Annotated in this window: 52 protein-coding genes, 4 tRNA genes and 1 other annotated feature (2 of these 57 running past the window's edge); of the genes, 47 read left to right on the top strand and 9 right to left on the bottom strand. The window is 47.4% G+C overall.

The features are described 5' to 3' along the window. On the bottom strand, positions 1-869 hold the 5' portion of the coding sequence (locus B5E64_RS04895) for an ABC-F family ATP-binding cassette domain-containing protein (RefSeq protein ID WP_087167407.1). 688 nt of this gene lie to the left of the window's left edge; 869 of the gene's 1,557 nt are visible here — the first part of the coding sequence; it begins with the start codon at positions 867-869; the stop codon falls past the left edge of the window. A gap of 204 nt (positions 870-1,073) precedes the next feature. On the opposite strand from B5E64_RS04895, the gene B5E64_RS04890 reads away from it, so the two are divergent. Then, a complete protein-coding gene (locus B5E64_RS04890) occupies positions 1,074-2,045 on the top strand; it encodes a Gfo/Idh/MocA family oxidoreductase (RefSeq protein ID WP_087167406.1) in 972 nt (323 codons plus the stop codon). Positions 2,046-2,055: 10 nt separating this feature from the next. Here B5E64_RS04890 and B5E64_RS04885 read toward each other — a convergent pair whose 3' ends face one another. Beyond that, on the bottom strand, positions 2,056-2,772 hold the full coding sequence (locus B5E64_RS04885; protein WP_087167405.1) for a gamma-glutamyl-gamma-aminobutyrate hydrolase family protein: 717 nt from the start codon (positions 2,770-2,772) through the stop codon (positions 2,056-2,058). 66 nt (positions 2,773-2,838) lie between these two features. Here B5E64_RS04885 and B5E64_RS04880 point away from each other — a divergent pair, with 66 nt between their 5' ends. Genes B5E64_RS04880 through B5E64_RS04870 form a run of 3 tightly spaced genes read left to right on the top strand, consistent with a single transcriptional unit; the run spans position 2,839 to position 5,118 of the window. Further along, complete coding sequence (locus B5E64_RS04880; RefSeq protein ID WP_087167404.1) at positions 2,839-3,807, top strand: dipeptidase; 969 nt, start codon at positions 2,839-2,841, stop codon at positions 3,805-3,807. Positions 3,808-3,833: 26 nt separating this feature from the next. Beyond that, a complete protein-coding gene (locus tag B5E64_RS04875) occupies positions 3,834-4,631 on the top strand; it encodes a DUF1835 domain-containing protein (RefSeq protein WP_087167403.1) in 798 nt (265 codons plus the stop codon). Next, the gene (locus B5E64_RS04870; RefSeq protein ID WP_162610133.1) at positions 4,591-5,118 is read left to right on the top strand and encodes a GNAT family N-acetyltransferase; all 528 of its coding nucleotides are present in this window, start codon (positions 4,591-4,593) and stop codon (positions 5,116-5,118) included. The genes B5E64_RS04875 and B5E64_RS04870 overlap by 41 nt, the downstream gene beginning before the upstream one ends. A gap of 99 nt (positions 5,119-5,217) precedes the next feature. Here the strand turns inward: B5E64_RS04870 and B5E64_RS04865 are convergent, their stop codons facing one another. The 5 genes from B5E64_RS04865 to B5E64_RS04845 all read right to left on the bottom strand — a co-directional run bounded on the left by B5E64_RS04865 (position 5,218) and on the right by B5E64_RS04845 (position 9,757). Then, positions 5,218-6,465: an MFS transporter gene (locus B5E64_RS04865; RefSeq protein WP_087167401.1), complete on the bottom strand. Its 1,248-nt coding sequence runs from the start codon at positions 6,463-6,465 to the stop codon at positions 5,218-5,220. Between the two features lie 127 nt (positions 6,466-6,592). Further along, complete coding sequence (locus B5E64_RS04860) at positions 6,593-7,024, bottom strand: MarR family transcriptional regulator (protein ID WP_087167400.1); 432 nt, start codon at positions 7,022-7,024, stop codon at positions 6,593-6,595. Positions 7,025-7,171: 147 nt separating this feature from the next. Beyond that, complete coding sequence (locus B5E64_RS04855) at positions 7,172-7,702, bottom strand: GNAT family N-acetyltransferase (protein WP_087167399.1); 531 nt, start codon at positions 7,700-7,702, stop codon at positions 7,172-7,174. A 121-nt stretch (positions 7,703-7,823) separates the two neighbouring features. Continuing rightward, the gene (locus tag B5E64_RS04850; protein ID WP_087167398.1) at positions 7,824-8,441 is read right to left on the bottom strand and encodes a non-canonical purine NTP pyrophosphatase; all 618 of its coding nucleotides are present in this window, start codon (positions 8,439-8,441) and stop codon (positions 7,824-7,826) included. 89 nt (positions 8,442-8,530) lie between these two features. Continuing rightward, entirely contained in the window at positions 8,531-9,757 is a 1,227-nt protein-coding gene (locus tag B5E64_RS04845) for an argininosuccinate synthase (protein ID WP_087167397.1), read from the bottom strand. 290 nt (positions 9,758-10,047) lie between these two features. On the opposite strand from B5E64_RS04845, the gene argC reads away from it, so the two are divergent. From argC to B5E64_RS04735, 22 genes are all read left to right on the top strand, one after another. Further along, on the top strand, positions 10,048-11,088 hold the full coding sequence (gene argC / locus B5E64_RS04840) for an N-acetyl-gamma-glutamyl-phosphate reductase (RefSeq protein ID WP_087167521.1): 1,041 nt from the start codon (positions 10,048-10,050) through the stop codon (positions 11,086-11,088). A 6-nt stretch (positions 11,089-11,094) separates the two neighbouring features. After that, positions 11,095-11,541 carry a GNAT family N-acetyltransferase gene (locus B5E64_RS04835; protein WP_087167396.1) on the top strand — a complete coding sequence of 149 codons (447 nt, stop codon included), beginning with the start codon at positions 11,095-11,097 and terminating at the stop codon, positions 11,539-11,541. A 42-nt stretch (positions 11,542-11,583) separates the two neighbouring features. Further along, positions 11,584-12,807 (top strand): bifunctional glutamate N-acetyltransferase/amino-acid acetyltransferase ArgJ, encoded by a 1,224-nt coding sequence (argJ, locus tag B5E64_RS04830; RefSeq protein ID WP_087167395.1) that lies wholly within the window; start codon positions 11,584-11,586, stop codon positions 12,805-12,807. 12 nt (positions 12,808-12,819) lie between these two features. Then, positions 12,820-13,716: an acetylglutamate kinase gene (gene argB, locus B5E64_RS04825; RefSeq protein ID WP_087167394.1), complete on the top strand. Its 897-nt coding sequence runs from the start codon at positions 12,820-12,822 to the stop codon at positions 13,714-13,716. Continuing rightward, positions 13,709-14,890, top strand: a complete 1,182-nt coding sequence (locus tag B5E64_RS04820) for an aspartate aminotransferase family protein (RefSeq protein ID WP_087167393.1) — start codon at positions 13,709-13,711, stop codon at positions 14,888-14,890. The genes argB and B5E64_RS04820 overlap by 8 nt, the downstream gene beginning before the upstream one ends. Before the next feature lie 64 nt (positions 14,891-14,954). Next, positions 14,955-15,386 carry a DMT family transporter gene (locus B5E64_RS04815; protein WP_087167392.1) on the top strand — a complete coding sequence of 144 codons (432 nt, stop codon included), beginning with the start codon at positions 14,955-14,957 and terminating at the stop codon, positions 15,384-15,386. Between the two features lie 81 nt (positions 15,387-15,467). Further along, positions 15,468-16,118 (top strand): helix-hairpin-helix domain-containing protein, encoded by a 651-nt coding sequence (locus tag B5E64_RS04810; protein WP_087167391.1) that lies wholly within the window; start codon positions 15,468-15,470, stop codon positions 16,116-16,118. A gap of 12 nt (positions 16,119-16,130) precedes the next feature. Beyond that, a complete protein-coding gene (locus tag B5E64_RS04805; RefSeq protein ID WP_087167390.1) occupies positions 16,131-16,820 on the top strand; it encodes a response regulator transcription factor in 690 nt (229 codons plus the stop codon). Beyond that, positions 16,777-18,252, top strand: coding sequence for an ATP-binding protein (locus B5E64_RS04800; protein ID WP_087167389.1), 1,476 nt, complete (start codon positions 16,777-16,779; stop codon positions 18,250-18,252). Before B5E64_RS04805 ends, B5E64_RS04800 begins: the two co-directional genes overlap by 44 nt. Positions 18,253-18,264: 12 nt before the next feature. After that, the gene (locus B5E64_RS04795; protein ID WP_087167388.1) at positions 18,265-19,200 is read left to right on the top strand and encodes a GerMN domain-containing protein; all 936 of its coding nucleotides are present in this window, start codon (positions 18,265-18,267) and stop codon (positions 19,198-19,200) included. A 3-nt stretch (positions 19,201-19,203) separates the two neighbouring features. Next, positions 19,204-21,402: a DNA internalization-related competence protein ComEC/Rec2 gene (locus tag B5E64_RS04790; protein WP_087167387.1), complete on the top strand. Its 2,199-nt coding sequence runs from the start codon at positions 19,204-19,206 to the stop codon at positions 21,400-21,402. 40 nt (positions 21,403-21,442) lie between these two features. Continuing rightward, positions 21,443-22,420, top strand: coding sequence for a DNA polymerase III subunit delta (holA, locus tag B5E64_RS04785; RefSeq protein ID WP_087167386.1), 978 nt, complete (start codon positions 21,443-21,445; stop codon positions 22,418-22,420). A 44-nt stretch (positions 22,421-22,464) separates the two neighbouring features. Further along, a complete protein-coding gene (gene lepA / locus B5E64_RS04780) occupies positions 22,465-24,279 on the top strand; it encodes a translation elongation factor 4 (protein WP_087167385.1) in 1,815 nt (604 codons plus the stop codon). A gap of 88 nt (positions 24,280-24,367) precedes the next feature. Continuing rightward, positions 24,368-25,564, top strand: coding sequence for a radical SAM family heme chaperone HemW (gene hemW, locus B5E64_RS04775; RefSeq protein ID WP_087167384.1), 1,197 nt, complete (start codon positions 24,368-24,370; stop codon positions 25,562-25,564). Continuing rightward, positions 25,561-26,403, top strand: a complete 843-nt coding sequence (locus B5E64_RS04770) for an EamA family transporter (protein ID WP_087167383.1) — start codon at positions 25,561-25,563, stop codon at positions 26,401-26,403. Before hemW ends, B5E64_RS04770 begins: the two co-directional genes overlap by 4 nt. 120 nt (positions 26,404-26,523) lie before the next feature. Next, complete coding sequence (hrcA, locus tag B5E64_RS04765) at positions 26,524-27,564, top strand: heat-inducible transcriptional repressor HrcA (RefSeq protein ID WP_087167382.1); 1,041 nt, start codon at positions 26,524-26,526, stop codon at positions 27,562-27,564. A 23-nt stretch (positions 27,565-27,587) separates the two neighbouring features. Then, a complete protein-coding gene (gene grpE, locus B5E64_RS04760) occupies positions 27,588-28,238 on the top strand; it encodes a nucleotide exchange factor GrpE (RefSeq protein WP_343215492.1) in 651 nt (216 codons plus the stop codon). A gap of 31 nt (positions 28,239-28,269) precedes the next feature. Beyond that, positions 28,270-30,144 (top strand): molecular chaperone DnaK, encoded by a 1,875-nt coding sequence (gene dnaK / locus B5E64_RS04755; protein WP_087167381.1) that lies wholly within the window; start codon positions 28,270-28,272, stop codon positions 30,142-30,144. A 145-nt stretch (positions 30,145-30,289) separates the two neighbouring features. Continuing rightward, positions 30,290-31,489 carry a molecular chaperone DnaJ gene (gene dnaJ / locus B5E64_RS04750; RefSeq protein WP_087167380.1) on the top strand — a complete coding sequence of 400 codons (1,200 nt, stop codon included), beginning with the start codon at positions 30,290-30,292 and terminating at the stop codon, positions 31,487-31,489. Positions 31,490-31,736: 247 nt separating this feature from the next. After that, positions 31,737-33,632: a heavy metal translocating P-type ATPase gene (locus tag B5E64_RS04745; RefSeq protein ID WP_087167379.1), complete on the top strand. Its 1,896-nt coding sequence runs from the start codon at positions 31,737-31,739 to the stop codon at positions 33,630-33,632. A gap of 95 nt (positions 33,633-33,727) precedes the next feature. Further along, positions 33,728-34,465 carry an ATP-binding cassette domain-containing protein gene (locus tag B5E64_RS04740; protein WP_087167378.1) on the top strand — a complete coding sequence of 246 codons (738 nt, stop codon included), beginning with the start codon at positions 33,728-33,730 and terminating at the stop codon, positions 34,463-34,465. A 24-nt stretch (positions 34,466-34,489) separates the two neighbouring features. Then, on the top strand, positions 34,490-35,410 hold the full coding sequence (locus B5E64_RS04735) for a SufD family Fe-S cluster assembly protein (protein ID WP_343215491.1): 921 nt from the start codon (positions 34,490-34,492) through the stop codon (positions 35,408-35,410). Positions 35,411-35,452: 42 nt separating this feature from the next. Here the strand turns inward: B5E64_RS04735 and B5E64_RS04730 are convergent, their stop codons facing one another. Beyond that, positions 35,453-35,851 carry a metal-dependent transcriptional regulator gene (locus B5E64_RS04730; RefSeq protein WP_087167376.1) on the bottom strand — a complete coding sequence of 133 codons (399 nt, stop codon included), beginning with the start codon at positions 35,849-35,851 and terminating at the stop codon, positions 35,453-35,455. A gap of 156 nt (positions 35,852-36,007) precedes the next feature. Here B5E64_RS04730 and B5E64_RS04725 point away from each other — a divergent pair, with 156 nt between their 5' ends. The 8 genes from B5E64_RS04725 (at position 36,008) to B5E64_RS04690 (ending at position 43,765) form a co-directional block, all read left to right on the top strand. After that, positions 36,008-36,820, top strand: coding sequence for an iron-containing alcohol dehydrogenase (locus tag B5E64_RS04725; protein WP_087167375.1), 813 nt, complete (start codon positions 36,008-36,010; stop codon positions 36,818-36,820). A gap of 161 nt (positions 36,821-36,981) precedes the next feature. Next, positions 36,982-37,359: a RidA family protein gene (locus B5E64_RS04720; protein WP_087167374.1), complete on the top strand. Its 378-nt coding sequence runs from the start codon at positions 36,982-36,984 to the stop codon at positions 37,357-37,359. Between the two features lie 13 nt (positions 37,360-37,372). Further along, entirely contained in the window at positions 37,373-38,215 is an 843-nt protein-coding gene (locus B5E64_RS04715) for an Mrp/NBP35 family ATP-binding protein (protein WP_087167373.1), read from the top strand. Continuing rightward, on the top strand, positions 38,212-38,667 hold the full coding sequence (locus B5E64_RS04710; RefSeq protein WP_087167372.1) for a GAF domain-containing protein: 456 nt from the start codon (positions 38,212-38,214) through the stop codon (positions 38,665-38,667). The genes B5E64_RS04715 and B5E64_RS04710 overlap by 4 nt, the downstream gene beginning before the upstream one ends. A gap of 123 nt (positions 38,668-38,790) precedes the next feature. After that, positions 38,791-40,110: a putative DNA modification/repair radical SAM protein gene (locus B5E64_RS04705; RefSeq protein ID WP_242960088.1), complete on the top strand. Its 1,320-nt coding sequence runs from the start codon at positions 38,791-38,793 to the stop codon at positions 40,108-40,110. Beyond that, a complete protein-coding gene (locus tag B5E64_RS04700) occupies positions 40,107-40,886 on the top strand; it encodes a TIGR03915 family putative DNA repair protein (RefSeq protein ID WP_087167370.1) in 780 nt (259 codons plus the stop codon). The genes B5E64_RS04705 and B5E64_RS04700 overlap by 4 nt, the downstream gene beginning before the upstream one ends. A 143-nt stretch (positions 40,887-41,029) precedes the next feature. Further along, positions 41,030-41,257: an HPr family phosphocarrier protein gene (locus B5E64_RS04695; RefSeq protein WP_087167369.1), complete on the top strand. Its 228-nt coding sequence runs from the start codon at positions 41,030-41,032 to the stop codon at positions 41,255-41,257. A gap of 132 nt (positions 41,258-41,389) precedes the next feature. Then, a complete protein-coding gene (locus B5E64_RS04690) occupies positions 41,390-43,765 on the top strand; it encodes an ATP-dependent DNA helicase (RefSeq protein WP_087167368.1) in 2,376 nt (791 codons plus the stop codon). 40 nt (positions 43,766-43,805) lie between these two features. Here B5E64_RS04690 and B5E64_RS04685 read toward each other — a convergent pair whose 3' ends face one another. Continuing rightward, a complete protein-coding gene (locus B5E64_RS04685) occupies positions 43,806-44,678 on the bottom strand; it encodes a LysR family transcriptional regulator (protein ID WP_171027881.1) in 873 nt (290 codons plus the stop codon). 140 nt (positions 44,679-44,818) lie between these two features. Between B5E64_RS04685 and B5E64_RS04680 the strand changes: the two genes are divergently transcribed. The 13 genes from B5E64_RS04680 to cysS all read left to right on the top strand — a co-directional run. Continuing rightward, positions 44,819-45,520: a TIGR01906 family membrane protein gene (locus tag B5E64_RS04680; RefSeq protein ID WP_087167366.1), complete on the top strand. Its 702-nt coding sequence runs from the start codon at positions 44,819-44,821 to the stop codon at positions 45,518-45,520. Positions 45,521-45,628: 108 nt separating this feature from the next. After that, a complete protein-coding gene (locus tag B5E64_RS04675; protein WP_087167365.1) occupies positions 45,629-49,426 on the top strand; it encodes a phosphoribosylformylglycinamidine synthase in 3,798 nt (1,265 codons plus the stop codon). 144 nt (positions 49,427-49,570) lie between these two features. Continuing rightward, positions 49,571-50,035, top strand: coding sequence for a MarR family winged helix-turn-helix transcriptional regulator (locus tag B5E64_RS04670; RefSeq protein ID WP_087167364.1), 465 nt, complete (start codon positions 49,571-49,573; stop codon positions 50,033-50,035). Between the two features lie 103 nt (positions 50,036-50,138). Next, positions 50,139-51,473 (top strand): NADP-specific glutamate dehydrogenase, encoded by a 1,335-nt coding sequence (gdhA, locus tag B5E64_RS04665; protein ID WP_087167363.1) that lies wholly within the window; start codon positions 50,139-50,141, stop codon positions 51,471-51,473. A gap of 188 nt (positions 51,474-51,661) precedes the next feature. Continuing rightward, positions 51,662-51,734: transfer RNA gene (locus B5E64_RS04660), tRNA-Val, on the top strand. Positions 51,735-51,758: 24 nt separating this feature from the next. Beyond that, positions 51,759-51,832: transfer RNA gene (locus B5E64_RS04655), tRNA-Met, on the top strand. A 7-nt stretch (positions 51,833-51,839) separates the two neighbouring features. After that, positions 51,840-51,912 (top strand) — tRNA-Val (locus B5E64_RS04650). Between the two features lie 26 nt (positions 51,913-51,938). After that, positions 51,939-52,012: transfer RNA gene (locus tag B5E64_RS04645), tRNA-Met, on the top strand. A 318-nt stretch (positions 52,013-52,330) separates the two neighbouring features. After that, positions 52,331-53,041: an ABC transporter ATP-binding protein gene (locus B5E64_RS04640; protein WP_087167362.1), complete on the top strand. Its 711-nt coding sequence runs from the start codon at positions 52,331-52,333 to the stop codon at positions 53,039-53,041. Then, positions 53,034-54,665, top strand: coding sequence for a hypothetical protein (locus B5E64_RS04635; RefSeq protein ID WP_087167361.1), 1,632 nt, complete (start codon positions 53,034-53,036; stop codon positions 54,663-54,665). Before B5E64_RS04640 ends, B5E64_RS04635 begins: the two co-directional genes overlap by 8 nt. Positions 54,666-54,768: 103 nt before the next feature. After that, on the top strand, positions 54,769-55,332 hold the full coding sequence (ispF, locus tag B5E64_RS04630; protein WP_087167360.1) for a 2-C-methyl-D-erythritol 2,4-cyclodiphosphate synthase: 564 nt from the start codon (positions 54,769-54,771) through the stop codon (positions 55,330-55,332). Continuing rightward, positions 55,329-56,498, top strand: a complete 1,170-nt coding sequence (locus B5E64_RS04625) for a GNAT family N-acetyltransferase (protein ID WP_087167359.1) — start codon at positions 55,329-55,331, stop codon at positions 56,496-56,498. The genes ispF and B5E64_RS04625 overlap by 4 nt, the downstream gene beginning before the upstream one ends. Positions 56,499-56,554: 56 nt before the next feature. Beyond that, positions 56,555-56,778: a binding site (T-box leader), on the top strand. 107 nt (positions 56,779-56,885) lie between these two features. Beyond that, positions 56,886-57,671 carry the 5' portion of a cysteine--tRNA ligase gene (cysS, locus tag B5E64_RS04620; RefSeq protein ID WP_087167358.1) on the top strand. The gene runs 621 nt beyond the window's last position, so 786 of the gene's 1,407 nt are visible here — the first part of the coding sequence; the start codon lies at positions 56,886-56,888; its stop codon lies off the right edge, out of view.

Below are 57,671 nucleotides of genomic sequence, written 5' to 3'. Positions count from 1 at the left end.
ATGGCCATGTTCCGTGTGGAGACCCGGGCTTTATTCCGTGCCACGAAATCTTTCAGCTCGCTGATTTCCTGCTGCTGTCGGCGGTAGGCCGCCTCCAGCTGTGCTTTCTTGACAGCGTAAACTTCCTCAAAATGCGTATAGTCGCCTACATAGCGGTCGAGTTTCTGATTTTCCATGTGGTAAATGATGTTGACAACGTCATTTAAGAATGGAATATCATGGGAGATCAGGATAAAAGCACTTTCATATTCCTGAAGATAGCGCTTCAGCCAGGCAATATGCTCTTCATCCAGATAGTTGGTAGGCTCGTCCAGAAGAAGGATGTCCGGCTTTTCCAGAAGCAGTTTTCCAAGAAGGATTTTAGTACGCTGTCCACCGCTTAAATCGGTGACATCCCGGTCCAGGCCGATGTCCAGAAGACCGAGGGCTCTTGCCACTTCCTCCACCTTACTGTCAATGGTATAGAAGTCGTGCATGGTCAGGGTGTCCTGAATGGTTCCGAGCTCTTCCATCATGGCAGTCATTTCATCTTCCGAAGCATCTCCCAGAGAATCACAGATCTGATTCATCTTTTCTTCCAGTTCAAAGAGCCAGGAAAAGGCGGATTTCAGTACGTCCCGGATGGTCATCCCTTTTTCCAGGACCGTGTGCTGATCCAGATAGCCGACACGGACATTTTTGGACCATTCGATTTTCCCTTCATCCGGTGTCAGATGGCCGGTAATCATATTAAAAAACGTGGACTTTCCTTCCCCGTTTGCGCCTACCAGTCCGATGTGTTCACCGCGGAGCAGGCGGAAGGAAACATCCGAAAAGATCGCACGGTCTCCAAAACCGTGTGACAGATGTTCTACATTTAAAATACTCATCACTCAAACTCCTTATGATACAGTCTTTCCCTATTGTACAGGAAAACCGAAGGATTGTCACCCGGAAAAACAGAATTCTCTTTCAGGCGTTAGTTTTGTCTTACAGCGGGAAATTTGATACAATAAGGACAGAGTGGAGGAAGTAAGGAGATTGTAATTGTATAACATCTAAATCAACATGCAGATCAGAAAAGGAGGACAAAGATGAAGGTAGGAATTATCGGAGCGGGCGGAATTGCCGTCACTATGGCGAAGACATTAAATGAGATGGAGGACGCAACAGCATATGCAGTGGCATCCCGTGACCTCGCAAAGGCACAGGCATTTGCCGAAAAGAATCAGATAGAAAAGGCGTACGGTTCTTATGAGGAACTGTTTGCAGATCCGGAGGTGGAACTTGTCTATGTGGCGACTCCGCATTCCCATCATTATCAGTATATGAAGATGGCGCTGGAAGCCGGAAAACCGGTGCTCTGTGAGAAAGCATTTACGGCAAACGCCGCACAGGCGGAGGAGATTTTCCGGATTTCCGAGGAAAAAGGGATCTTTGCGGGTGAGGCAATGTGGACACGTTTCCTTCCATCCAGAGCCATGATTGACGAGGTGATCCGTTCCGGAGAGATCGGGAAGGTCCATATGATTACGGCAAATCTCGGCTATGATATCAAAAATGTAGAACGGCTTCGTAATCCGGAGCTTGCCGGAGGGGCGCTTCTGGATGTGGGTATTTATCCGCTGACTTTTATCCGGATGATTACCGATGCCAAAATCAAGTCCATGGATACGTCCTGTGTCAAGCTGGAGACCGGAGTTGACGCGCAGAATGCAGCCACATTTATTTTTGAAGACGGATGTATGGCATCGATGCACAGCAGCATGTTAGGCGGAACAGAGCAGGCAGGAATCGTCTACGGCGACAAAGGATATCTGATTGCATGGAATATCAATGATGTGGACAGGATTCAGGTTTTTGACAACAGCAGAAAACTGATCCGGGAGATGGAAACGCCGGAGCAGATTACCGGATTTGAGTACGAAGTACGGGCAGCTATGGAAGCTGTACGTGCGGGAAAAACGGAATGCCCGCAGATGCCTCACAGTGAGTCGATCTACATGATGCAGCTGATGGACAGCATGCGAAACGCATGGGGCATCCGTTTTCCGTTTGAAAAGTAAAAAAGAGCAGTCAGTTTCGGCAGGCTTCGATGAAGGCGGAGAAGATCCGGCTCATTTTCCGGGAGGTCAGATACATACATTCCGGATGCCACTGGATGCCAAGCAGGAAAGGATGCCTGATTCCTTCCACCGCTTCAATCAGTCCGTCCGGTGCGAGGGCACAGATTCGGAGAACTTCTCCCGGATCTTTGACTGCCTGATGGTGGAAGCTGTTGACTTTGGCCTGCTTTCCGATCAGGTCGGACAGCATTGTATCTTCCAGTGTGCGGACGAGATGGACAGGATCATGCCGGAAAGCGGCAGCGGGGCTGTGGTTAAAGAAATCCGGCTGCTCGGACAGATCCTGGTAAATGGTGCCGCCGCAGGCAAGAGTCAGAAGCTGCATTCCCTTGCAGATACCGAGGACCGGCTTTTCAGAGTCCTTCAGAAGAAAGGTAAGAAAGTCAAGCTGGAACCGGTCAAAGTCATAATCGGTTGTTCCAAGTTCCGGGGACGGTACCTGACCGAACAGTAGGGGATTGATATCGGCGCCGCCGCAGAACAGAAAACCGTCGTATTTTTTCAGACACGCCCGAAAATAGGAGAGTTCCATGTCTTCGTAAAAAGGAATCAGAAAAGGAAGTCCGCCGTGATCTGCGGCTGCCTGTATGTATGGAAGACTGGTAAACATGCGCCCGTGTTCTCTGGCGCACACAACGATACCGATGGAAGGGGAATTCTGTTTCATATCTGATTTCCTTTCTGCTTATATTAGATTATAATGGTATCAGTTTATGAAAAGGAGTCGTTTCTTATGAATCTGATTGACATGCACTGTGATACGGTATGTGAATTATTGTCCGAAAATATGCCGGATCAGGATCTGAAAAAGAACCATCTGAAGGTAGATATAGAAAAAATGAAGCGGGGAGGATCCATGGCACAGTTTTTTGCCTGCTTTGTGCCGCTGGTGGAATTTCTTGGAAAATCGAAGCACGAACAGGCATATGAATATGTCAGAAGGATGGCCACGTATCTGAAAAAACAGATCTGGATCTATCCGGATGAGATTGCTTTTGCAGGAAATGGAAGCGACCTCGAACGGAACAGGAAGGCAGGAAAGATTTCCGCCTTTCTGACACTGGAAGAGGGTGGAGTGATCCATGGAGAGCTGGAACGGGTGCAGGGACTGTATGATATGGGAATCCGCCTGATCACATTGACGTGGAATTATGAAAACTGCATCGGTTATCCGAACAGCCCGGATGCACAGGTGATGGGAAAGGGATTGAAGCAGTTTGGCTTTTCCGTGGTTGAGGAAATGAACCGGATCGGGATGATTATCGACGTCTCCCATCTGTCAGAGGGCGGCTTCTGGGATGTGGTTTCTCACAGCAAAACCCCTCCGGTGGCGTCTCATTCCAATGCGCGGGCGCTTCGGAATCATCCGAGAAATCTTTCGGATGAACAGATCCGGGCGCTTGCCGAAAAAGGAGGGATTGCCGGCCTGAATTTTTATCAGGAGTTTCTTGGGGAAAGCGGTTCCTGCCTGATCGAAGAGATGGTAAGTCATGTCCGGCATATGTACCAGAAAGGCGGAGAAGATGTTATCGCTATTGGAACGGATTTTGACGGCTTTGGAGGAGCAGAGAAGATGGAGATCGAAGACATCGGTGCGATGCCCCTTCTTTACGACGCGCTCGGAAAGGCCGGATTTACCGGGCGACAACGGGAAAAGATCTGGTACGGCAACGCAAAACGTGTGATTGATACAGTACTTTAGTTGATAATTTTTTGAGGGAGAAATATATGGTAGAAGTAGTATTTGGTGCAAGTGAGGCGGCTTCATTGAAAATGTCCCGGCTGCGAAACCGGGCGGACGAGATTATCTGTCTGGATCTGGGACTGGACGTTGGAGAGATCCGGAATCTGGATAATGAAAGCAAAAGAAGCAATGCGCAGGAAACCCTGTTCCGTGACGGGACAAAAGCGGGAGAGCGTGTGTGGAAAGAATATAAAGAACGAGTCAACAGATACAGTGTGATGTCGGAGAGATTGAGAACGCTTGCGGCAGAGGGGAAAACAATCCGTATCTGGTACGGCAAAGCACCTTATGAAGTGTGCGGCTATTATTATACCTGCCACCTGTTAAACGATTTGACCGACCAGATTTCGGCAGTGAAACTGCCGGACGTCCTGTTCCGTCAGGATACCAACATGCCATATGAGGTATCTACGATGGGAGAGATTGTGCATGAGGAATTTCCATCGCTCCTTGCGTATGAAAAACCGTTGAATGAGTGGGAAATCCAGATCGGGACGATGCACTGGGAGAGACTTGTGCAGGAGAACGCAGTACTCAGAGCCTCTGTCAATGGAAAACCGATGAGCGTTCGGGAATCCTTTTATGACTTCATGATCGAAAACACGTTGACAGAAGAACCGCAACAAGAAGCAGAGGTTCTTGGAAACGTTCTGGGAGAATATGAGCCGGGAATCGGAGACGGCTGGCTGGCACACCGGATTGAAGCCGGGATCAGGAAAGGAACAGTCCGGATCGCAAAAGATGACAGAAATCCATTTGAAAGATGGATCTGCAAGAAATAAAGGAGGAGACAGCATGATCCGGAGAGGCGTGACCGAGGATCTTGCGGCGGTTGCCAGAATTCATGTAGATGCATGGAAACAGGTCTACAGGGGAATCATGCCGGAAGAAGTACTTGAGAAACGAAATTATGACGAGCAGCGACAGGCATGGGAGAGAAAGCTGGAAAAGGGAGAAGAAGATCTGTATGTGTATGAGATCAACGGAAACATCGCTGGATTTGCTTCCTGCCGTGTGATCGATGAGGGACATGCGGAGATCGATACCTTATACTTCGATGAAAAGTATCGGGGAAAAGGCTATGGAACACAGATGTTGGAATATATGTTTCAGATATTAGGACCGAAAAGAAAAGTGTCCCTATGGTGCGTGAAAGAAAATCCAAACCGGAAATTTTATGAGGCAAATGGCGGAAGTCCGGGGCGGGAAAAAGAGGTGCTGATTGGCGGGAAACAAGTTGCCGGAATTCAGTATACATTTGAAAGATAAAAGAGAAACATAGCGTATTGCCAAAGCGGACCCCGGCAGCCGGTGAGCTGTCGGGGCCACGCTTTTTATCTTTTTGGAGATTTTAGTGAATCAGGATTTCTAATTTGTCTTTTCCTCATTACACCTTTTTTCTGATGCCTCTGTTTTTACCGAATACCGGATAAACACAAGGCTGGTCAGCAGAATCATGCAAAGGCCGGAAATGAAAAACCAGACATTCACGCCTACTTGTTCTGCTATCGGACTGCTGAAAAGTAATCCAATCGGCATTGTAACGGAAGAAATCAAAGTAAGTACCGAAAATGCCCGTCCCATTTTTTCGGGAGCAACGGTTTCCTGTATATAAGCAGTCAGTGGAATTGTATGAACATTTCCGGAAGCGCCCAGGCAGATACAGCTTGCTGCAAAGAAGAACCAGCCAACATAAGTCGGAGGTATGACGCCACAGATCAGAGATGTGCTCCCCATTCCAAACAGACCGATAAAAGAAACCCTGATTTTACGTTCTACTTTTAAAACGCTGGAAAACAGGAGGGATGCTACCATCATGCCGACGGCAAAGGACAGCTCCACAGCACTGCCGTGCATGGCTGACAACTGAAAATAATCGCTTGTCATCAATGGATAAAAAGAAGAGAGCGGTGCGTAAAAGAACATGCAAAGTGCTTCTGCGGCAACAATGTAAAACAGTCGTTTATCTTCTTTAAATACCTGTAACCCCTCTTTGATTTCTGCAACAAAATGCTGTTCTTCCTTGTCTGTTTTTTCCAGCTTCGGGATTTTCACAATGGCTAATGCGCTGCTTGCTAAAATTGCTCCTGCCACATCACTCACCAAAACGATGGACATAGGGAAGAGCGAGTATAAAACTGCGCCGATGACCGGCCCGATCAGGAAAGAACCGGAACTTAAAAGCTGCATCCACCCATTGGTTTTGATCAGTTGGTCTTTTGGTACAAGCTGCGGAATAATGGACTGTATGGCCGGCTGCTGAAAGGTGCTGCCAATCCCTCTGACACAAAGCATAATACATACTGTCCATACAGGCAGGTCAAAAAAGTACAGCATCACTGCGTAAATCAGTGCAGTGATTCCCATTGCCATGTCCGAAAAAATAGAGATAAACTTTCGGTTGTAACGGTCTGCCGCAATGCCTGCAATCGGGCTGAATAACGACATCGGGAGATAGGCGACAAGTCCTGATATTCCCAGCATGAAAGGCGAAGATGTCTTCTCAGCAAGCCACCAGATCAAGGCAAACTGAACACCGTGGCTGCCCAGCATGGAAACTGCCTGTCCTAATGCAACGATGATAAATTGTGATTTCCACTTTTGTATTTTTTTCATATTCAATTGTCCTCTCATTTTCAAAATAGTTTTTCAAACAGGGGACAATATCAAGTACGATAATCCCCTTAGCGTACTGATGCCGACATCAAGCCACCTCCCTTCCAAAGATCATTCTTCCCTGTATTTATAGCAGGGCTTCCATATATTTCTTTAATCCGTCACGATATTTTTTCGTAAGAGCCAGGTATTGTTGCTGTTCTTCCGGAGTCCACTCACTCCAGATTTTGTTTTCGATTTCGTGTAAAGGATAGATTTTTTCCAATGAAAATTTCTGCCCTTTTTCAGTCAGACAGAGAATGGTATTTCTGCCTTTCCCCTGTTCCAGATATACAATTTCTTCTTTTTCTAACTTGCGGATGGCAGAATTGATGGTCTGGCGGCTGATGCCTGTGAGTCTGCTGATCTCACTTTGCAGACATTTTCCACCTTTCTCGCAGAGTACATATAAAATATTCTGAACACTGTCTGAAATTCCCGTTTTTACAGCGGCTTCATGATATAAAGCATTGATTTCGCCTGCCAAATAAGTATATTGTTCTGCTCCTAAGTAGTGCATATGCTCACCCCTTGTCCGATTTCGTACATTGTATATTATATCCGATTTCGGACATAAGTCAAGAGATTTTTTATGAAATAGCAGGGAAATGAAAAAACGGACAGTTGCGTCTGCAAATGTCCGTTTTTAGCTTATAAGGAAATTCGTTTATTCCACTGTAATCCAGTACCGCTCAAAGTTTACCTGTTCTTCCGGTTCCCAGACAGTGCCGTCATAAACGCCGCCGTTTGCAAGGATCGTCTTCCGGCTTGCAACATTGGTATCCACGCAGGAGACCATTACCTTTTCCAGTCCGAGTTCTTTGCAGTATGGAAGACAGTCGTGAAGCATCTGCTTTGCGTATCCCTTACGACGTTCGCTTGGACGGATGGAGTAGCCGATATGTCCGCCGTATGTTTCCAGAAATGGAGTAAAGGAGTGACGGATCTGGATGGTACCGAGGATTTTGCCGTCAGACTCTCTGACATAGATAAACTGAGTCGATGGTACCATATCCTCAGGGATATCATCGCCCTTTTCAAAGCGTACTGTGTGTGCTACCCATTCTGCCGGATCTTCCATGTCGGCCAGAGGGCCGCAGCCATTGAGAGGGCTCCCCGCATCGAGAAACTCCTGACGATAGGAGCGGATCTCATCCGAAAAGGAAATGTCCGGTCGTTTCAGTGTTAAGATTTCCATTTTTCTTTCCCTCCCTCACAGGTATGATTCTAATAATCTTACCAGAATAGGAGCGGGAATTCCAGTGCTTTTTCTCAAAAGACACATTTTATGGATAATAGGTGTCAGTTTTCTGAAAAAATTAACGCATCCCATCACGGCAATGCGCCTCAAAAAAGGCACGGTAACCGGCATCGACCGTGGAGGAATCCTCTTCCTGATCGGGAAGATCGTAGTAATACTTCCTCGTTTTACAGTCCAGAGAAAGGCTGTCCAGAGGGTATCCTGCCACCCGTTTTGAATGTGGAGTATCTGTCAGAAGAAAGGGCTCGGTCCAGATGCTTTCGTCCATACTGCTGTAAATATGATCCGGATCAAAAATGAGGCAGACTGCATTTTTGTATCTTCCGGTCAGTGTACCTCCGTGTTTTCCGGCAAGATCGGAATAATAGGAAATCATTTCTTCGTCGGTCAGGGAACGACCGCCGACCCGGCGGATATGGGTGCCCGGCTGCAATTCGTCCGGGAGTTCTTCAAAATACAATCCGCTGTCACAGGAAAAAAGCGGGGTATGGAGTGCTTCGTAGTAGATCTTTGCTTTCAGAACCGCATTTTCCAGAGGATTCTTCCCGGTTTCTGCTACATCAGGAAGGGGCAGATTCAGATCGCAAAGTCCGGTCAGTTCGATGGACAGTGAATCTAGTACCCGCCTCATGGAATCGAGTTTGGCAGGATTGGTTGTTGCGTAGAGTAAAATCATATTTTTCACCTCTGATACGTAAACATGCCAAAACTTCCGGAGAATAAACATTCCCCGGAAGCTGGTTTATAATTATGCATGATTATGAATTATTTCTGATTATTTTTCTCTTCCATCAGCTTCATGGCGCGAACTTTCAACGGAAGTCCGAACAGGTTGATGAAGCCGTCAGCGTCGTGGTGATCGTAAAGATCGCCGGTTGTAAAGCTTGCAAGTGATTCATTGTACAGAGAATATGGAGAGGTTGTTCCGGCTTTGATGATGTTGCCTTTATACAGTCTGAATTTTACTTCTCCTGTCACATATTTCTGTGTGGATGTTACAAATGCCTGGATTGCTTCGCGAAGCGGTGTAAACCATTTTCCTTCGTAGACAACCTGAGCAAGTTTGTTGCCCATGTTTTTCTTCACTTCATAAGTAGCGCGGTCGAGAACGAGTTCTTCCAGCTGCTGATGTGCTTCCATCAGGATCGTTCCGCCAGGAGTTTCATAGACACCACGGGACTTCATGCCGACAACACGGTTTTCCACGATATCGATGATACCGATGCCGTGTTTTCCGCCGAGTTTGTTGAGCTCTGTGATGATTTCGGAAACTTTCATCTCTTTTCCGTTCAGAGTTTTCGGCACGCCGCTTTCAAAAGTCATGGTTACTTCTTCCGGTTCATCCGGTGCTTTTTCCGGTGTTACGGTAAGTACAAGCAGATCATCGTAGTTTGGAGCCTGGGACGGATCTTCCAGTTCCAGACCTTCGTGGCTGATATGCCAGAGGTTCCGGTCACGGCTGTAGCTGTGTTTTGTATCAAATGGAAGATCAATGCCGTGCTGTTTGCAGTATTCGATCTCATCTTCACGGGACTGCATGGTCCACAGATCTGTCATTCTCCATGGAGCGATGATCTTCAGATCCGGTGCGAGAGCAGTGATTCCAAGTTCAAAGCGGATCTGGTCATTTCCTTTTCCGGTTGCACCGTGGCAGATTGCTACGGCATTTTCTTTTCTTGCGATTTCCACAAGTTTCTTTGCAATTCCCGGACGAGCCATCGCAGTACCGAGCAGGTATTTGTTTTCGTAAACAGCGCCTGCCTGTACGCAAGGCATAATGTAGTCTTCGCAGAATTCATCTACGATATTTTCAATATAAAGCTTGCTTGCGCCGGACATTTTCGCACGTTCTTCCAGTCCGTCAAGCTCCTCTCCCTGACCGCAGTCGATACAGCAGCAGATGACATCATAGTTAAACGTTTCCTTCAGCCACGGGATGACAGCGGTAGTATCCAGTCCGCCTGAGTACGCCAGTACAACTTTTTCTTTCATATCTATATCCTCCTGAAATTTTGTTTTCGTCAATCACATGTGTTACTATACACCTTTTTTTATAATTATGCAACAGAAAAATGTAGAAAATCAGATAAAAATAAAAGTTTTTTCGAGGAGCAATGCATAATACACAAAAAAATATTCATAAAAGAAGAATAATTATACAAAAAATATGTGTATTTATACTTGTGAAAGGAAAAAAAAGGTTGTATACTAAAGACTACAAGCAAAACAGCTCGATTCCAACAGAGCATTCTATAGAAAGAAAAGAAAGGATCGAAAGAATCATGATAAAAGCAGGAATCATCGGAGCGACTGGATATGCCGGAGGAGAACTGGTCCGGATCCTGATGGGTCACAAGGACGTGGAGATCAAATGGTACGGTTCCAGAAGTTATATCGATCAGAAATACGCAGCAGTTTACCAGAATATGTTTCAGATTGTGGAGGACGTCTGTAAGGATGACAATATGGAGGAACTCGCAGATCAGGTGGATGTGATCTTCACAGCAACGCCGCAGGGATTTTGCGCTTCCTTATTAAATGAAGACATTCTCTCCAAAGTCAAAGTGATTGACTTAAGCGCGGATTTCCGTATTAAAGATCAGAATGTATACGAGGAATGGTACAAGATCGAGCACAAGAGTCCGCAGTTTCTGCCGGAGGCGGTGTATGGACTCTGTGAGATCAACCGGGAGCAGATCAAAGGGGCGCGGATTCTCGCCAATCCGGGATGCTATCCGACCTGTTCGATTCTCTCCATCTATCCGCTTGCAAAAGAAGGACTGATCGATATGAATACACTGATTATCGATGCCAAGTCCGGGACATCCGGAGCGGGAAGAGGAGCAAAGGTGGACAATCTTTACTGCGAAGTGAATGAAAACATCAAAGCATACGGAGTGGCCTCCCACCGGCACACACCGGAGATCGAGGAGCAGCTGACCTACGCATCCGGTGTAAAGACGGTCCTGAATTTTACACCGCATCTGGTGCCGATGAACCGGGGAATTCTGGTGACAGCCTATGCTTCCTTAAAGAAAGAAGTTTCCTATGAAGAAGTGAAAGCAGTCTATGACCGCTATTATGAGAATGAGCAGTTCGTAAGAGTGCTTGAGAAAGGCATCTGCCCGCAGACCAAATGGGTGGAAGGCAGCAATTATGTAGATGTGAACTTCCAGCTTGACCCGCGGACGGGCAGAGTGATCATGATGGGAGCAATGGACAATCTGGTGAAAGGAGCAGCAGGACAGGCGGTACAGAATATGAATCTGATGTTTGGTCTTCCGGAGAACGAAGGACTGAATCTCGTACCGATGTTCCCGTAAGAGAAAATGAAGATTCGGATAATGACAATTGAGGATTATGACCAGGTGTATCACCTCTGGAAAACGATTCATGGATTTGGAATCCGCAGCATCGACGACTCAAGAGAGGGTGTGGAACGTTTCCTGAAGAGGAATCCGACGACCAGTGTAGTGGCAGAAGAGGACGGGAAGATCGTAGGATGCATTCTCTGCGGTCACGATGGAAGAAGAGGATGCTTTTACCACGTCTGTGTAGAGGAGGCATACCGCAAGCACGGAATCGGGCGCCAGATGGTGGCTGCGTCCATGCGGGCGCTGCAGGCAGAGGGGATCAACAAGGTATCTCTGATTGCCTTTACAAAAAATGATATCGGGAATGCATTCTGGAACCGGATCGGATGGACGAAACGGGAAGACCTGAATTATTATGATTTCACTTTAAATGAAGAAAATATTACAGTATTTATAGAATAAAGATGCCGGGCAGAATCCGGGATCAGAACGGAGGATGGGAACATGAAGATAGTAGAAGGCGGAGTGACAAAGGCAAAAGGATTTGAGGCAGCAAGCACCGCAGCGAAGATCAAATACGAGGGCAGGACGGATATGGCACTGATTTACAGTGAAAAGCCGTGCGCGGCAGCGGGAACATTCACGACGAATGTCGTAAAAGCAGCGCCGGTGAAATGGGACCGTCAGGTAGTGGATTCCGGGAAACCGGTACATGCTGTCGTTGTTAACTCCGGCATTGCAAATGCCTGTACCGGAGAAGAAGGAATGTATTACTGTGAGGAGACTGCCAGGGCGGCAGCGGAAGCACTCGGAATTCCGGCGGACAGCGTAGCCCTTGGATCGACCGGAGAGATCGGACGCCAGCTCCCGATTGACCGTATGAAAGCAGGAGTCAAAGCACTTGCGGAGAAAAAGAATGATTCCATCGAGAATGGAACACTGGCGGCAAAAGCCATCATGACGACAGATACCGTAGAGAAGGAACTGGCAGCTGAGATCGAAGTTGGCGGCGTGACAGTGACTATCGGTGGAATGGCAAAAGGTTCCGGAATGATTCATCCGAATATGTGCACGATGTTAAGTTTCATCACCACAGACGCAGTCATTTCCAAAGAGGCGCTTCAGAAGGCGCTGAGCGCGGATGTGCAGGATACTTATAACATGATCTCCGTAGATGGAGACACCTCCACAAATGACACCGTACTTCTCCTTGCAAACGGAGCAGCCGGAAATGAGGAGATCAAAGAGGGAACACCGGAGTATGAGGCATTCTGCCAGGCACTTCATGAGATCAATGTTTATCTGGCAAAGAAGATTGCAGGAGACGGCGAGGGAGCCACGGCTCTGTTTGAGGCAAAAGTCATCGGAGCCGAGACAAAAGAGCAGGCAAAGACCCTGGCAAAATCCATCGTATGCTCTGACCTTACGAAGACAGCCATTGCAGGACACGATGCCAACTGGGGACGAATCTTCTGCGCCATGGGATATTCAGGGGCACAGTTTGATCCGGAGAAGGTTGATCTGTTCTTCGAGAGCAAGGCAGGAAAGATTCAGATTACGGAAAACGGTACTGCTGTTGCCTACAGCGAGGAAAAAGCGACAGAGATTCTCTCGCAGCCGGAAGTGACAGCCATTGCGGACATCAAGATGGGAACGGAAGAAGCATCTGCATGGGGATGCGACCTTACATATGATTATATTAAAATCAATGCGGACTACAGAAGCTAGGAGGTAGGAAAAATGGACAAGAGTATGCAGAAATATCTGGACAAGGCAGAAGTGCTGATTGAAGCGCTCCCGTACATTCAGCGTTTCAACAGAAAGATCATCGTAGTAAAATACGGCGGAAGCGCCATGCTCGATGAGGAACAGGAAAAGAGAGTCATCCAGGATGTAGTCCTGTTAAAGCTCTGTGGATTCAAGCCGATTATCGTTCATGGCGGCGGCAAGGAGATCAGCAAGTGGGTTGACAAAGTCGGAAAGGAAACGAAGTTTGTCAACGGATTCCGCGTAACAGATGAAGAGACGATGGAGATTGCGGAGATGGTACTTTCCAAAGTCAACAAAAAGCTGGTACAGCTCGTGGAAGAGCTTGGAATTAAATCCATCGGAGTCAGCGGCATTGACGGCGGACTTCTGAAAGTGACGAAAAAATACGTGGACGGCGAGGACATCGGATATGTAGGAAGCGTCTGCGACGTAGAGCCGAAGATCCTCTTTGACCTTCTGGAAAAAGATTTCCTTCCGGTAGTCTGCTCCGTTGGTCTGGACAATGATTTCCAGGCATACAATGTCAATGCGGACGAAGCTGCATGTGCTATCGCAAAAGCGGTGAAAGCGGAGAAACTTGCCTTCCTGACAGATATCGAAGGTGTCTACAAAGATCCAAAAGATCCGGAAACATTGATTCCGGAGCTTTCCGCAGAAGACGCGATCCGTCTGATCAATGAAGGCTACATCGAAGGCGGTATGCTTCCGAAGCTGAAAAGCTGCATCGATGCGCTGGAAAACGGAGTTTCCCGGATTCATATTCTGGACGGCCGGATTCCGCATTGCCTGCTGCTTGAGATCTTTACCAACAAAGGAATTGGTACAGCAATTTTAAATGACAAGGAGTGTCGGTATTATCATGGATAAATCATATATGGACTCCGTACAGAATGCGCTTGTACACACATACAATCCGGCTCCAGTGATCCTGGAGTATGGAAAAGGTGCGTATCTGTACGATACGGAGGGTAAAGCTTATCTGGATTTCGCGGCCGGATATGCGGTAAATTCTCTCGGATACGGAAATAAAGAGTGGAATGAGGCTCTGAAAAGCCAGATTGACAAGCTGGCCCACACTTCTAATCTTTACTATCATACAAGAACAAAAGAGGCGGCAGAAGCGCTGAAGAGGGTGTCCGGGATGGACCGGATCTTTTTCTGCAACAGTGGCGGCGAGGCGGTGGAAGGTGCATTGAAAGCATCAAGAAAATACGCCTATACAAAAAAGAGTGGAAGATTTGAATGGATTGCCATGGAAGAATCTTTCCACGGACGGGGATTCGGTTCTGTTTCCGTGACAGGCCACAAAGCTTATCAGGAGCCGTTTGAGCCGCTTGTTCCGGGTGTGAAGTTTGCAAAGCTTAATGATCTGGACAGTGTGAAAGCACTGGTGACAGACAGGACCTGCGCCATCATTGTAGAGCCGGTGCAGGGCGAAGGCGGAATTAACGTGGCGACGGAAGAATTCATGAAAGGAATCCGCAAGATCTGTGATGAAAACGATATTCTGATGATCTGCGATGAAGTACAGTGCGGCATGGGCCGGACCGGCTCCTTCTTTGCATGGCAGGAATACGGCGTGCGTCCGGATATTATGACTATGGCAAAAGCCATTGGAAGCGGATTCCCGGTAGGGGCGTTTGCCATGACGGAGAAAGTGGCAGAGTATTCACTTGCCCCGGGAGACCACGGTACGACTTACGGCGGCGGACCGCTTGCCTGTGCGGCTGTGGCAAAGACCGTTGAGATCTTTGAAGAGAAACACATTCCGGAGCATGTTAAGGAAATCGGAGCTTATCTGAAAAAACAGCTTGAGGAACTGGCAAAGAAACACGACTGCATTCTGGCCTGCAAAGGAAAAGGTCTGATGCAGGGAATACAGCTCAGTATTTCTCCGGCGGAAGTGACGAAAAAAGCACTGGAAAAGGGACTGCTTCTGATCAGCGCAGGAAGTGACGTAATCCGGTTTGTACCGCCTCTGATTATCACAGAAAAAGAAGTGGACGAACTGATACGGATTCTGGATGAGATCCTGGAATAAAGAATAAAAACCGGCATACTGGAAAGACTACTTTCTTATATAGAAGAAAGGAGGGATTTCCGGTATGACCGGTTTTATTATTGCATTGATTTCCGGTGCGCTGATGAGTGTGCAGGGTGTTTTTAATACACAGGTGACGAAGACAGCGGGAATGTGGGTCAGTAATATGTGGGTCCAGTTTTCTGCATTTATCGTCTGTCTGATCGTCTGGTTTTTTGCAGGCAGGGATTCCGTTGGAAGTCTGATGGAAGTACAGCCAAAGTATATGCTGCTTGGAGGAGCCATTGGTGCGGGCATCACCTGGACTGTAATCAAAAGCATGGATCAGCTGGGGCCGGCAAAGGCGGCGCTTCTTATTGTCATTGCGCAGTTGATAGTGGCTTATGTCATTGAACTTTTCGGACTCTTTGGAATGGACAAAAGTCCGTTTGAATGGAGAAAGGCGGGAGGGCTTCTGCTTGCGCTGATCGGAATTGCGATTTTCCAGTGGAAATAGAGTTGTAATTTAAAAAGAAATTCGTTACAATAGAACTATCTGCATAGAGGGGGCTTTTATCGGCTGCGGTAAAGGAGTACTATGCATAGAAAGAAAAGAAAATTGTTTTGTATGGCGGCAGTTCTGATTTTTCTGGTGTTTGCAGGATGCGGCGGTAAGGAGGCCGAACCGGAAGAGACGGTGGTGCTTCTGGAGGAAGAGTCAGAGAAAGAGGCTGTTTTGGAAGAAGATACTGAGCAGAAATCTGCCGGGGAAGAAGAGTCAAAAGACCGGAAGAAGACAGAGCCGGAGATGATTGTTGTCTACGTCTGCGGGGAAGTCCAAAAAGAAGGTGTTGTGACGCTTCCTGCCGGAAGCAGAGTTTATCAGGCGATCGAGATGGCGGGCGGCGTGACTGAGGAGGCCGAGGCTTCCTGGCTGAATCTGGCGGAGGTTCTGACAGATGGAGCCAGGATTTACGTGCCGGACAAAGAGGAAGTAAGCGGAGCAAATCCGGCAATCCCGCAAGGAGCCGGAAGCGGATCCCCGGAAGCAGCCGGTGGGCTGGTCAATCTCAACCAGGCTTCCAGGGAGGAACTGATGACGCTTCCGGGGATCGGTGAGGCAAAGGCTGAGGCGATTCTTCAGTACAGAACAGAACATGGGAACTTTGATTCCATCGATGAAATTAAAAATATTTCCGGTATCAAGGATGGAGTTTTTGAAAAGATTAAAGATAAGATAACAGTGTAGCGAGGGAGAAACATGGCAAAAAGGGTATTGGTTGTAGACGATGAAAAACTGATTGTAAAAGGAATACGCTTCAGTCTGGAACAGGACGGCATGGAAGTGGACTGCGCATACGACGGGGAAGAAGCTTTGGCCTATGCACGGGACAATGATTACGACATGATTCTTCTGGATATCATGCTTCCGAAGCTGGACGGGTTTGAAGTATGCCAGCAGATCAGAGAATTTTCGGATGTACCGATTGTGATGCTGACGGCAAAAGGCGACGACATGGACAAGATTCTTGGACTCGAGTATGGTGCGGACGACTATATCACAAAGCCGTTTAATATTCTGGAGGTAAAGGCAAGGATCAAGGCCATCATGCGCCGGACAGGCAAGAAGGAAAAAGATGGAAAAGATGCGAAGGTCATTGTCAAAGGAGACTTAAAGCTTGACTGTGAGAGCAGAAGAGTATTTTCCAAAGACAGAGAGATTAACCTGACGGCAAAAGAATTTGATCTTCTGGAACTTCTGGCCCACAACCCGAACAAGGTATATTCCAGAGAGGATCTGTTAAATCTTGTCTGGGGATATGAGTATCCGGGCGATGCAAGGACTGTGGATGTACATATCAGAAGACTTCGTGAGAAGATCGAAGTGAACCCGAGTGATCCGAAATATGTATATACAAAATGGGGAGTTGGTTACTATTTTAGGGGGTAAGTTAAAACTCAGGCACCATCCGTTTAAAAGTCTCAGGTTTCTGATTTTCCTGCTGATTCTTTTTATGGGAATGGTGCCGTGTCTGATTTTACGTTTTGTGGTTCTGCGGTCCAACGAGAGCCACTCTGTCTCAATCCGCATGGCAGAGATTCAGAATCAGTGTACGATTCTCTGCAACCAGCTTTCCGTGCTGGACACACTTTCGGGAGATATCCCGGAGACGATCGACGCGGAGATCACACAGTTTTCCAACATTTATAACGGCCGGGTCATGATTATCGATCAGTCTTACCGGATCATTGAGGATTCGTACGATCTGGATGCGGGCAAGACGATCATTTCCGGTGATGTGATCAAGTGTTTTGAAGGTGAAACAGTCAGCAATTATGATGACCGGAACAGCTATATCGAAGTGACATCTCCGATTCAGGGGACTGCGTCCAAAGAGATTGTCGGTGTTATGCTCGCAAGTGTTTCCACGGACAATATTGTGGATATTCAGGAAAATCTGAGACAGACGCTGGATATTATCATCATTACGGTGTTTGTTGTATTGATTGCGGTGGGCGTGCTGATCAGCTTTTACATTACGCGTCCGCTGAACCGGATTACAAAAGCAGTCGAAAACATGACAGAAAGTTATGAGGAAGACGATCTCCATGAAAATGCATTTCTGGAGACCATCCGGTTTTCGGAGGCGTTCAACAAGATGATCGGAAGGTTCAAGGTTCTGGACGAATCGAGACAGGAATTTGTTTCTAATGTCTCACATGAGTTGAAGACGCCGCTTACTTCCATGAAGGTGCTGGCGGATTCTCTTCTTTCCCAGGAGGAAGTGCCGGCAGAGCTCTACCGGGAGTTTATGGGAGATATGTCGGAGGAGATCGAACGGGAGAACAAGATTATCAACGATCTCTTGTCTCTTGTGAAGATGGATAAGACTTCCAACGATATGAATATCGAAATGCTGGATATTAACCTCATCGTAGAGCGGATTTTAAAAAGACTCAAGCCGATCGCGCAGAAACAAAATATCGAGCTTGTATTTGAGACATTCCGTACAGTGGAGGCGGAAGTAGATGAGACAAAACTTTCCCTCGCAGTCAGCAATCTGGTGGAAAATGCCATCAAGTACAATCATGAAAATGGCTGGGTGCATGTATCGTTAAACGCAGACCATAAGTTTTTCTATTTAAAAGTGGCGGATTCCGGAATGGGAATTCCAAAAGAAGCGCAGGAACATATTTTCGAGAGATTCTACCGCGTGGACAAATCTCATTCCAGGGAAATCGGAGGAACGGGACTTGGGCTTGCCATTGCACGAAGCGCTGTGATCATGCACAGAGGGGCTATCAAAGTGTACAGTGAAGAAGGGGAGGGCACGACGTTTACCGTGCGGATTCCGTTGAAATATGTGGCAAATGCAAAATAAGAGGAGGAGACCATGAAAGGAAAAAGGATTGTATCATTTCTGCTTGTCATACTCATGGCGTCTGGTCTCCTGTCCGGCTGCAGGAGAGGAGAGCAGGTCAAGCAGGGAGAGTTTGGACTGTTTTACTTAAGTGCGGATAAGACGGAACTTGTGAGAATTGCCGGGGAAAAGAAAGACGGGTCAAAGGCGGAGCAGGTACAGTATGTGCTGGATGCACTGGAAAAACCGGCTGAAGAGTCAGAGGACTATCAGACCCCGTTTCAGAATGACGTGAGGGTGGAAGAGTTTGAGATCGACGGAAAACAGGTGGATCTTACTTTTAATGAGAAATACACATCTCTGGATGCCGCAGAAGAAGTGCTTTTGAGAGCGGCGGTTGTAAAATCACTGGTACAGATCTCCGGGATCGATTATGTCTCTTTTTATATCGGAGAGGAGCCTTTGATGGCGGCAGACAATACGCCGGTCGGCCTGATGAGTAACGAGGATTTTATACAGAATGTCGGATCTTCGCTCCACTCCTATCAGTCTACGTCACTGACGCTTTATTTCGCCAACAAAGACGGGGACAAACTGGTTAAGGAAACGGTAAATAATGTCCGGTACAACAGTAATATCTCCATGGAACGTCTGGTGATTGAGCAGCTGTTGAAGGGGCCGTCCTCTTCGGGAGCCTATGCAACGATTCCGGCCAATACCAAGATCTTGAGTGTATCCACAAGGGATCAGATCTGCTATGTCAATTTTGATCAGGAACTGATGAACATGAAATCCAATGTAAAGCCTGAGATCCTGATTTACTCGATCGTCAATTCGATTGTGGAGAGCGGGATGGCAGGCCAGGTACAGATTTCCATCAACGGTGAGAGTAATATCAACTTCGGCGAAAGCGTTCCGCTGGACCAGCCGCTGTCGAGAAATCTGGATCTTGTAGAAGGAGAAAAATAAAGATTGAAAAACAGGCCGCTTGCAGTAATGTGCCTTGTTTTTCTTGTGATCCGCTGTCTGGTCTTCTGGGCGGGAGCCAAATGGGAGTTCCCGCCGGAAGTACTGCGGATGGACGGAGAAAAGATCTGTGTGAGCGGGCGTATTTTTAAAAGAGAACAAAGGGAAAAGGGCCCGACATGGTATCTTCGTGCGGGAGACAGGGCGTATATCATCTACAGCTCCGAGTGGAGCGATTACAGGATCGGCAATACGATCATAGTCACAGGCACCTTTCATCTGTTTGAAAGGGCTTCTAATCCGGGAACATTCGATTCCCGGTCTTATTATCAGAATCAGAATATCTACGGAATGATCTTTTCGGAATCAATCAAAGTTACAGACAACACAATTCAATATGGAAAAGAATGGATTGCCTCTCTTCGGGAGCGGTGGAAGAAAGAACTTCTGGACAGAATGGGGGACGAGGGTGCGGTTTTAAGCGGAATTCTCCTGGGAGATAAAAGTGCCCTGGATCCGGAGGTGAAAGAGCTGTATCAGAAAAACGGAATTGCTCATCTTCTGGCGGTCTCGGGGCTTCATGTGTCCTTTATCGGCCTTTTGATTTACCGGACAATGCGAAAGGCGGGAGTCCCGTTTTCTGGAAGCGCCGCCCTGGGCATCCTTGTTTTGCTCCCGTATGCAGTGATGACGGGATTCAGTGTCTCGGCAAGAAGAGCAGTTTACATGTATTTTATCCGGATGGGAGCAGAGGTGACGGGAAGAGTCTATGACCTTTTGACAAGCCTTGTCGTTTCCGCTGCTGTGATTGTGGGGACAGCGCCTCTTTCCGTATTTGATCCGGGATTTCTCCTCTCGTTTGGTGCGATCTTTGCCATCTGGGGAGGGGAAGAGCTGCGAATCCGGTTGGAGGAACTGAAAGACAAGGAAAGAAAAAAAGAGAAAACTCCTGGAATAAAAAGGAAGAAAACCATCCGGCAGAAACTGCTTTGGGCAGCGTATCCGGGGCTGTGCATTCAGCTTCTGACCTTTCCGGTCCTTCTTTCTTCCTATTATGAATTTCCGCTGTACTCGGTCCTTGTGAATATCTGGGTAATTCCGATGATGTCGGTTGTCATGGGAGCCGGTCTTTTGGGAAGCATCTGCTGTCTGGTGCTGCCCCCTCTTGCGGATGTCATTCTCTGGATCAGTAAGGCGGTTCTGATGTTTTACGAATGGAACTGCCGGATCATGCTGAAACTGCCTTTGGCAAGAATTGTCACCGGAAAACCGGATACAATCCAGATTCTTCTCTATCTGTTTTTACTGATGCTGGTATATCTGCTGTTCCGAAAAGGAAAGGAAAAATCGGGGATGTCCGCCCTTATATTTGCACTGACTCTGCTTCTTGGCCCATGGAGCCAGCATTACGGAGAGCTGAAAGTCACCATGATAGACGTGGGTCAGGGGGACGGGATTTTGATCCGGATGCCGGGAGGACTGGACTGTCTGGTAGACGGAGGAAGCACATCGGAAGAGATGCTGGCAAAATACACGCTGGAGCCGTTTCTGGAAAGCAAGAGAATCCGGATGTTGGATTATGTCCTGATTTCCCATGGAGATACGGATCACATCAGCGGGATACAGGAAATGCTGGAGCGCCAGGAGGTGGGCGTCGGCATCCGGACACTGGTTCTGCCCGAGCAGCATCTGTGGGATGAAGGTCTTGAAAATCTGGCACGGACCGCAAAAAGAGCAGGGACAAAAGTGCGGACCATGAAAGCGGGGGAAGCAATCCGGGACAGGGCAGGGACAGAGCTTTCCTGTCTTGGCCCTTCCGAAGAATATGGAGGAGAACCGGGAAATGAAGCATCCATGATTTTAAAACTTTCCAGCGGGAAGTTTTCCATGCTCTTTACCGGGGATCTGGAAGGAGCAGGAGAAGAAGACTTCTTACAGGGAGAAAGCGGTTCAGGAACCTATACCGTACTGAAAGTTCCCCATCACGGTTCTGACGGAGCAGCGACAGAAGCGTTTTTAGAACAGAACAATGCAAGGTATGCACTGATTTCTGCGGGAAAAGACAATCCATACGGACATCCGGGAGAAAAGCTTCTGAAACGTCTGGAAACCTGTGGAATCCAGACATTCTGTACAAAAGAGGACGGAGCCATCACATTGCTGGTCAAAGGGGAGACAATGACCATCCGAAAATTTTTGGAATAGGGTGTTTACGGAAAAACATGTTCTATGCTAGAATAGCGGTATGAAAAGTTTAAATGAAGATCTCAAAACAGGACAATTTAAACAGGTATATCTTTTGTACGGTGAGGAGAGCTATCTCAAAAAGCAGTATAAGGACAGGCTTTCCAAGGCGATGCTCCCCGAAGGGGATACGATGAACTATGCGTATTACGAGGGGAAGGGAACGGATGTCAGGCAGGTCATCGATCTTGCCGAGACGATTCCGTTCTTCGCCCCGCGACGACTGATTGTGATGGAGGACACCGGATTTTTCAAAGGCGCCTCTCCGGAGCTTGCGGAGTATATCCGCAGCATGCCGGAGACGACGTGCTTTCTTTTTGTGGAGAGCGAAGTGGACAAGCGGGGAAAGCTTTACAAGGCGGTAAAGGAAAAAGGGCGCATTGTGGAGATGGCCAGACAGGACGGCAGTACTTTGCAGAAATGGGTACTCTCCATGGTGAAGAAGGAAGGACGGCAGATTACCCAGTCGACGGTCCGGTATTTTCTCACGAAAGTCGGGGAAGATATGGAAAATATCCACGGCGAGCTTGAGAAGCTGTTCTGCTATACTCTTGGGAAACAAGAGATTACCATTCATGATATAGAAGAAATCTGTACGACCCACATAGACAACAAGATTTTCGACATGGTCAATGCCGTGGCAGATCAGAAGCAGAAGCAGGCGCTGATGTATTATTATGATCTGCTGGCCTTAAAAGAGCCGCCGATGCGGATTCTCTTTCTGATGACACGGCAGTTCCGGATCCTGCTGGAAGTATCTGAGATGAACAGACGGGGATACGGGAAAAAAGAGATCAGTGAAAATGTCAAGGTTCCGCCGTTTGCGGTGGGACGCTATCTGGCACAGGCACAGAAGTTTTCTCCTTCCAGTCTTCGGCAGATTCTGGAGGACTGTGCTTCGACAGAAGAGGAGGTCAAGACAGGAAGGCTTGCCGATACAATGGCGGTGGAGCTTCTGATTGTACAATACAGTAGTTAATATAAGATACAGCAGTTATAATGAGTTGATTGGAGGATTTTACATTGTCAGTAATTGATCAAAAACATATACGGAATTTCTGCATCATTGCCCATATCGACCATGGGAAGTCGACGCTTGCGGACCGGATCATTGAAGATACCGGACTTCTGACAAGCAGGGAGATGCAGTCCCAGGTACTGGATAATATGGATCTGGAACGGGAAAGAGGAATCACAATCAAGGCACAGACAGTCCGCACAGTCTACAAGGCAAAGGACGGGGAGGAATACGTTTTCAACCTGATTGACACGCCGGGACATGTGGACTTTAACTATGAGGTATCCAGAAGCCTTGCGGCCTGCGACGGGGCAATTCTCGTGGTGGACGCGGCACAGGGCGTGGAAGCACAGACGCTTGCAAATGTCTATCTGGCACTGGATCACGATCTGGATGTTTTTCCGGTGATCAACAAGGTAGATCTGCCGAGTGCGGATCCGGACCGTGTGGCAGAAGAAATTGAAGACGTCATCGGAATTGAAGCCACAGACGCACCGCGGATCTCCGCCAAGACCGGACTGAATATCGACCAGGTGCTCGAAGAGATCGTGCATAAGATTCCGGCACCGGAAGGAGATCCGGAGGCCCCGCTTCAGGCACTGATCTTTGATTCGGTCTATGATTCCTATAAAGGAGTCATCGTATTCTGCCGGATCAAAGAAGGAACCGTAAAAAAAGGAACCAAAATCCAGATGATGGCAACCGGGGCAAAAGAAGAGGTTGTAGAAGTCGGCTACTTCGGAGCCGGACGCTTTATTCCATGTGACGAACTGAGCGCAGGAATGGTCGGCTATATCACCGCCAGCATCAAAAATGTAAAAGACGCCAGAGTCGGCGATACCGTTACAGACGCAGATCGTCCGTGCGACGAGCCGCTTCCGGGATATAAGAAAGTCAACCCGATGGTATACTGCGGTATGTACCCGGCAGACGGAGCCAAGTACCCGGATCTCCGGGATGCCCTTGAGAAGCTTCAGCTAAACGACGCTTCCCTTCAGTTTGAGCCGGAGACGTCCATTGCACTCGGATTCGGATTCCGCTGCGGATTTTTAGGACTGCTTCATCTGGAAATTATCCAGGAGCGTCTGGAGAGAGAATACAATCTGGATCTCGTCACAACCGCACCAAGCGTTATCTATAAAGTCCACAAGACTAACGGCGAAGTCATCGAACTTACAAATCCGTCCAACCTGCCGGAACCAAGTGAGATCGACTACATGGAAGAGCCGATGGTCAAAGCGGAGATCATGGTAACCTCCGAATTCATCGGGGCAATCATGGACCTCTGTCAGGAACGAAGAGGCGAATACCAGGGAATGGAATACATCGAGGCGACCAGAGCGGTCCTTCACTACCACTTGCCGCTCAATGAAATTATCTACGATTTCTTTGACGCCCTGAAATCCAGATCCAGAGGATACGCATCCTTCGACTATGAGATGCTCGGATACAAACAGTCCTCCCTCGTGAAACTCGACATTCTTGTCAACAAAGAAGAGGTGGATGCCCTTTCTTTCATCGTCTTTGAAGGAAGCGCTTACGACAGAGGACGCAAGATGTGCGAAAAATTAAAAGAAGAAATTCCAAGACAGCTGTTTGAGATTCCGATCCAGGCAGCCATCGGCGGAAAGATCATTGCAAGAGAAACAGTAAAAGCACTCAGAAAAGACGTCCTTGCAAAATGTTATGGAGGAGATATCTCCCGAAAACGGAAACTCCTCGAAAAACAGAAAGAAGGAAAGAAACGAATGCGCCAGGTAGGAAACGTAGAGATTCCACAGAAAGCATTCATGAGCGTACTGAAACTCGACGACAAATAGTCAGAATTGTTTTATTTTTTTCATTGGGGACGTGTACCGATGCACAGGTACACGTCCCCAATAATGATTATGAAATGAGGATAAATAGATGAAACAAGAACTGGAAATATATATTCATATACCTTTCTGTGTGCAGAAATGTGCGTATTGTGATTTCCTGTCCGGCCCTGCCGGAAGGGAGGAGCAGGAAGCGTATGTCCGGGCTCTTCGGAGGGAGATCAGTACTGCTTCGAAAATGGCAGAGGAATATGAAGTCAGCACCGTCTTCCTTGGAGGCGGTACGCCGTCGATTCTGCCGCCGGAGGCAGTTGACGGGATTCTCAGGACGGTGAGGGAATCATTTTCGCTTTCTCCGAATGCGGAGATTACTATGGAACTCAATCCGGGGACTGATGGAAAAGAGAAGATGGAAGCGTATCGAAAGGCCGGGATCAATCGTTTGAGTATCGGGTTACAGTCTGCGAATGACCAGGAGCTCCATACTCTTGGAAGAATTCATACATGGCAGGATTTCCGAAACACGTATGAGGCGGCGAGAAAGGCAGGTTTTGCCAATATTAATATCGATCTGATGTCTGCAATTCCGGGCCAGACACTGAAAAGTTATGAGAAGACACTGGAACGGGTATGCAGTCTTTGTCCGGAGCATATCTCGGCGTACAGTCTGATTCTGGAGGAAGGAACGCTGTTTTGGGATTGGTATGAAAAGACGGATCATCCAAAGGACCATCCGCTCCTGCCGGATGAAGAGACCGAACGGCAGATGTATGAGCGGACAAAAGAGATTCTGCACGGATACGGATATGAACGGTACGAAATTTCCAATTACGCAAAGAAAGGGAAAGAATGCAGACACAATATCGGTTATTGGAGAAGAATTCCGTATCTGGGATTTGGAGTCGGGGCAGCCTCTCTTTTTGAAGAGCAGAGGTGGAGTAATCTCCGGGACAGGAAGAAATATGTGGAAATCTGGAGTGAAAACGAGCCGAAAGAAGCGCTGCTTCTGACAAGGGAAGAAGTGCAGAAACTATCCGGGCGGGAAGCTCAGGAAGAGACGATGTTTCTGGGGCTTAGAATGATGGAAGGTGTTTCCGAAGCAGAGTTTGCGGCGCGGTTTCACCATACGGTGGAAGAAATTTATGGAGATGAGATCCGGGAACTGGAACAGGAGAATCTCATACAAAGAAAGCAGGGGCGTATCGCTTTAACAGACCGGGGAATTGATGTGAGCAATCATGTGATGGCCTGCTTTCTGCAGGATGAGGGAGAGGAGGAAAGCTCATGATCAATCTGATTCTGGCAGTTCTTTGCAGCGCAGGCGTTTCCATTTTCATGCGTGCAAGTGAGACGTACTGTCGGGGAAAATACGGGATTCTGCTGATGAACTACGCGGTCTGCGTCATTGCAGGGCTTTTGACAACGGGAAAAAACCTGGGACATATCGGGGAAGCCGGTACTATGACAGCCGTGGGATTTGGCGTGGTGACCGGTCTGCTTTACTGCGGGGCGTTCATTCTCCTGCAGTGGAATGTGCGGAAAAACGGCGTTATCCTGTCCTCTACCTTTATGAAGCTTGGCGTGATCGTCCCGTCTGCACTTGCAGTCCTCTGGTTTGGAGAAAAACCGGGATGGAACCAGGGAATCGGACTTCTGATTGCGGTGGTTGCCATTTTGCTCATCAATCTGGAGAAAGGAGCGGTCCGGACGGGAGGAAGCTCCAAGGCCGGACTTGTACTTCTTTTACTTGGCGGAGGCCTGGGAGATGCCATGGCCAAGTTTTATGACGCATACGGGAAAACATCCTTTGGAAGCTTTTTCCTGATGCTTTCCTTTCTTGTTTCCGGAGTAATCAGTGGTCTGCTTGTTGCACGAAACAGGGAGCGGATTACAAAAAATGAAATTCTATTTGGAGTTCTCATTGGAATTCCAAATTATTTTTCGGCCCGGTTTCTGCTGTGGGCACTGGCCGATGTCCCTGCGGTCATTGCCTATCCGACCTATAGCATTGCGGCGATGGCGGTAATAGGAGTAGTAGGAGTGATCCTTTTTAAGGAGAAACTTACGAAAAAACAGTGGACAGCGTATGGGATGGTGATCCTTGCTGTCGGACTTCTGAATATGTAGAAAGACACAAAAAAGATACAGAATCAGTGTTGACAAATGTGTGCGGGAGTGCTAAATTAGTAAACGTAGATATTAGCACTCGAAATAAATGAGTGCTAATAAGACGGAAGGAGGATCTGAATGGAATTAATCCGGGAACTGAGTGAAAGAAAACTGAAGATATTAAAAGCAGTCATTCAGAACTATCTGGAGACAGGTGAGCCGGTTGGTTCCAGAACAATTTCCAAGTACACCGATCTGAATTTAAGTTCCGCTACAATCCGGAATGAGATGGCGGATCTGGAAGAACTTGGATATATTTTTCAGCCTCATACGTCTGCAGGACGTATTCCGTCTGACAAGGGATATCGGCTTTATGTCGATATGCTCATGCAGGATAAAGAGCAGGAAGTGACGGAAATCAAGGAACAGATGCTTCAGAAGGCGGATAAGATGGATCAGCTTTTGAAACAGGCGGCGAAAGTACTGGCTAACAATACAAATTACGCCACGATGGTATCCGCGCCTGTCAGCATGAAAAACCGGCTGAAATTTATTCAGCTTTCCCAGGTTGATGAGGAACAGTTGATCGCAGTCATTGTGCTGGAAGGAAACATTGTCAAGAACCAGATCATCCGGGTTGACCAGGATCTGGGAAGCGAGACGCTTCTAAAGCTGAACATGCTTTTGAATACGACGCTGAACGGCATGTCCATCGATCAGATTACACTGGGACTGATTGCCAAGCTCAAAGAACAGGCAGGCATTCACAGCGGAGTGATCAGCGATGTGCTGGATGCGGTAGGCAATGTGATTCAGCTCGATCAGGACATGGAGATCTATACAAGCGGAGCCACCAACATTTTCCGTTATCCGGAATTATCCGACAAGCAAAGCGCACAGGAAATCATCAGTGCCTTTGAGGAAAAACAGCAGCTTTCGGAACTTGTCACCCAGACACTTTCCAGTGACACTAAGGGAATACAGGTTTATATCGGAAATGAGACTCCGGTACAGAACATGAAGGACTGCAGTATTGTGACAGCAACCTATGAATTAGGAGAAGGCATGCAGGGAACGATAGGGATTATCGGACCGAAGCGTATGGACTATGAACATGTCATGGACACACTGAAAACACTGCAGACTGAGCTGGATACGATATTTCACAAAAAAGAATAGAGCAAAAGCAGAAAGGTGGTATCCTGGTGGGAGAAAGTAAGAATCAGGAAGAAATGGTAAAAGAGGCCGTAGAAGAAGCGAAAAAGCAGGCTGAGCAAAACGGTGAGATTCCTGTAGAGGATGAAACCGCACAGGATGAAGCGGAAGAGACCGGCGCGCCGGAAAGCACAGACGGCCAGGAAGCTTCGGACGACGGCAAAGAAAAGAAGGGATTCTTTAAAAGAAAGAATAAAAAGGATCCAAAAGATGAGAAGATCGAAGATCTGACCGATAAGCTGACACGCCAGATGGCGGAGTTTGACAATTACAGAAAGCGTACTGAAAAAGAAAAATCGGCCATGTATGAGATTGGAGCAAAGGACATCATTGAGAAGATCCTGCCTGTTATCGATAATTTCGAGAGAGGGTTCCAGAGCGTTGAAGACGGAAAGAAAGACGATCCGTTTGTAGACGGCATGGATAAAGTATATAGACAGCTTATGAAGACGCTGGAAGACGCAGGCGTCAAGCAGATCGAGGCCCTGGGACAGGAATTCAATCCGGACTTTCATAATGCGGTGATGCATGTGGAAGACGAAGAAGCCGGTGAGAATATTATCGTGGAGGAATTCCAGAAAGGGTATATGTACCGTGACAGTGTGGTAAGACACAGCATGGTAAAAGTAGCTAATTAAGAAAAATGAAATAAATCAGGAGGAATGCATTATGGGCAAAATTATTGGTATTGACTTAGGTACAACAAACAGTTGTGTTGCCGTAATGGAAGGTGGACAGCCGACCGTTATCGCAAATACAGAAGGCGCAAGAACGACTCCATCCGTAGTCGCATTTACAAAGAACGGAGAACGTCTTGTAGGTGAACCTGCAAAACGTCAGGCAGTTACAAATGCAGACAAAACAATTTCTTCCATCAAAAGGAAGATGGGAACAAATGAGAAAGTAAACATCGACGGAAAACAGTATTCTCCGCAGGAGATTTCTGCAATGATCCTTCAGAAACTGAAAGCAGACGCAGAAGGATACCTTGGTGAGAAAGTGACAGAAGCAGTTATTACAGTGCCTGCTTACTTTAATGATGCACAGCGTCAGGCAACAAAGGATGCCGGTAAAATCGCAGGACTGGATGTAAAACGTATCATCAACGAGCCTACAGCAGCAGCACTTGCTTACGGACTTGACAATGAAAAAGAACAGAAGATCATGGTATACGACCTTGGCGGCGGTACATTCGACGTTTCCATCATCGATATCGGAGACGGTGTTATCGAAGTACTTTCCACAGCCGGAAACAACAGACTTGGCGGTGACGACTTCGACCAGAAGATCACAGACTACATGCTGGCTGATTTCAAGGCAAAAGAAGGCGTAGACCTTTCCAATGACAAGATGGCTCTTCAGAGATTAAAAGAAGCGGCAGAAAAAGCAAAGAAAGAACTTTCTTCCGCTACAACAACCAATATCAACCTTCCGTTCATCACAGCAACATCTGAAGGACCGAAACATTTTGATATGGATCTGACAAGAGCAAAATTTGATGAACTGACAAGCGATCTGGTAGAAAAGACAGCAGAGCCTGTTCAGAGAGCGCTTTCTGACGCAGGACTTCGTCCGTCAGATCTTGGCCAGGTACTTCTGGTAGGTGGTTCTACACGTATTCCGGCTGTACAGGATAAAGTAAGACAGCTGACAGGAAAAGAGCCAAGCAAATCTCTGAATCCGGATGAATGTGTTGCACTTGGTGCTTCCATCCAGGGTGGTAAACTTGCCGGAGAAGCAGGCGCAGGCGACATCCTTCTTCTTGATGTTACACCACTGTCACTTTCCATCGAAACAATGGGTGGTGTTGCAACAAGGCTGATTGAAAGAAATACAACAATCCCGACAAAGAAGAGCCAGATCTTCTCTACAGCTGCAGACAACCAGACAGCAGTAGATATCAACGTTGTACAGGGTGAAAGACAGTTCGCAAGAGACAACAAGTCCCTCGGACAGTTCAGACTGGATGGAATTCCGCCGGCACCACGTGGAATCCCGCAGATTGAAGTAACATTCGATATCGATGCAAATGGTATTGTAAATGTATCTGCAAAAGACCTTGGAACAGGAAAAGAACAGCACATCACAATTACAGCAGGTTCCAACATGTCTGATGAAGATATCGACAGAGCAGTTAAAGAAGCAGCAGAATTTGAAGCGGCAGACAAGAAGAGAAAAGAAGCTGTTGATACAAAGAATGAGGCAGATGCGATTGTATTCCAGACAGAAAAAGCACTTAAAGATGTTGGAGACAAGATCGATGCAGCCGGAAAATCAGCAGTAGAGGCTGATATTCAGGCTCTTAAGGATATCCTTGCAAAATATCCGAATGCAGAAGAAATGACAGAAGCGAATATCGCTGAAATCAAAGCTGCAAAAGAGAAACTGATGACAAGTTCTCAGGAACTTTTCACAAAGATGTATGAGCAGGCAAATCCACAGGGCGGTGCTCAGGGAGCAGGACCTCAGGGTGGAAATGCACAGTCAGGACCGGCACCGGAAGGATATGACGATGTCGTAGACGGAGACTATAAAGAAGTATAATCCTGCCGGATAACAGGCAGAACACAGAGATTGCGCCCGGCGCAATCTCTGTGCGTGTGTGGATTCCGGCTTGATCCGGGGTCCCCGATACCGAAATGTAGGATACGCGGCAGCGCCTACTGTATAGAAAGGGAAGGTAACGATTATGGCAGAGGCAAAGAGAGACTACTATGAAGTCCTGGGAGTATCCAGAGATGCCGATGACGCAACACTGAAAAAAGCATACCGTCAGCTTGCGAAAAAATATCATCCGGATATGAATCCAGGAGATGCGGAAGCAGAAAGAAAGTTCAAAGAAGCTTCTGAAGCGTATGCTGTATTAAGTGATCCGGATAAGCGCCGTCAGTATGATCAGTTTGGTCATGCGGCATTTGAAGGCGGCGGTGCAGGCGGTGCAGGCGGATTCGGCGGCTTTGATTTCAGCGGTGCGGATTTCAGTGATATTTTCGGTGATATTTTCGGAGACTTTTTCGGCGGCGGAAGAAGAAGCGGCCGCACCAGTAACGGCCCGATGAAGGGTATGAATATCCGGAAAGGAGTCCGGATCACCTTTGAAGAGGCTGTGTTCGGCTGTGAAAAGGAAATTGAGATCGTTCTGAAAGATCCATGTGAGAAATGCCAGGGAACAGGAGCAAAACCGGGAACCAGTCCGGAGACGTGTCCGAGATGTGGCGGCAGAGGCCAGGTTGTCTACACCTCACAGTCTTTCTTTGGAACGGTGCAGAATGTACAGACATGTCCGGACTGTCATGGCTCCGGCAAGATTATTCGTGAAAAGTGTCCGGACTGCGCAGGAACCGGTTATATCTCAAGCAAGAAAACCATTCAGGTATCAATTCCGGCCGGAATCGACAATGGACAGAGTGTCAGAATACGGGACAAAGGTGAGCCGGGTACCAATGGAGGACCAAGAGGAGATCTGCTTGTGGAAGTAACGGTATCCAGACATCCGATCTTCCAGAGACAGGACATGAATATTTTCTCCACAGCGCCGATTTCATTTGCACAGGCAGCCCTCGGCGGAGATGTGCGCATCAAGACGGTGGATGGGGAAGTCATCTATACTGTTAAACCTGGAACAAAGACAGATACGAAGGTAAGACTGAAAGGCAAAGGAGTACCGTCCGTGCGGAATCCAAAGGTGAGGGGAGACCAGTACGTCACCCTTGTGATCCAGACACCGGAAAAATTAAGTCCGGAAGCAAAGGAAGCACTCAAACGGTTTGACGCTCTTTCAGGCAATTCCCTGAATCAGCCGGAACCGGAAAAAGAAAAACCGGAGAAACCGAAGAAAAAAGGCTTTATGGACAAATTAAAAGAGACCTTCGAGGAGAGGGACGATTAAGAAAACATACAGCTGCGGGGAGAAGCAACCCGCAGCTTTTTTCTGCTGAAAACCCGTTCGGAAGATTTTCTGAAAACCTATTGACAGGGCTTGCAATTCTATGTATAGTTAAAACGGAATGTATGAATAATTGCTCATATGTTTTAATAAAATACCGGAATTCCAGGATTGAGATAAATGCCAGGATCCGGAATGGTTATACAGGCTGGCAGTGGGAAGCACAGGCCTGCCGGAAGGGAAAAGGAAAATGACGAAAAAGCAGAAAAAGATGCTGGTAAGAATTGCTGTGGCATTTCTTCTCTATGCAGTACTCTTGATTCTTAAAGAGACAGGAACTGTGAAAGGAATGAAAGAATTTCCGAAAGGATTTCTTCTTTATCTGATTCCATATCTGGTAATAGGCTGGGATATTTTGTGGAAGGCAGCCAGAAATATCCGGAACGGACAGATTTTTGATGAAAACTTTCTTATGACGCTTGCTACTTTCGGGGCATTTGGAGTAGGTGAATATGCGGAAGCGGTTGCCGTCATGCTCTTTTATCAGGTAGGGGAATGGTTCCAGAGCTATGCGGTGAACCGTTCAAGGGCATCGATTGCGGAACTGATGGATATTTGTCCGGAGTATGCCAACATGGAGGAGGATGGACAGCTTGTCCAGGTCGATCCGTATGATGTTCAGACTGGAAGTGTGATTATCATTAAACCGGGTGAGCGGATTCCGCTTGACGGAGTGGTGGTGGATGGAACTTCTATGATCGATACATCCGCATTGACAGGAGAATCGGTTCCAAGGAAAGTGACTCCGGGATCCGATATCATCAGCGGATGTATTAACGGAAACGGTATCCTCCATGTACGTGTGACAAAAGAGTTTGAGAATTCTACAGTTTCCAAGATTCTGGAGATGGTAGAAAATGCCAGCAGCAAGAAGGCAAAAGTGGAAAACTTCATTACCAGATTTGCAAAGTATTATACTCCGGTAGTTGTCATTGCGGCAGTGATTCTTGCGATTCTCCCTCCGGTCGTTCTGGGAGGAGGATGGAGTAACTGGATCCAGAGGGCGTGTATCTTTCTCGTGATTTCGTGTCCGTGTGCTTTGGTAATCTCTGTACCGCTCAGTTTTTTTGGTGGTATCGGGGCTGCATCCAAGGCCGGGGTACTTGTGAAAGGAAGCAATTATCTGGAAGCGATGGCGGATGTGGAGACAGTTGTTTTTGACAAGACCGGAACACTGACAAAAGGGGAATTCAAGGTGACTGAGGTTCTCCCGGAGCAGAAGAAAAGGGAGCTTTTAACCCTTGCCTACGCGGCGGAAGCGTATTCCGATCACCCTATTGCCCAGTCCATACGGGAAGCATATCTGGAAGAAAAAAAGGATGTAACGCCGGAAAAGATCAGTGATGCAAAAGAAATCTCAGGATGCGGGATCTGTGCCGTTTACCGGGGAAAAGAGCTTCTTGCCGGAAACGGGAAGCTGATGCAGACATACGGGATCTCGTTTGAGCCGTACCGGGGTATCGGAACGGTTGTATATCTCGCATTGGACGGAAAATTTGAAGGAACAGTTGTAATTTCCGATACGATCAAAGAGCAGGCGCCGGAGACAATCCGCCTTCTCAAACAGTCCGGCGTGAAAAAGACCGTGATGTTAACCGGAGATAAAAAAGAGGCCGGGGAGGAAGCGGCAAAAGAGCTGGGAATCGATGAAGTCTATACAGAACTACTGCCGGGAGATAAGGTAGAACTGGTGGAACAGCTTCTTGACGAGATGAGCGGCAGTGGAGAAAAAAGAGCAAAACTTGCCTTTGTCGGGGACGGTATCAATGATGCTCCGGTTCTTGGAAGGGCAGATGTGGGAATTGCCATGGGAAGCATGGGATCAGATGCGGCCATTGAGGCGGCGGACATTGTCCTGATGGATGATGATACGGCCAAAATCGCGAAGATTACGGCGATTGCCAGAAAGACCATTCGGATTGTCCGCCAGAATATTGTATTTGCTCTCGCGGTGAAGGCGCTCGTGCTGGTTCTGGGCGCATTTGGAATGGCCAATATGTGGGAAGCGGTTTTTGCCGATGTCGGAGTTGCAGTCATCGCAATCCTTAATGCCATGCGGGCGCTGAAGACAGACGGCAGTAAATAGGAAAAAGATGTTGTAAAGAAGCAGGAATGTGTGTTTACTTTACGGCATCTTTTTGGCATACTAAATCATGAACAGATAAAAGGAGATGGGGAAACATGCTGAAAGTAGAACACCTTTCTTATGAAATAGAAGAAGATGGAAAAAAGCAGGAAATACTAAAAGATGTCAGCTTTGAAGTAAAAGACGGAGAGATGCTCGTTGTGACCGGACCAAACGGCGGAGGCAAATCCACGATTGCCAAACTCATGATGGGGCTTTATAAAGCGACCGAAGGGAAGATCTGGCTGGACGGGCAGGACATTACGAGTCTTCCGATTTATGAGCGTGCGAAAGCTGGAATTGGTTTTGCGTTTCAGCAGCCGCCCCGGTTTAAAGGAATGACTGTCAGAAGACTGCTGAGCCTGGCTGCGGGAACGGATCTTCCGAAGCATATCTGCTGCGGGCTTTTGAGCCGGGTAGGCCTCTGCGCGGAGGAATATCTGGACCGGGAAGTGGATGCGACTCTTTCCGGAGGCGAGATGAAGCGGATCGAGATTGCCACGGTTCTTGTGAAAAAGCATAAGCTCTGCATTTTTGATGAACCGGAGGCCGGGATTGATCTTTGGAGTTTTGCCATGCTGGTAGAAGAATTTCAAAAGCTTCATACGGAGAAAAAGGAGAGTCTGCTTCTGATCTCTCATCAGGAACGGATTATTCAAATGGCGGACCGTGTCATGATTATTGACGGCGGACAGGTGACAAAGTGCGGACCAACACAGGAGATTCTACCGTATCTGACAGGAGAAGCCATCAGCCATCCACAGTGCCTGAAAAATCAGGGCGCAGCGGTATAAGAAGGAAGAAGGTGCAAGAAGATGATGCTGGATAAGATTACAGAGAAAGTACTTCGTATGATTGACGGGGAAGGATTCAAACAGGAAGGAGCCTTCAATCTGCGTGAAAACGGAATTTCCATCTGCCACGGGGACAGCGAGCATGTCAAAATCCGCAAAAAAGAGGACAGGCAGGGAATTGATATCTATATTGATAAAGATACGAACGGAGAGACGGTACACATTCCGGTTGTTGTTTCCAGTTCCGGAATGACAGATGTTGTCTACAACGATTTTTACATTGAGGATGGAGCAAAGGTAACCATCATTGCAGGATGTGGAATCCACAATTCCGGATGCAACGATGCAAGACATGACGGAATTCATACGTTCCATATCGGAAAGAATGCGTCCGTCCATTACGAAGAAAAGCATTATGGTGAAGGAGAAGGAACAGGAGCCCGGATCTTAAATCCGGTAACCGATATCTATGTCGGCGAAAACTCCATTTTTACCATGGACACGGTACAGATCGAGGGAGTGGACTCGACAAAAAGGGAAACCGATATTACCATGGAGGCGGGAAGCCGTCTTACCGTGACAGAAAAACTGATGACACACGATAAACAGGAAGCGGTCTCCAACATGAAGGTGATTATGAACGGGGATGCAAGCTCGGCACAGATCATTTCACGGTCCGTGGCAAAGGGAGAGTCCATCCAGACCTTCCATCCGAGGGCAGTCGGAAAGGCGGCCTGCCATGCCCATATTCAGTGTGATTCGATTATTATGAATGATGCTCAGGTACGCTCCATTCCGGAGATTGACGCGAGAAATGTGGATGCTCAGATTATACATGAAGCGGCAATTGGAAGGATCAACAGTGAACAGCTTTTGAAGCTTCAGACGTTTGGACTTAATGAGGAGGAAGCGGAAGGCGTCATCATTGAAAATTTCCTCAACTAAACAGGAAGGAAAAAACAGGGAGGTTATGCCTCCCTGTTTTGACTACATCTTCACATCATTTAAATCCATAATTTCCTTGTGGCTGTATACATGCTGCTTTAAGGCCTCAAAACTTTCCGGGCTGATGACATGTTCAATCCGGCAGGCGTCCTGAGTGGCAGTTTCCCTGGAAACGCCGAGATACATCAGGAAGCTGGAAAGAAGGGTGTGACGCTCGTAAATGGTCTCAGCAATCTCATGCCCCTTTTCTGTCAATGCGATATAGCCGTCCTTGTCCATCAAAATATATCCATTCTCCCGCAGGTTTTTCATGGCGACACTGACACTCGGCTTTGAAAAAGAAAGAGCAGTTGCGATATCAATAGAACGGACATTTCCTTTTTCTTTTCCCAGCATCAGGATTGTTTCCAGATAATTTTCAGCGGATTCCTGTATCTTCAACAGAGTGCCTCCTTCCATATATAGTATCTTTGTAGTTTAGGATAACATATTTGTTGTGATAGTTCAAATACTTCTGAAAAATGAACCGGGAAATGGCAGCAGGAAAAAGATTATGGTAAAATAGGCTAAGAAACAGTCTTGGAAGGAGGACGATAGATGCGGAATTTTACATATTGTGTGCCGACAGAGATTGTGTTTGGAAAAGACACAGAAGTTTCCTGCGGCAGAGAAGTGAAAAAGCATGGAGGGACAAAAGCGCTGATTGTATACGGCGGAGGCAGCGCCAGAAGATCGGGACTGCTGGAGCGGATTGAAAAGTCGCTGGAAGAAGAGGGAATCGCCTATGCAGAGTTTGGAGGCGTAAAACCAAATCCAGGGCTTGCATTTGCGGAAGAGGGGGTGGAAAAAGGGATCCGGGAGAAGGTGGATTTTATCCTGGGCGTAGGTGGAGGCAGCGCTATCGATACGGCCAAGGCCATTGCCCATGGAGTGGCAAATCCCGGGATTCCTCTTTGGGATATCTGGATGAAGAAAGTTCCTCTGACCAGGACGACAAAGGTCGGCGTTGTGCTGACGATTCCGGCCGCGGGAAGTGAGACAAGCGACTCTGCGGTCCTTACCAATGAAGTAATCGGGAAGAAATCGGGTCTCGGAACGGAGCTGAACCGGCCGGCCTTTGCCATTATGAATCCGGAGCTTACCTTTACACTTCCGAAATACCAGATCGGATGCGGGATTGCGGATATCATGATGCACACACTGGAACGGTATTTTATTCCGGACCAGAAAAACCGGATGACGGATGAGATCGCGGAGGGACTTCTGCGGACCGTTATCGACAGTGGAAGAAAGGCGCTTCAAAATCCGGCGGATTATGATGCCATGAGCGAGCTGATGTGGTGCGGCAGTCTTTCCCATAACAACCTGACGGGCCTTGGAAGAGCTGGCTATGGACGCGACGATGAATGATACCGTCCGGCTTTCCGTACTCCGCCCGCTCGACGCTTCCGATGTGCTGGAAATTTTCCGGAAAGCCAATCACTAGCAATTGCCAAAGCAGGAGAAAAGGTGTTATACTATAACAAGATGCAGTAATACACTGTAAATATCGATAAGAGGAGTGACAGACGATGAAAGTAGTAGCAACAGAAAAAGCACCAAAAGCATTAGGGCCTTATTCTCAGGGATATGTATCAGGAGGAGTATTTTACTCAGCAGGACAGATTCCGATCAATCCGGCAACGGATACAGTAGAGGCTGACACAATTGAAGGTCAGGCAGAGCAGGCATGCAAGAATGTCGGCGAAGTATTAAAAGCAGCAGGAACAGATTTTGATCATGTTGTAAAGACAACATGCTTTTTAAGCGATATGGCTAATTTTGCAGCATTTAATGAAGTATACGCAAAATATTTCACATCCAAACCGGCAAGAAGCTGCATGGCAGTGAAGGAACTGCCGAAGAATGTACTTTGCGAGATCGAAGTGATCGCAGCAGTAGAGGAATAGGAGCATTAAAGACATGGCGGAAGAAAAGAAACAGGAAAGCTGTCCTTCAGAAGGATGTGCCGGATGTGCTCATGCATCGACATGTACCAGCCAGAAGAAGGATTTCAGAAAACCGGCGAATCCGTATTCAGCGGTCAGAAAAGTGATCGGAGTCATCAGTGGAAAAGGTGGAGTCGGCAAATCCATGGTTACGGCATCCCTTGCAAGAATGATGATTGAGAAAGGATATACGGCGGGAATTCTGGATGCAGATATCACAGGGCCATCGATCCCGAAGATGTATGGAATCCATGAGCAGGCCCTTGGAAATGAAGAGGGAATGCTTCCTTGCGTAGCAAAAGACGGAACGAAGATCATGTCTGTCAATCTGCTTCTGGAGAAAGAAGATACCCCGGTCATCTGGAGAGGACCGATCATCGCAGGCGTGGTGACTCAGTTCTGGACCGATGTCATGTGGGGTGACGTAGATTATCTCTTCGTAGATATGCCTCCTGGAACCGGAGATGTACCGCTTACGGTATTCCAGTCTCTTCCGGTGGACGGTGTCGTAATTGTGACATCTCCGCAGGATCTTGTCAGCATGATTGTAAAGAAAGCATATCATATGGCAAAAGACATGAATATTCCGGTACTTGGAATCGTGGAAAACTTTAGCTATCTGGAGTGCCCGGACTGCGGACGGAAGATCGAGGTCTTTGGAAAGAGTCATATTGAAGACATTGCAAAAGAACTGGAGATTCCGGTACTCGGCCGGATTCCGATCGATCCGAAGCTGACAGAAGCAGTGGAAAACGAAGCCTTTGACCAGGTGAACAATGCATACTTAAGCGATGCAGCACAGGTGTTGGAATCATGATCGATTATCGCCTTTTAAAAGAACAGATGGATGCACTGACGGGGACGCAGAGCCGTCCTATTCCGAATCTGGCCAATGCGTCCGCATTACTCTGGCAGATACTCCCGGATCTGAACTGGGCCGGATTTTATCTGATGGAGGATGGAGCGCTTTACCTTGGACCATTTCAGGGAAAGACAGCCTGTATCCGGATCCCTCTGGGACAGGGAGTGTGCGGAACCGCGGCACAGAAAGATCAGGTGCTCAGAGTGTACGACGTACATGAATTTGAAGGGCATATCGCCTGTGACAGCGCATCGAATTCCGAGATTGTCCTTCCGATCCACGACGGAGACGACGTCATTGGAGTGCTGGATATTGACAGCCCGCTTGTGGGACGCTTTTCCGAGGAAGACGAAGAGGGATTAAAGGAAATCGTAAAAGTGCTGGAGAAAAACTGCATATGGAAATAATCAGAAACTCTGTACAGACAGAACATTGCCTGTATGGAGTTTTTTAATTTCTCCTTGCGCATGCCGAACGTATGTGCTATCATAATAAAAAGAACATATGTTCGAAAAGAGGAGGGGAGATACGTGGATTGTTTTCGGATTCAGAAAGAAAAGACGCTGTATGAGAAGCTGAGCATTCTCTCTGACGCAGCCAAATATGATGTGGCATGTACTTCCAGCGGCACTCAGAGAAGGGGAGACGGAACTGGAATCGGGAATTGCGAGAAAGCAGGGATCTGCCACAGTTTTACGCCGGACGGACGGTGCGTCTCCCTCTTAAAGATCCTGTTTACCAATGAATGTATTTTTGACTGTAAGTACTGTATTAACCGTGCGTCCAATGATGTGGAGCGGACATCCTTTACCCCGGATGAGGTCTGCCGTCTTACGATTGAGTTTTACCGGAGAAATTATATAGAAGGATTGTTTTTAAGTTCCGGTATTATGAAAAGTCCGGACTATACGATGCGCCTGATTTATGAGACTTTATACCGGCTGCGGTCACAGTACCGGTTTCAGGGTTATATTCATGTAAAGGCAATACCGGGTGCATCTCAGGATCTGATTCGGATGACGGGATTTCTTGCGGACAGAATGAGTATTAATCTGGAGCTTCCTACGGCTGAGAGCCTGCATCTTCTGGCACCTCATAAGAGCCGGAAAAATATTTTATCTCCGATGCGATATGTACAGAAGAAACGGGAGGAGAATACACATGAGCTTGCGCTGTACCGGCACGCGCCGCAGTTTGTTCCGGCAGGACAGAGTACGCAGATGATTATCGGGGCAACACCGGAGAGCGATTATCAGATTATCCGTGTGGCAGAGTCTCTTTATCAGAAGTTTGAGTTAAAGAGGGTGTTTTACTCGGCGTTTGTTCATGTGAATGAAGATTCTGCCCTTCCTGCAAGGACGGACCTTGGGCCGCCGCTTCTTCGGGAGCATAGATTGTACCAGGCGGACTGGCTTCTGCGGTATTATCATTTTTCGGCAGAGGAGCTTTTATCGGAAGAACGCCCGAATTTCAATCTGGTTCTGGATCCGAAGTGCGACTGGGCCCTGCGGCATCTGGAGTATTTTCCGGTGGAGGTCAACCGGGCTGATTACCAGATGCTGCTTCGGGTGCCGGGGATCGGCTATACATCCGCCAGACGGATTGTGCGGGCAAGAAGAACAGGAACGCTGGATTTCACAGATTTGAAGAAAATGGGCGTTGTGTTGAAGCGGGCGCTTTATTTTGTGACATGCAAAGGGAAGATGATGTATCCGATACGGATGGATGAAGATTATATTTTAAGGAATCTTCTGGATCCGAGGGAGAAGCTTCCGGGGAGACTTGGGGAGATTACCTACAGGCAGCTGTCGCTTTTTGATGACATGAAGATCGGGGAAGTGGGAAGATGAAACGAAGATATATCTGTACGGAGACCATGACAGGAGTACTCTCCGCCATCTATGATGCGTGGACCTTTGACAGGAGTGACCAGGAGGCAGGGATTGTTTTCTGGGGCAGTGTGCAGCAGGAGATGTTCTGTGAGTACCGGGAAGTGAGAGAGGATGAAAAGAAAGCAGAGGCAGTCCGCAGGCTGATTCACCGCCATCTGGGAGAGGAGGCTGAACTGTCTGTCGGATATGCCTTGCTTTCAGAAGATCCCGGAAAGGGAACGGCGATTCTTCGTATGATGATGGAGGCAAGAAACCTTCCTGACGGGAAGAAGATTATGGGGCATCTTTCCCATCCGGAGGTGCGCCGTGTGTTTGAACTGAGCAGAAATGTTGGCAGGGAAACACATGCGTGGAAAGAGTTTCTTCGTTTTCAGGAGCTGGAAGGAGGGATTCTTTATGCCAGCATTACACCGCATAATTTTGTCCTTCCGGGGATTGCTGATCATTTTTCCAACCGGTTCCCGCTGGAAGATTTTGTGATCTGCGATGAGACACATGCTTCTTTTCTGATCCACCCGCAACAGAAGCCATGGCTGATTATCAGAGACGAAGAGCGCAAATGGGAAATAGAAAAATCGTTTTCGGAAAAGGAAAAAGAGTGGCAGAGATTATGGAAGGGATTTAAAAAGAGCGTGACGATTCAGGAAAGGAAGAATTTGAAGCTTCAGCAGATGAATATGCCGCTGCGCTACCGGGGCGAAATGATGGAATACCGGGACGGAGAGCAGTCTTAGGACAGGAGTTTCATTTTGCGGATTTTTTGAGCGGTTTCGACAAAGAAAAGAGGAAAACCTGGAAAATACTGGCATTTTTACAGATTGATTTTCAAAAAAGATGATGGCATAATACATGGGAACACAGAAGGGAGTGTATTCAAATGGAACATAAACGAAAAATCAAATTGACCCCTGCAGATGTCCATGAGTTTGTCACATCCGCAGAAAAGTGCGATTTTGATATCGATGTATTTTACAATCGATTCATCGTAGATGCCAAATCGATTTTAGGCGTTTTCAGTCTCGATCTGAACAAAACTCTGACTGTGCAGTATGCTGGAATCGATCCGCATTTTGAAGCAACTTTGAATAAATTCTGTGTCGCATAAGGCGGCATTTGGCAGGGTATAAAAAAGAAGTGTTTCCATTCCGACAAGACGGGGAAGCACTTCTTTTTTATACTGTGTTTATGTTATAATAAACAAGATTAGACAAAAATGAAAGAAAAGACGTGACCCGGGATGGAAGAGAAAAAAGAGGAGAAGGTACGGATTTCGGTCCGAAATCTGGTGGAGTTTATTCTAAGAGAGGGAGATCTGGACAGCAGACAGGGAGGCACAACGGATAAAGGGGCCATGCTGCTTGGGGGAAGGATTCATCGGAAAATTCAAAGACAGATGGGAGGCGGATATCATGCGGAGGTGCCGCTTCAGATTGTCGTGCCGTGTGAGAAACTGGATATTATAGTGGAGGGAAGAGCGGACGGAATTATTGAGGAGGATGGCCGGACCGCAGTGGATGAAATCAAGGGAATCCTGCAGGATCTGGATCTGATCAAAGAACCGAAGAAGGTGCATCTGGCCCAGGCAAAGTGCTATGCCTATATATACGCCAGCATAAAGGAACTTTCTGAAATCGGAGTACAGATGACCTACTGTCAGATGGAGACAGAGGAAGTAAAGCGTTTTTATCAGACTTTTTCCTGTGAAGAACTGAAGAAATGGTTTTTTGATCTGGTGCACCGGTATGAAAAATGGGCCGTTTTTCAGATAGAGTGGAGGCAAAAGAGGAATCAGTCCATCAAACAGGTGGAGTTCCCTTTCGGTTACCGGGAAGGGCAGAAAGATCTGGTGGTATCGGTGTACCGGTCGATTCTCAGGAAGAAGAAGCTGTTTATTCAGGCGCCGACAGGAGTAGGGAAGACGATGGCGACAGTGTTCCCTGCGGTAAAGGCGGTTGGCGAAGGACTGGCGAATCAGATCTTCTATCTGACAGCCAAGACGATCACAAGGACAGTGGCGGAAAAGGCTTTCCTTACGTTAAAGGAGCAGGGACTGGCCTGCAAGGTTATTACTCTGACTGCAAAAGAGAAGATCTGCTTTTGTGAAAAAGCGGAATGCAATCCGGATGCCTGCCCGTATGCGAAAGGACACTTTGACCGGGTCAATGATGCGGTATTTGATATGCTGACCCACACTGATGATATGAGCAGGGATCAGATTGAAGCCTATGCAAGAAAGCATACCGTATGTCCGTTTGAGATGGCGCTGGATCTTTCTGTCTGGACTGATGCGGTCATCTGTGATTACAATTATGTATTTGATCCGAATGCCCATCTCAGGCGCTTTTTCGGAGAAGGAACGAAGAAGGAGTATCTCTTTTTGATTGACGAGGCGCACAATCTGGTGGAAAGGGGGAGATCCATGTACAGTGCCTCCATCTGCAAGGAAGATTTTCTGGAGGTCAGAAGAGCGGTAAAAGAGGAGGATGCAAAACTGGGAAAAGCCATCAGCGGGTGTAATGAGCAGCTTCTGACACTGAAAAGGGAATGCCCGGGACATGCTTTATATTCCAGTGTCTCCCATTTGGTGCTCCGTCTGATGAATGTGATGACCGAAATAGAGCGTTTTCTGGAAGAGTGCAATCAGGAAGAGATTCGGGAGAAGGTGCTGGATCTGTATTTTGAGATTCGGGACTTTCTGTATATTCATGATAAACTGGACGAAAATTATATGATTTATACGGAGCTTACCGAAGAAGGGAAGTTTTATGTCCGGCTGTTCTGCGTGAATCCGGCAGTCAATTTAAGCGAGTATCTGAATTACGGAGTCAGTACGATCTTCTTTTCGGCAACCCTGCTTCCGATTCAATATTATAAGAAGCTGTTGAGCACGCAGACAGATGACTATGCGGTGTATGCCCATACCCCGTTTCCGGAAGAGAATAAAAGGGTTCTGATCGGAAGCGATGTTACGACCCGATATACGAGGCGCAGTGAGGAGATGTACGAGCGGTATGCCAGATATATGCTGGAGACGGTTCGAAAGAAAAATGGGAATTATCTTGCCTTTTTCCCATCCTATCGGTTTTTAAATGATGTGTATGAGGCCTTTTTGGCACTTCAGAAAGAAGAGGAGGAGATTTTCTGCCTGATTCAGGATCCGGGCATGACGGAGGAAGAACGGGAAGAATTTCTGAATTACTTTGAAGAAGAGCGGGACGGATCACTGATCGGATTCTGCGTGATGGGCGGGATTTTTTCAGAGGGGATCGATCTGACAGAAGAGCGGCTGATCGGGACGTGGATTGTCGGCACAGGACTTCCACAGGTCTGTCTGGAGAGAGAGCTGTTAAAGCAGTATTTTGATGAAAAAGGAATGAGCGGATTTGATTATGCCTACCTGTATCCTGGAATGAATAAAGTCATGCAGGCGGCTGGACGGGTGATCCGAACCGATACGGACAGAGGAATGATTTTTCTTCTGGACGACCGTTTCCTGCTTCGACAGTACCGGGCGGTCTTTCCCAGAGAATGGAGCAAGGCTTTCTCCATCCGGCTTCCCCAGACCGCGGAAGCGGTGGCTGCATTCTGGGATGCAACCAGGACGCAGCCATAGAACACTCCGAAAACGTAAGAATCCGGCTGTGATCCAAAGATTAGAAGTAATCGAGAAAAGCCTGTACAGACCGGGACATCGGAATCCGGTCATTGTAGGCGATCAGGAGCTGCCGTTTTGGCAGCTCTTCTTTTGTCTCCACGATAAAGAGCCCTTCCGGGTCACGGCTTAAACAGTAATCCGGAATGAAAGCGATGCCAAGGCCGATCTTTGCAAGATCGATGAGAAGATCATTGCTGCTCAGCTCGATTTCCGGTACAAGATCCAGCTGATGCTGCTGGAAAAGACTGTGAAGGAATTCACTGGTCGTACTTTTCCGGTCCAGCATCAGGATCGGTTGATCCAAAAGTTCCTGGTAGGAAAGTTTCTTCCCTTTCAGGTGGGAGAAGGAATCATTGGCGACAAAGACGTCCCGGAACGTTTTGATCTTTTTGACGGTAGAAAGCTGGTTGATATAATTGTTAGGGTAATTGATAAAAATCAGATCCACCTGTCCGTTTTCCAGAAGATCCACGCATTTGATGGACGTCTGGTTTGTCACCTTGATGTGAGAACTTGGAAAACTCCTGTGAAAACGCTCTAGATACGGTACGAGAAAGTAGCGGCAGATGGTATCACTTGCCCCGATCCGGATCTGACCGCCTGTGGAGGCGGATTCCAGAAGCTGGTTTTCTCCTCTTTTGATCAGATTCATGGCCGGTTCCACATGGCGCAGAAGGATCTCCCCTTCCGGAGTGAGCTGGACTTTCTTTGTACTCCGGATAAACAGGACCTGATCCAGTTTCTTTTCCAGAGCCTTGATTGACTGGCTGACTGCGGACTGGGAAATGTAAAGCTGCTTGGATGCTTCGGAGAAGCTTAAACTTGACGCAACATAGTAAAAAACTTTATATAATTCATAGTTGATATCCATCATAAGTCCTCCTTATAAATTCTAGTTTTATTATAAGGAAAGAATGGAAAAAAAACAAGGCACAAAAGTTTTGCTGGAAGGACAGGCCGACAGCATATATAATAGGAAAAGAAGACAGACAGAAAGGAACGGCGATAAGAATGAAGACAAAAAAAGTGCTACACGGATTTCTGGCAGCAGCGGCAGCGGTTTCGCTGATTCTGATTTTACTGCTGAGTGCTTTCGAGATCGCAGCATACAGTGATTTTGGTTTTTACCAGAAAGAATATGAAAAGTATGAAATTCAGGAGACACTCCCGATGGAGATGGACGACATCATGGATGTTACGGAAAAGATGATGTCCTACTTACGAGGAGACCGGGAGGAGCTTTCCGTCATGACTACGATTGATGGGGAGCGTCAGGACTTTTTCAATGAACAGGACCGGTTCCATATGGGAGAGGTCCGGGATCTGTTTCTTGGAGGGTTTGCCCTCAGAAGATATGCGGCGGTTATACTGGCTGCGGCGGTAGTGCTTCTGCTCGTTTTGAAGGCGGATCTCAAACGGATTCTGCCGAAGGCTTATGAGATCACGGTCGGGGTATTTCTGGCGCTGGTTGCGGCTCTTGGAATTGCGATTGCCGTGAACTTTGACCGGTGCTTTGTCATTTTCCATGAGCTGTTTTTCGACAATGATCTGTGGATGTTTGACCCGGCCACGGATTATATGATCCGGATGCTTCCGGAAGGATTTTTCTTCGATATGACACTGCGGATCGGGGGATTTTTTGTTGCTTTTCTGATTTTCTTTGAATTGATCTGTATTGGACTTCGGATCTGGAGGAAGAAAAAAGAAAATTAGGACAACTTATAAGTAAATTTAAATATATTAATTATACTTATCAAGAAAAGTATGATACACTAGGGTCAGAATCGAATAATCTTGTAAAAAGAAGAATGGAGGAAATTCATGAGCGGTGTAAGACGTGTATATGCAGAGAAAAAGCAGGATTTTGCCGTACAGGCGAAAGCATTAAAACACGAGATCAAAAGCTACCTGGGGATTTGCGGCGTGACCAATGTCCGTGTGCTGATCCGCTATGATATTGAAAATCTGTCAGACGAGACATTTGAGAGAGCGTGCAACGGTGTGTTCGCGGAGCCGCCGGTAGATACCTTATATAAAGAGACTTTCCCGATGAAAGAGGACGAGCGGGCATTTTCCGTAGAGTACCTGCCGGGACAGTTTGACCAGAGAGCGGATTCTGCTGTACAGTGCGTACAGTTTATCCGTGAGGATGAAAAGCCGGTAATCAAGACGGCGACAACTTACGTAATCGAAGGAAGCGTAAGCGACGAGGAGTTTGCGGCAATCAAGGCGCACTGCATCAACCCGGTGGATTCCAGAGAAACCGGAATGGACAAGCCGGAAACACTGGTGACACAGTTTGAGGAGCCTGCAGACGTCCTGATTTTTGACGGCTTCCAGGACATGGAAGACGGAAGCTTAAAAGAGCTTTATGATTCCCTTGGCCTTGCCATGACATTTAAGGATTTCCTTCATATTCAGAATTATTTCCGGACAGAGGAGAAGCGTGATCCGTCCATGACAGAGATCCGTGTGCTGGATACATACTGGTCTGATCACTGCCGTCATACGACATTCTCCACTGAGCTTACCAATGTAACTTTCGGAGAGGGAGACTACCGTGAACCTCTGGAAGAGACATACCGGGAATATTTACAGACACACAGTGAAATTTTCAAAGGCAGAGAGGACAAGTTTGTCTGCCTGATGGACCTTGCCCTGATGGCAATGCGGAAGCTGAAAAAAGAAGGAAAGCTTCAGGATCAGGAGGAGTCCGATGAGATCAATGCGTGCAGTATCGTAGTGCCGATCGAAGTGGACGGAAAGGAAGAAGAGTGGCTTGTCAACTTTAAGAACGAGACACACAATCATCCGACCGAGATCGAGCCGTTTGGAGGCGCTGCAACCTGCCTTGGCGGAGCCATCCGTGACCCACTGTCCGGCCGTACTTATGTTTACCAGGCAATGCGTGTGACAGGAGCGGCAGATCCGACCGTTTCTGTGAAAGATACGATGAAAGGAAAGCTCCCTCAGAAGAAGCTTGTCAGAGAGGCTGCCCATGGATACAGCTCCTACGGCAACCAGATTGGACTTGCGACAGGTATGGTTAAAGAGATTTACCACCCGGACTACGTGGCAAAACGTATGGAGATCGGTGCTGTTCTCGGGGCTGCTCCGAGACGTGCGGTTATCCGTGAGACATCCGATCCGGGCGATATCATCATTCTGCTCGGCGGACGGACAGGAAGAGACGGATGCGGCGGTGCAACCGGTTCTTCCAAAGTACATACAGAGGCATCCATCGAGACCTGTGGCGCGGAAGTTCAGAAAGGAAATGCGCCGACAGAGCGTAAGATTCAGAGAATGTTCCGCAGAGAAGAAGTCAGCCGTCTCATCAAGAAGTGTAATGACTTTGGCGCAGGCGGAGTTTCCGTTGCGATCGGAGAGCTGGCAGATGGTCTGAGAGTGGATCTTGACAAAGTGCCGAAAAAATACGCAGGACTTGATGGAACAGAGATCGCTATTTCCGAGTCCCAGGAACGTATGGCTGTTGTAGTAGATCCAAAAGATGTCGCACAGTTTTTAGAGTATGCCAAAGAGGAGAACCTGGAGGCGGTGGAAGTGGCAGTTGTCACAGAAGAACCTCGTCTTGTACTCTCCTGGAGAGGCAAAGAGATTGTCAACATTTCCCGTGCATTCCTCGATACAAACGGAGCACATCAGGAGACAGAAGTCTTTGTTGAGATTCCGTCAAAAGACGGCAACATGCTGGAAGAACGCAAGGATGTTCCGGATGTGAAGGAAGCATGGCTTGATACATTAAAAGACCTCAACGTATGTTCCCAGAAAGGACTTGTGGAGATGTTTGACGGTTCCATCGGAGCAGGATCTGTCTTCATGCCGCACGGCGGAAAATACCAGATGACAGAGACCCAGACCATGGTAGCCAAACTTCCGGTACTGAAAGGGGCATGTGATACGGTATCCATGATGAGCTTTGGATTTGACCCGTATCTTTCAAGCTGGAGCCCGTATCACGGAGCAGTTTATGCAGTGACCGAGTCCATCGCAAAGATCGTAGCTTCCGGCGGAGACTACCGGAAAATCCGCTTCACATTCCAGGAGTATTTCCGCAGAATGACAGAAGATCCGAAACGCTGGAGTCAGCCGTTTGCGGCACTCCTTGGTGCATACAGCGCACAGATCGGATACGGACTTCCATCCATCGGAGGAAAGGACAGTATGTCCGGAACCTTCCAGGATATCGATGTACCTCCGACACTGGTTTCCTTTGCTGTGGACATTGCGAAGGTTGGAGACATTATTACACCGGAACTCAAAGCAGCAGGCAATAAGCTTGTATGGCTTCGGATTGAGAAAGATCAGTACAGCCTCCCGGTTTACAGCCAGATAATGGATCAGTACGGCAAGTTCCGCGAGGATATTCAGAATGGAAACATTGTTTCCGCGTACGCTCTGGACCGCCACGGTATTGCTGCGGCTGTCAGCAAGATGGCATTCGGAAACGGCATGGGTGTCAAGATTGAGCATAATGTAGACCCGAGAGATTTCTTTGCTCCGGGATTTGGAGATATTATCGCAGAAGTACCGGCAGATAAAGTCGGAAAACTTGCGATTACATATACAGTGATCGGTGAAGTGACAGATAACGGTACCTTCTCTTATGGAAATACGGAAATTACACTTGCAGAAGCAGAGTCAGCATGGAAAGCACCTCTGGAAAAGGTATTTGCAACCGTTTCAGGTGAAGAATCAGCACCGGAGTCCGTATATGTGGCGCCGGCAGATCCGGAAGCACGTATCACGGAAGACGGATGCTACGATACAAAGAAAGTTCACATCTGCTCCCACAAGATTGCGCAGCCGACTGTCTTTATTCCGGTATTCCCGGGAACAAACTGCGAGTACGACAGTGCAAAGGCATTTGAGCGCGCAGGTGCTAAGGTGATTACAAAGGTATTCCGGAATCTGGATGCGGCAGATATCCGCGATTCTGTAGCTGAGTTTGAAAAGGCAATCGGACAGTCTCAGATTATTATGTTCCCGGGCGGATTCTCCGCAGGAGATGAGCCGGACGGATCTGCGAAGTTCTTTGCGACTGCATTCCAGAACGCAAAGATGAAAGAAGCAGTAGAGAAGCTCTTAAATGAAAGAGACGGTCTTGCGCTTGGTATCTGTAACGGATTCCAGACACTGATCAAACTGGGCCTTGTTCCGCACGGCAAGATTGTCGGACAGACAGAAGACGCGCCGACATTGACATACAATACCATTGGACGTCATATTTCCAAGATGGTTTACACAAAAGTAGTTACAAACAAGTCCCCATGGCTTCAGATGGCAGAGCTTGGCGGAGTTTATACAAACCCGGCTTCCCACGGGGAGGGACGTTTTGTTGCAAATGAAGAATGGCTTAATACCCTCTTTGCAAACGGACAGGTAGCGACACAGTACTGCGATCTGGACGGAAATGTAACGATGGACGAGGAATGGAATGTTAACGGTTCCTACCGCGCGATCGAAGGTATCACAAGCCCGGACGGACGTGTACTTGGCAAGATGGCACATTCCGAGCGTAGAGCGGATGGTGTGGCAATCAATATTTACGGCGAACAGGATATGAAGATCTTTGAATCCGGCGTCGCATATTTCAAATAGGGCATATAATTGATAGAGAAAGAGGACAGATCAGAGCAGGATTTGTCCTCTTTCCGTTTCCCTTGAGTATTTGACAGAAGAAAACACGATGATTATAATGTAAGCGTAAAATTGCTTAATGGTTTTATTAAGGGAGGGACAGATATGCCGTCCAGTAAGATCGGAAAATATATTTCTATTCTAAACCGTCAGTCACAGAAGTATCTGCACCATCTGGTGGAGCAGTACGGGATCGGCTATTCCAGCTATTATTTTGTCATGTATATTGGGGCCAATCCAAAGTGCAGCCAGAGAGAGATGTGCGATTCCATGGCCATGGATCAGGCAATGGCGACGAGAGAGATGCGCCGCCTCGAGAAAAGTGGATATATAATCAGGGAAAAACGTCCGGGAAATGCAAAAACATACGAAATTTCGCTTTCAGAAAGCGGAGAAAAACTGTATCTGAAGCTGAAAGACAAGTTGACGGAATGGTGGGGAGAACTGCTGGCCGAGAGCGAAATCGATCCGGAGCCGTTTTCCGAACAGCTGCGAATACTGGCAAAAGCTGCCCATGAGAAGGCCGCGGGAATGGAAAATCAGGAAAAACGAACCAAAAAGACAAGGTAAAAAATTCTTGACAATGACATGAAAATGCTTTACAGTGTTAAAGAAGAAAAGCGATGTATGTTTATGCAGACTTTTTTAGGAAAAGAAGTAGGAGGAAGATGTTATGTCATACGTAGATGAAGTGATTGACCTTGTAGTAAAGAAAAACCCAAACGAACCGGAATTTCACCAGGCTGTCAAAGAAGTTCTGGAATCTCTCCGTGTCGTGATTGAGGCAAATGAAGATAAATACAGAAAAGAAGCGCTTCTGGAAAGACTGACAGAGCCAGAAAGACAGCTGCTCTTCCGTGTGCCGTGGGTAGACGACAACGGACAGGTACATGTCAATAAGGCATACCGGGTACAGTTCAACAGCGCAATCGGACCATACAAAGGAGGACTCAGACTCCATCCGTCTGTAAATTTAAGCATTATCAAATTCCTTGGATTTGAGCAGATTTTCAAAAACTCCCTGACAGGTCTTCCAATCGGCGGAGGAAAAGGCGGATCTGACTTTGATCCAAAAGGAAAATCCGACAGAGAGATCATGGCATTCTGTCAGAGCTTCATGACAGAGCTGTGCAAATACATTGGAGCAGACACAGACGTGCCGGCCGGAGACATCGGAACAGGGGCAAGAGAGATCGGCTACATGTTCGGACAGTACAAGAGAATCCGCGGCGTATTTGAAGGCGTGCTCACAGGAAAGGGTCTGACATATGGAGGATCCCTTGTTCGTACAGAAGCAACAGGATACGGACTGCTTTACTTCACGGAAGAAATGTTAAAACTCGCAGGCAAAGACATGAAAGATAAAGTCATTGCCATCTCCGGAGCAGGAAATGTTGCGATCTATGCAGCAGAAAAAGCAGTACAGATGGGTGCAAAAGTCGTGACCATGAGCGATTCTACCGGATGGATCTACGATCCGGAAGGCTTTGATCTGGATGCAGTGAAAGAGATCAAAGAAGTAAAACGTGCAAGACTGACCGAGTACAAGACATACCGTCCGAACTCCGAATACCATGAAGGTGCAGGCGTATGGTCCGTAAAATGCGACATCGCACTTCCTTGCGCAACACAGAACGAACTGCACCTTGAAGATGCAAAACAGCTTGTGGCAAACGGATGTATCGCAGTTGCAGAAGGAGCAAACATGCCGACTACAATGGAAGCAACAGAATACTTACAGGCAAACGGCGTGCTCTTCGCACCTGGAAAAGCATCCAATGCCGGCGGTGTTGCAACATCCGCACTGGAGATGTCACAGAACAGCGAGCGTTTGAGCTGGTCTTTTGAAGAAGTTGATGCGAAACTGAAAAACATCATGGTAAACATCTGCCACAACGCAGCAGACGCAGCAAAGAGATACGGATGCGAAGGCAACTATGTTGTAGGAGCAAACATTGCCGGATTTGAAAAAGTAGCAGCCGCAATGGAAGCTCAGGGAATTGTTTAAAAATTTCCGCAAAATAAAGACGCAGATTCATTGAGATCCTGCTATAACAGTCTGAAACGGAAAAAGCCGCAAAGACCACCAAAAAAAGTGAAAAAATCTATGTCAAAAAAGATAAAAAAAGTGTTGACATTTATCAGATGTTAATAGTATAATAATCAAGCGGGTTGCGAAAGCGACCCGCGATATATGGGATCTTAGCTCAGCTGGGAGAGCATCTGCCTTACAAGCAGAGGGTCATAGGTTCGAGCCCTATAGGTCCCATTTCGTAAGAAATTACGAACATATGGCGGGATAGCTCAGTTGGCTAGAGCATACGGTTCATACCCGTAGTGTCGCTGGTTCGAATCCAGTTCCCGCTATTCATATGGGATCTTAGCTCAGCTGGGAGAGCATCTGCCTTACAAGCAGAGGGTCATAGGTTCGAGCCCTATAGGTCCCATTTCTTATGAAAATTACAAAACATATGGCGGGATAGCTCAGTTGGCTAGAGCATACGGTTCATACCCGTAGTGTCGCTGGTTCGAATCCAGTTCCCGCTACTACAAATTCATAAGTACAAAAAAGAGACGAAAGTCTCTTTTTTTGTTGTGTTTTACTTTCGGCGGGGACGTGTTCCGATACACAGGTACACGACGTAAATGACAAAAAAACCCCCGAAACCCACATAAAATAAGGCAAAACTCAAATTGTCAGATTTTTTCCATCGGGGACAGGTTCCGATACACCGGAACACGTCCCTGATAATTTGGCAATAATTCTAAATAATTCTTAATATTTCTGGAATATGGTTTTTTACGTTGTATCTGGCAGACTTTTTAGATATAATATTGAAAAAATCGAACGAAAAGGGGAAGGATATGGAATTACGTTTAAATAATGTGAAGAAATCTTTTGGCAGCAAGGTGGTTTTGCATGATTGTTCCTTTGTGTTTGAAAAGGGAAAGATTTATGGGCTTCTTGGGCGTAATGGAGCTGGTAAGACGACGTTGTTTAATTGCCTGAGTGATGAGATTCAGCCGGATTCAGGGGCTGCTATGCTCTGGGACGGAGAAAACGAGCGGGAGATAATGCCGGATGAGATTGGATATGTGTTTTCGGTGCCGGTGCTTCCGGATTTTTTGACGGGTGAAGAGTTTGTGCGGTTTTTTATGGATATTAACAGGGACAGGATTGAGCCGGGGACGAGTGCGGAAGCGTATTTTGATCTGGTGCAGATTGACCAGGAGGACAGGAAGAAGCTGATCAAGGGATATTCTCATGGAATGAAGAATAAGCTTCAGATGATTTGTTTTATGATCTCAAGGCCGCCGGTGATTCTTCTGGATGAGCCGCTGACTTCACTGGATGTAGTTGTTGCGCTGGAGATGAAGCGTCTTCTGCGCAGTATGCAGAAGGATCATGTGATCATTTTCTCTACGCATATTCTGCAGCTTGCGACGGATCTCTGTGATGAGATCGTCATTTTAAGTGACGGGAGACTCAGGCAGATCGACCATGAGATGTTGAAGCAGAAGGATTTTGAAGAACAGATCATTGAATTATTGAAGGATGAGGAAAGCCATGGTTAGAACATTACAGCAGATTATTATGTTAAAAGCAACAATTGTGACGAATACGTTCCTGTATTATCTGAAGAGACTGTGGGTGATCGGGAAGCATGTTCCGGACAGTGTGTATGGGAATCGGGAACTGAAGATGGTGCTTGCGGTGTTGTTTACAATTCTTGGTCAGGTTTTCAGTCTGGCGGGGAAGGCGCTTTACATATTTCTTTTTGCTGTCCTTCCGGCACTTTTTGCTGGTACGGCGGAAAGTGGAGTGAGATTTGACAGTCTGGTTCAGATCCTGTTCTTTTTGTCCTGTATCATGGGACCGCTTCAGGATAGTGTGGTCTTTAAAGTAACGAAAGAGAAATTTACCGCGATACGGTACATGAAAATGGATGTGGAAAAGTATACAAAGGTATATCTTCTTTACTGTTATATCCCGTTCGCATTGTATTTTCTGATTTGCATCATGACAGCTTCCTGGTTTACGGGAGGAAGTATTGCAGACGGTATATGTCTCTGGATTGTCATTGTGATGATGCGTGCTGCGGGCGAGGCGTTTCAGGTATGGCTGTATGACCGGAAAGGGATTGTGTTCTCCAGAAAAACCGGATGGGTATGGACAATTATTTTTCTGTCCGTTGCCGGTGCATATACTGTGTTCGTGCCGTGGGGACCATTTTTGACTGCAGAGAGACTGTTTCATCCTGCTTTACTTGTTCTGATTTGTATTGTGGGTGTGATTTCGGCGTGGTATATTCTGTCAGGATACCGTTGTTACCGCCGGAAACTCCACAGGACGGTAGAAGAGCAATGGCTGTTTTCTTCCATTGTCAATCAATCCACTCAGGCGGCAAATGAGAAGTCTGTGGGAATTCGGGAGCAGGATCTGCATGCAGACAGCAGAAAGATGGCGGGAGTGGAAAAGCTTCACGGCTATGAATACTTTAATGCTTTGTTTTTCCTGAGGCACAGGAGGCAGATTCTAAGACCGGTGTACTATCGTCTGGCGGCAGTCGTGGGCTTTTTTATCGCAGGTGTAATGTTCAGAGTGGGAATGCCGGAAGTAGCGTATCTGGGAGCAGAAAACCTTCCGGATTTCCTTCCGATTTTCGTTTTTGTTATGTATATGATGACGGTGGCTGACAAGGCCTGCAAGGCAATGTTTTATAATTGCGATAAAAGTATGCTGAAATTCGGTTTCTACCGGAATCCAAAGACGCTTCTATCCAATTTTCGGATCCGTCTGGTAAAAATCGCGGGGTATAATCTGGTGATCGGAGCTGCAATCTGTGCAGCGGTGGCAGGATTTCGTGGAATCTGCGGTATCTGGAATTTTGGACAGAACATGTTTTTGTTTTGTGCGGCAGTACTGATGCTTTCTGTGTTCTTTACCGTGCATCACCTGTTTTTGTACTACGTATTCCAGCCGTATTCTGAAGAGATGAATGTAAAAAATCCGTTTTTTCAGGCAATTAATATGGCGGTCTATCTGATTTGTTTTCTGTGTTATGAGCTTCAGGCAAACGGTACTCTCACAGGAAATCTTCCGTTTACCGCAGGTGTGCTGGTTGTGACACTTGCCTATATTGTGGCGGCGCTCATTCTGGTGTACCGCTATGCCCCGAAAATGTTCCGCGTTAAATAATGTTCCCGAAAAATCAGTAGTTTTTGGGAAGAATATGTTAAAATAAGATGGAAAAGAGTACAATACATGACAGATGAACGCGAAAAGGAAAGGAGGAGTCTTATTGAGAGTAGGAATGGGATATGATGTCCATAAATTGACAGAAGGAAGAGACTTGATTATCGGAGGGGTGAAGATTCCATATGAAAAGGGGCTTTTGGGTCATTCGGACGCGGACGTGCTTTTGCATGCGGTCATGGATGCGCTTCTCGGCGCCGCGGCCCTTGGAGATATCGGTCTTCACTTTCCGGATACAGACGAAACATACAAAGGAGCATCCAGCCTGAAACTTCTGGAACAGGTTGGAGAGCTTCTTGATGAACACTTATATGTGATTGAAAATATCGATGCGACAATCATTGCGCAGCGGCCAAAGATGCGTCCGCATATTGATGCCATGCGGGAAAATATTGCAAGGACGCTTGCCATTGATGTGGATCAGGTCAACATCAAGGCAACCACGGAAGAAGGTCTTGGATTTACCGGAAGCGGAGAGGGAATTTCCGCCCAGGCAGTCTGCTGCATTGAAAAGGCAACGAATTTCAGCTATGACGTGACGTGGCAGGAAGGCGGATGCCGGGGATGCCCTGGATGTCACGGTGTGTCGGATGACCGGGTGATGGAATGAAAATAAGAAAGTTGAAACAAGAGGAGCACAGAATGACCCGATCGCTCTGGGAAGAGATTTTTACGGAGGACGACGAGGCGTTTCTTGATTATTATTATCAGGTGAAAACGGCGGAGAATTCCATCTATATCATAGAAGAAGAGGACGGGCCGGTCTCCATGCTGCAGCTTAATCCATATCCGGTGCAGTTTTTGGGGGAAACATGCCTGCTTCACTATATTATAGCGGTGGCAACAAAGAAGGAATACCGGAGCCGGGGCTATATGACGCGGCTTTTGCAAATGTCTGCCAAAGACATGTATCAGGCAGGAGAGCCGTTCACTTATTTGATGCCGGCTGCGGAGGGAATTTATTATCCGCATGGATTCCGGTTTGTCTATCGTCAGCTCCGGATAGAGGGGAAACCATCCGGAGAAAAAGGACAAGACGGGACTTTGGCAGGATGCCAGGTGCGATACGCCGGGGAATCGGACTGCCGGGCACTTGCCTGTTTTGCGGAGAAACTGCTTGGACAGATGCCTTTCGTCCGTGCAGCCCGGACAGAACGTTATTACAGAACGATCTTAAAAGAACAGCAAAGCGAAGGCGGAGGAATCCTGCTTACGGAAAAGGACGGAAAACCGACCGGATTTGTCGTTTATGGATGTTATGAAGGAAAGGCAGAGCTTCGGGAGCCGCTGTTCGAGAAAAAAGAAGACTGGGAGCAGATCCTCGCGTTTCTGAATGAGGAACCGGTAAAAACCGTCCAGATTTCAGGGGCCCGCCCGGAGGATGCGGCATGGCTTAAAGAAGAACTGGAAGGAGCCGAAGAAAAGGAAGTTCCGATGATCATGGTCCGGATCGTCCATCTTCAGCACTTTCTGGAACGGTTCCTTGCCCGGAGCAATTTTGAGATCCGGCTTCATATAGAAGATGGACTGATTCCGGAAAATACTGGATACTGGGAGATCCGGGGACAGGAGGGACAGACTTTATCTGTCCGGAAAACCAAAGCCTCCAAAGAGGCGGAAACGGTTTCTCCGGGGGAACTTGTGACGGTATTGTTTGGCTACCGGTCAGAGCGCAAAGAGGAGCGGGAAGTCTATGAAAACATGGGCCCGCAGATGCGCGTGCTTCTGAAGGGCACCCAACCCGCACCACCGGTATTTTTGAATGAGATTGTATAGAAATGGGAGTTGACAAAATGAGAGTTATCCCATACACTATAACAACAGAAGGATAGAAAAAGGCAGAGAACGGAAAGAGTAGCATATGCATACTTTACAGAGAAGGAAGGCCGCCGGCTGAGAGCCCTCCGAAAGAACGGATATGTGAAGTGCGTCCGGGAGCCGGGTCTGCGAAGGAAAAGTAGCAGATCACGTAGGCAGTCGTTACCTGCACAGATGAGTGGAAAGGGCATCTGCCCTTTTTAATAGAGTGGAACCGCGGATCAACTTCGTCTCTTGGATGTTATCAGGGACGAAGTTTTTCTTTTTATGTGCCGGGAAAATTTTCCTGTGCGATAGAAATGCTCCGTAAGACTCTGCAAAAAAAGAAAAGGAGGAGAATGACAGATGAAACTGTACAATACGATGACACGAAAAAAGGAAGAATTCGTGCCTCTGGAAGAGGGAAAGGTAAAGATGTATGTATGCGGCCCGACCGTTTATAATTTTATTCATATTGGAAATGCAAGACCGATGATTGTCTTTGATACGGTACGCCGCTATTTTGAATACAAAGGATATGAAGTGAATTTTGTTTCCAACTTTACAGACGTAGATGATAAGATCATTAAAAAAGCACTGGAAGAGGGCGTGACGGCAGATGAGATCGCGGCACGCTATATTGCGGAGTGCAAAAAGGATATGGAAGACCTCAACATCAAGCCGGCTACCGCAAATCCACTGGCGACCCAGGAGATCGGCGGAATGATCGAGATGATCCGGGAACTGATTGAAAAGGGGCATGCCTATGAGAAGAACGGAACCGTTTACTTCCGCACAAGAAGTTTCAAAGACTATGGAAAGCTGTCCCATAAAAATCTGGATGACCTGCAGTCCGGCGGAAGAGAGCTTCTCGTATCCGGCCAGGACGAAAAGGAAGATCCTCTGGATTTCGTACTCTGGAAGCCGAAAAAAGACGGCGAGCCGTTCTGGGATGCACCGTGGAGTAAAGGACGTCCGGGATGGCACATCGAATGCTCGGAAATGTCCAGAAAATATCTGGGCGAGCAGATTGACATTCATGCCGGCGGCGAAGATCTTATTTTCCCGCATCATGAAAATGAAATAGCACAGTCCGAGGCATGCAACGGCAAGGAATTTGCGCGTTACTGGATGCACAATGGATTTTTAAAT

Source organism: Drancourtella sp. An12 (assembly GCF_002160935.1).
Taxonomy (GTDB): domain Bacteria; phylum Bacillota; class Clostridia; order Lachnospirales; family Lachnospiraceae; genus Sellimonas; species Sellimonas catena.
The sequence above is the reverse complement of the archived record's forward strand: the minus strand, read 5'-3'. Positions and strand labels throughout refer to the sequence as shown.

What these genes read in the sequence shown, in the direction of transcription:
- B5E64_RS04670 (WP_087167364.1), top strand. Translation starts at nt 49,571, where the DNA reads ATGCCGTCCAGTAAGATCGGAAAATATATTTCTATTCTAAACCGTCAG.
- B5E64_RS04700 (WP_087167370.1), top strand. Translation starts at nt 40,107, where the DNA reads ATGAAACGAAGATATATCTGTACGGAGACCATGACAGGAGTACTCTCC.
- B5E64_RS04625 (WP_087167359.1), top strand. Translation starts at nt 55,329, where the DNA reads ATGAAAATAAGAAAGTTGAAACAAGAGGAGCACAGAATGACCCGATCG.
- B5E64_RS04685 (WP_171027881.1), bottom strand. Translation starts at nt 44,678, where the DNA reads ATGGATATCAACTATGAATTATATAAAGTTTTTTACTATGTTGCGTCA.
- B5E64_RS04745 (WP_087167379.1), top strand. Translation starts at nt 31,737, where the DNA reads ATGACGAAAAAGCAGAAAAAGATGCTGGTAAGAATTGCTGTGGCATTT.
- B5E64_RS04725 (WP_087167375.1), top strand. Translation starts at nt 36,008, where the DNA reads ATGCGGAATTTTACATATTGTGTGCCGACAGAGATTGTGTTTGGAAAA.
- B5E64_RS04800 (WP_087167389.1), top strand. Translation starts at nt 16,777, where the DNA reads ATGTATATACAAAATGGGGAGTTGGTTACTATTTTAGGGGGTAAGTTA.
- B5E64_RS04735 (WP_343215491.1), top strand. Translation starts at nt 34,490, where the DNA reads ATGCTGGATAAGATTACAGAGAAAGTACTTCGTATGATTGACGGGGAA.
- B5E64_RS04880 (WP_087167404.1), top strand. Translation starts at nt 2,839, where the DNA reads ATGAATCTGATTGACATGCACTGTGATACGGTATGTGAATTATTGTCC.
- B5E64_RS04640 (WP_087167362.1), top strand. Translation starts at nt 52,331, where the DNA reads ATGGAATTACGTTTAAATAATGTGAAGAAATCTTTTGGCAGCAAGGTG.
- argB (WP_087167394.1), top strand. Translation starts at nt 12,820, where the DNA reads ATGGACAAGAGTATGCAGAAATATCTGGACAAGGCAGAAGTGCTGATT.
- B5E64_RS04845 (WP_087167397.1), bottom strand. Translation starts at nt 9,757, where the DNA reads ATGAAAGAAAAAGTTGTACTGGCGTACTCAGGCGGACTGGATACTACC.
- holA (WP_087167386.1), top strand. Translation starts at nt 21,443, where the DNA reads ATGAAAAGTTTAAATGAAGATCTCAAAACAGGACAATTTAAACAGGTA.
- argC (WP_087167521.1), top strand. Translation starts at nt 10,048, where the DNA reads ATGATAAAAGCAGGAATCATCGGAGCGACTGGATATGCCGGAGGAGAA.
- B5E64_RS04675 (WP_087167365.1), top strand. Translation starts at nt 45,629, where the DNA reads ATGAGCGGTGTAAGACGTGTATATGCAGAGAAAAAGCAGGATTTTGCC.
- dnaJ (WP_087167380.1), top strand. Translation starts at nt 30,290, where the DNA reads ATGGCAGAGGCAAAGAGAGACTACTATGAAGTCCTGGGAGTATCCAGA.
- B5E64_RS04810 (WP_087167391.1), top strand. Translation starts at nt 15,468, where the DNA reads ATGCATAGAAAGAAAAGAAAATTGTTTTGTATGGCGGCAGTTCTGATT.
- B5E64_RS04770 (WP_087167383.1), top strand. Translation starts at nt 25,561, where the DNA reads ATGATCAATCTGATTCTGGCAGTTCTTTGCAGCGCAGGCGTTTCCATT.
- B5E64_RS04795 (WP_087167388.1), top strand. Translation starts at nt 18,265, where the DNA reads ATGAAAGGAAAAAGGATTGTATCATTTCTGCTTGTCATACTCATGGCG.
- argJ (WP_087167395.1), top strand. Translation starts at nt 11,584, where the DNA reads ATGAAGATAGTAGAAGGCGGAGTGACAAAGGCAAAAGGATTTGAGGCA.
- B5E64_RS04680 (WP_087167366.1), top strand. Translation starts at nt 44,819, where the DNA reads ATGAAGACAAAAAAAGTGCTACACGGATTTCTGGCAGCAGCGGCAGCG.
- B5E64_RS04850 (WP_087167398.1), bottom strand. Translation starts at nt 8,441, where the DNA reads ATGATTTTACTCTACGCAACAACCAATCCTGCCAAACTCGATTCCATG.
- B5E64_RS04855 (WP_087167399.1), bottom strand. Translation starts at nt 7,702, where the DNA reads ATGGAAATCTTAACACTGAAACGACCGGACATTTCCTTTTCGGATGAG.
- B5E64_RS04740 (WP_087167378.1), top strand. Translation starts at nt 33,728, where the DNA reads ATGCTGAAAGTAGAACACCTTTCTTATGAAATAGAAGAAGATGGAAAA.
- B5E64_RS04690 (WP_087167368.1), top strand. Translation starts at nt 41,390, where the DNA reads ATGGAAGAGAAAAAAGAGGAGAAGGTACGGATTTCGGTCCGAAATCTG.
- B5E64_RS04890 (WP_087167406.1), top strand. Translation starts at nt 1,074, where the DNA reads ATGAAGGTAGGAATTATCGGAGCGGGCGGAATTGCCGTCACTATGGCG.
- B5E64_RS04820 (WP_087167393.1), top strand. Translation starts at nt 13,709, where the DNA reads ATGGATAAATCATATATGGACTCCGTACAGAATGCGCTTGTACACACA.
- B5E64_RS04635 (WP_087167361.1), top strand. Translation starts at nt 53,034, where the DNA reads ATGGTTAGAACATTACAGCAGATTATTATGTTAAAAGCAACAATTGTG.
- B5E64_RS04720 (WP_087167374.1), top strand. Translation starts at nt 36,982, where the DNA reads ATGAAAGTAGTAGCAACAGAAAAAGCACCAAAAGCATTAGGGCCTTAT.
- B5E64_RS04715 (WP_087167373.1), top strand. Translation starts at nt 37,373, where the DNA reads ATGGCGGAAGAAAAGAAACAGGAAAGCTGTCCTTCAGAAGGATGTGCC.
- B5E64_RS04865 (WP_087167401.1), bottom strand. Translation starts at nt 6,465, where the DNA reads ATGAAAAAAATACAAAAGTGGAAATCACAATTTATCATCGTTGCATTA.
- B5E64_RS04870 (WP_162610133.1), top strand. Translation starts at nt 4,591, where the DNA reads ATGACAGAAATCCATTTGAAAGATGGATCTGCAAGAAATAAAGGAGGA.
- B5E64_RS04835 (WP_087167396.1), top strand. Translation starts at nt 11,095, where the DNA reads ATGAAGATTCGGATAATGACAATTGAGGATTATGACCAGGTGTATCAC.
- gdhA (WP_087167363.1), top strand. Translation starts at nt 50,139, where the DNA reads ATGTCATACGTAGATGAAGTGATTGACCTTGTAGTAAAGAAAAACCCA.
- B5E64_RS04695 (WP_087167369.1), top strand. Translation starts at nt 41,030, where the DNA reads ATGGAACATAAACGAAAAATCAAATTGACCCCTGCAGATGTCCATGAG.
- B5E64_RS04815 (WP_087167392.1), top strand. Translation starts at nt 14,955, where the DNA reads ATGACCGGTTTTATTATTGCATTGATTTCCGGTGCGCTGATGAGTGTG.
- dnaK (WP_087167381.1), top strand. Translation starts at nt 28,270, where the DNA reads ATGGGCAAAATTATTGGTATTGACTTAGGTACAACAAACAGTTGTGTT.
- B5E64_RS04805 (WP_087167390.1), top strand. Translation starts at nt 16,131, where the DNA reads ATGGCAAAAAGGGTATTGGTTGTAGACGATGAAAAACTGATTGTAAAA.
- B5E64_RS04710 (WP_087167372.1), top strand. Translation starts at nt 38,212, where the DNA reads ATGATCGATTATCGCCTTTTAAAAGAACAGATGGATGCACTGACGGGG.
- B5E64_RS04875 (WP_087167403.1), top strand. Translation starts at nt 3,834, where the DNA reads ATGGTAGAAGTAGTATTTGGTGCAAGTGAGGCGGCTTCATTGAAAATG.
- B5E64_RS04860 (WP_087167400.1), bottom strand. Translation starts at nt 7,024, where the DNA reads ATGCACTACTTAGGAGCAGAACAATATACTTATTTGGCAGGCGAAATC.
- hrcA (WP_087167382.1), top strand. Translation starts at nt 26,524, where the DNA reads ATGGAATTAATCCGGGAACTGAGTGAAAGAAAACTGAAGATATTAAAA.
- B5E64_RS04885 (WP_087167405.1), bottom strand. Translation starts at nt 2,772, where the DNA reads ATGAAACAGAATTCCCCTTCCATCGGTATCGTTGTGTGCGCCAGAGAA.
- hemW (WP_087167384.1), top strand. Translation starts at nt 24,368, where the DNA reads ATGAAACAAGAACTGGAAATATATATTCATATACCTTTCTGTGTGCAG.